The 56,571-nt window shown below is 67.6% G+C and carries 48 protein-coding genes and 2 pseudogenes; 33 read left to right on the forward strand and 17 right to left on the reverse strand.

The annotated features are described in order from the left end of the window. Window positions 1-115: 115 nt before the first annotated feature. Entirely contained in the window at window positions 116-406 is a 291-nt protein-coding gene (gene zapA / locus PSK12I2_RS0108600; RefSeq protein ID WP_027598073.1) for a cell division protein ZapA, read from the reverse strand. After that, the gene (locus PSK12I2_RS0108605; RefSeq protein WP_007161495.1) at window positions 403-678 is read right to left on the reverse strand and encodes a hypothetical protein; all 276 of its coding nucleotides are present in this window, start codon (window positions 676-678) and stop codon (window positions 403-405) included. The genes zapA and PSK12I2_RS0108605 overlap by 4 nt, the downstream gene beginning before the upstream one ends. A 299-nt stretch (window positions 679-977) precedes the next feature. Here PSK12I2_RS0108605 and arnB point away from each other — a divergent pair, with 299 nt between their 5' ends. From arnB to PSK12I2_RS0108650, 9 genes are read left to right on the forward strand one after another with little or no spacing between them, the layout of a single operon-like run. Continuing rightward, complete coding sequence (gene arnB / locus PSK12I2_RS0108610) at window positions 978-2,126, forward strand: UDP-4-amino-4-deoxy-L-arabinose aminotransferase (protein WP_027598074.1); 1,149 nt, start codon at window positions 978-980, stop codon at window positions 2,124-2,126. Further along, a complete protein-coding gene (gene arnC, locus PSK12I2_RS0108615; protein ID WP_027598075.1) occupies window positions 2,123-3,112 on the forward strand; it encodes an undecaprenyl-phosphate 4-deoxy-4-formamido-L-arabinose transferase in 990 nt (329 codons plus the stop codon). Before arnB ends, arnC begins: the two co-directional genes overlap by 4 nt. Before the next feature lie 14 nt (window positions 3,113-3,126). Next, window positions 3,127-5,106 (forward strand): bifunctional UDP-4-amino-4-deoxy-L-arabinose formyltransferase/UDP-glucuronic acid oxidase ArnA, encoded by a 1,980-nt coding sequence (arnA, locus tag PSK12I2_RS0108620; RefSeq protein WP_027598076.1) that lies wholly within the window; start codon window positions 3,127-3,129, stop codon window positions 5,104-5,106. 11 nt (window positions 5,107-5,117) lie between these two features. Further along, window positions 5,118-5,999, forward strand: coding sequence for a 4-deoxy-4-formamido-L-arabinose-phosphoundecaprenol deformylase (arnD, locus tag PSK12I2_RS0108625; protein WP_027598077.1), 882 nt, complete (start codon window positions 5,118-5,120; stop codon window positions 5,997-5,999). After that, entirely contained in the window at window positions 5,996-7,639 is a 1,644-nt protein-coding gene (arnT, locus tag PSK12I2_RS0108630) for a lipid IV(A) 4-amino-4-deoxy-L-arabinosyltransferase (protein ID WP_027598078.1), read from the forward strand. The genes arnD and arnT overlap by 4 nt, the downstream gene beginning before the upstream one ends. After that, window positions 7,636-7,977: an EamA family transporter gene (locus tag PSK12I2_RS0108635; RefSeq protein WP_007161489.1), complete on the forward strand. Its 342-nt coding sequence runs from the start codon at window positions 7,636-7,638 to the stop codon at window positions 7,975-7,977. Before arnT ends, PSK12I2_RS0108635 begins: the two co-directional genes overlap by 4 nt. Then, the gene (arnF, locus tag PSK12I2_RS0108640; RefSeq protein ID WP_027598080.1) at window positions 7,974-8,375 is read left to right on the forward strand and encodes a 4-amino-4-deoxy-L-arabinose-phosphoundecaprenol flippase subunit ArnF; all 402 of its coding nucleotides are present in this window, start codon (window positions 7,974-7,976) and stop codon (window positions 8,373-8,375) included. Before PSK12I2_RS0108635 ends, arnF begins: the two co-directional genes overlap by 4 nt. Beyond that, window positions 8,372-9,769 carry a UDP-glucose/GDP-mannose dehydrogenase family protein gene (locus PSK12I2_RS0108645; RefSeq protein ID WP_027598081.1) on the forward strand — a complete coding sequence of 466 codons (1,398 nt, stop codon included), beginning with the start codon at window positions 8,372-8,374 and terminating at the stop codon, window positions 9,767-9,769. Before arnF ends, PSK12I2_RS0108645 begins: the two co-directional genes overlap by 4 nt. Next, the gene (locus tag PSK12I2_RS0108650) at window positions 9,769-11,451 is read left to right on the forward strand and encodes a glycosyltransferase family 39 protein (protein ID WP_037007618.1); all 1,683 of its coding nucleotides are present in this window, start codon (window positions 9,769-9,771) and stop codon (window positions 11,449-11,451) included. Before PSK12I2_RS0108645 ends, PSK12I2_RS0108650 begins: the two co-directional genes overlap by 1 nt. A 21-nt stretch (window positions 11,452-11,472) precedes the next feature. Here the strand turns inward: PSK12I2_RS0108650 and PSK12I2_RS0108655 are convergent, their stop codons facing one another. From PSK12I2_RS0108655 to PSK12I2_RS0108665, 3 genes are all read right to left on the reverse strand, one after another. Next, a complete protein-coding gene (locus PSK12I2_RS0108655) occupies window positions 11,473-12,339 on the reverse strand; it encodes a hypothetical protein (protein WP_044341165.1) in 867 nt (288 codons plus the stop codon). 102 nt (window positions 12,340-12,441) lie between these two features. Next, window positions 12,442-13,623 carry a M20 aminoacylase family protein gene (locus tag PSK12I2_RS0108660; RefSeq protein WP_074583461.1) on the reverse strand — a complete coding sequence of 394 codons (1,182 nt, stop codon included), beginning with the start codon at window positions 13,621-13,623 and terminating at the stop codon, window positions 12,442-12,444. 11 nt (window positions 13,624-13,634) lie between these two features. Next, a complete protein-coding gene (locus PSK12I2_RS0108665; RefSeq protein ID WP_027598085.1) occupies window positions 13,635-14,942 on the reverse strand; it encodes an MFS transporter in 1,308 nt (435 codons plus the stop codon). Between the two features lie 266 nt (window positions 14,943-15,208). Here PSK12I2_RS0108665 and PSK12I2_RS0108670 point away from each other — a divergent pair, with 266 nt between their 5' ends. The 7 genes from PSK12I2_RS0108670 (at window position 15,209) to PSK12I2_RS0108700 (ending at window position 23,863) form a co-directional block, all read left to right on the forward strand. Next, window positions 15,209-16,180, forward strand: a complete 972-nt coding sequence (locus PSK12I2_RS0108670) for a PstS family phosphate ABC transporter substrate-binding protein (RefSeq protein WP_027598086.1) — start codon at window positions 15,209-15,211, stop codon at window positions 16,178-16,180. 94 nt (window positions 16,181-16,274) lie between these two features. Continuing rightward, window positions 16,275-18,560, forward strand: a complete 2,286-nt coding sequence (locus PSK12I2_RS0108675) for an ABC transporter permease subunit (RefSeq protein WP_051398711.1) — start codon at window positions 16,275-16,277, stop codon at window positions 18,558-18,560. Continuing rightward, entirely contained in the window at window positions 18,547-20,259 is a 1,713-nt protein-coding gene (gene pstA, locus PSK12I2_RS0108680) for a phosphate ABC transporter permease PstA (RefSeq protein WP_037006556.1), read from the forward strand. The genes PSK12I2_RS0108675 and pstA overlap by 14 nt, the downstream gene beginning before the upstream one ends. A gap of 22 nt (window positions 20,260-20,281) precedes the next feature. Next, complete coding sequence (gene pstB / locus PSK12I2_RS0108685) at window positions 20,282-21,109, forward strand: phosphate ABC transporter ATP-binding protein PstB (RefSeq protein WP_027598089.1); 828 nt, start codon at window positions 20,282-20,284, stop codon at window positions 21,107-21,109. A 58-nt stretch (window positions 21,110-21,167) separates the two neighbouring features. Further along, window positions 21,168-21,893 (forward strand): phosphate signaling complex protein PhoU, encoded by a 726-nt coding sequence (phoU, locus tag PSK12I2_RS0108690; RefSeq protein WP_007161478.1) that lies wholly within the window; start codon window positions 21,168-21,170, stop codon window positions 21,891-21,893. A gap of 72 nt (window positions 21,894-21,965) precedes the next feature. Then, complete coding sequence (locus PSK12I2_RS0108695; RefSeq protein WP_007161477.1) at window positions 21,966-22,886, forward strand: response regulator; 921 nt, start codon at window positions 21,966-21,968, stop codon at window positions 22,884-22,886. Window positions 22,887-22,963: 77 nt separating this feature from the next. Beyond that, window positions 22,964-23,863: a M23 family metallopeptidase gene (locus tag PSK12I2_RS0108700; protein ID WP_027598090.1), complete on the forward strand. Its 900-nt coding sequence runs from the start codon at window positions 22,964-22,966 to the stop codon at window positions 23,861-23,863. 217 nt (window positions 23,864-24,080) lie between these two features. Here the strand turns inward: PSK12I2_RS0108700 and PSK12I2_RS0108705 are convergent, their stop codons facing one another. Further along, on the reverse strand, window positions 24,081-24,881 hold the full coding sequence (locus PSK12I2_RS0108705; RefSeq protein ID WP_027598091.1) for an AraC family transcriptional regulator: 801 nt from the start codon (window positions 24,879-24,881) through the stop codon (window positions 24,081-24,083). A gap of 348 nt (window positions 24,882-25,229) precedes the next feature. Between PSK12I2_RS0108705 and PSK12I2_RS0108710 the strand changes: the two genes are divergently transcribed. Both PSK12I2_RS0108710 and PSK12I2_RS0108715 read left to right on the forward strand, forming a co-directional pair. Further along, on the forward strand, window positions 25,230-26,117 hold the full coding sequence (locus PSK12I2_RS0108710; protein WP_037007620.1) for a M23 family metallopeptidase: 888 nt from the start codon (window positions 25,230-25,232) through the stop codon (window positions 26,115-26,117). A gap of 187 nt (window positions 26,118-26,304) precedes the next feature. Then, window positions 26,305-28,206 carry a diguanylate cyclase gene (locus PSK12I2_RS0108715; RefSeq protein ID WP_027598093.1) on the forward strand — a complete coding sequence of 634 codons (1,902 nt, stop codon included), beginning with the start codon at window positions 26,305-26,307 and terminating at the stop codon, window positions 28,204-28,206. A gap of 12 nt (window positions 28,207-28,218) precedes the next feature. Here the strand turns inward: PSK12I2_RS0108715 and PSK12I2_RS23870 are convergent, their stop codons facing one another. Next, window positions 28,219-29,583, reverse strand: a complete 1,365-nt coding sequence (locus PSK12I2_RS23870) for a hemolysin family protein (RefSeq protein ID WP_051398712.1) — start codon at window positions 29,581-29,583, stop codon at window positions 28,219-28,221. A 146-nt stretch (window positions 29,584-29,729) separates the two neighbouring features. Next, a complete protein-coding gene (gene glcC, locus PSK12I2_RS0108725; RefSeq protein WP_007161471.1) occupies window positions 29,730-30,497 on the reverse strand; it encodes a transcriptional regulator GlcC in 768 nt (255 codons plus the stop codon). A 208-nt stretch (window positions 30,498-30,705) separates the two neighbouring features. Here glcC and glcD point away from each other — a divergent pair, with 208 nt between their 5' ends. The 5 genes from glcD to PSK12I2_RS0108750 are packed head-to-tail and all read left to right on the forward strand — an operon-like array spanning window position 30,706 to window position 37,120. Continuing rightward, the gene (gene glcD / locus PSK12I2_RS0108730) at window positions 30,706-32,205 is read left to right on the forward strand and encodes a glycolate oxidase subunit GlcD (protein WP_027598094.1); all 1,500 of its coding nucleotides are present in this window, start codon (window positions 30,706-30,708) and stop codon (window positions 32,203-32,205) included. Then, entirely contained in the window at window positions 32,205-33,251 is a 1,047-nt protein-coding gene (gene glcE / locus PSK12I2_RS0108735; protein ID WP_027598095.1) for a glycolate oxidase subunit GlcE, read from the forward strand. The genes glcD and glcE overlap by 1 nt, the downstream gene beginning before the upstream one ends. Before the next feature lie 12 nt (window positions 33,252-33,263). Beyond that, entirely contained in the window at window positions 33,264-34,496 is a 1,233-nt protein-coding gene (glcF, locus tag PSK12I2_RS0108740) for a glycolate oxidase subunit GlcF (protein WP_027598096.1), read from the forward strand. A 14-nt stretch (window positions 34,497-34,510) separates the two neighbouring features. After that, a complete protein-coding gene (locus PSK12I2_RS0108745; protein WP_027598097.1) occupies window positions 34,511-34,915 on the forward strand; it encodes a heme-binding protein in 405 nt (134 codons plus the stop codon). Between the two features lie 30 nt (window positions 34,916-34,945). After that, on the forward strand, window positions 34,946-37,120 hold the full coding sequence (locus PSK12I2_RS0108750) for a malate synthase G (RefSeq protein WP_027598098.1): 2,175 nt from the start codon (window positions 34,946-34,948) through the stop codon (window positions 37,118-37,120). 193 nt (window positions 37,121-37,313) lie between these two features. Here the strand turns inward: PSK12I2_RS0108750 and PSK12I2_RS0108755 are convergent, their stop codons facing one another. Next, entirely contained in the window at window positions 37,314-38,306 is a 993-nt protein-coding gene (locus PSK12I2_RS0108755) for an Abi family protein (RefSeq protein WP_027598099.1), read from the reverse strand. 304 nt (window positions 38,307-38,610) lie between these two features. Between PSK12I2_RS0108755 and rpoZ the strand changes: the two genes are divergently transcribed. The 3 genes from rpoZ to PSK12I2_RS0108770 are packed head-to-tail and all read left to right on the forward strand — an operon-like array spanning window position 38,611 to window position 41,486. After that, entirely contained in the window at window positions 38,611-38,883 is a 273-nt protein-coding gene (rpoZ, locus tag PSK12I2_RS0108760) for a DNA-directed RNA polymerase subunit omega (protein WP_007161465.1), read from the forward strand. Between the two features lie 3 nt (window positions 38,884-38,886). Beyond that, complete coding sequence (spoT, locus tag PSK12I2_RS0108765) at window positions 38,887-41,046, forward strand: bifunctional GTP diphosphokinase/guanosine-3',5'-bis pyrophosphate 3'-pyrophosphohydrolase (protein WP_042135202.1); 2,160 nt, start codon at window positions 38,887-38,889, stop codon at window positions 41,044-41,046. 59 nt (window positions 41,047-41,105) lie between these two features. Beyond that, window positions 41,106-41,486 carry a RidA family protein gene (locus PSK12I2_RS0108770; RefSeq protein ID WP_027598100.1) on the forward strand — a complete coding sequence of 127 codons (381 nt, stop codon included), beginning with the start codon at window positions 41,106-41,108 and terminating at the stop codon, window positions 41,484-41,486. A gap of 129 nt (window positions 41,487-41,615) precedes the next feature. Here the strand turns inward: PSK12I2_RS0108770 and katE are convergent, their stop codons facing one another. Beyond that, window positions 41,616-43,745 carry a catalase HPII gene (katE, locus tag PSK12I2_RS0108775; protein WP_027598101.1) on the reverse strand — a complete coding sequence of 710 codons (2,130 nt, stop codon included), beginning with the start codon at window positions 43,743-43,745 and terminating at the stop codon, window positions 41,616-41,618. Between the two features lie 286 nt (window positions 43,746-44,031). On the opposite strand from katE, the gene PSK12I2_RS0108780 reads away from it, so the two are divergent. The 4 genes from PSK12I2_RS0108780 to PSK12I2_RS0108795 all read left to right on the forward strand — a co-directional run bounded on the left by PSK12I2_RS0108780 (window position 44,032) and on the right by PSK12I2_RS0108795 (window position 47,525). Then, complete coding sequence (locus tag PSK12I2_RS0108780; RefSeq protein WP_027598102.1) at window positions 44,032-45,039, forward strand: methionine ABC transporter ATP-binding protein; 1,008 nt, start codon at window positions 44,032-44,034, stop codon at window positions 45,037-45,039. Next, window positions 45,039-45,704, forward strand: a complete 666-nt coding sequence (locus tag PSK12I2_RS0108785; RefSeq protein WP_007161460.1) for a methionine ABC transporter permease — start codon at window positions 45,039-45,041, stop codon at window positions 45,702-45,704. Before PSK12I2_RS0108780 ends, PSK12I2_RS0108785 begins: the two co-directional genes overlap by 1 nt. Window positions 45,705-45,754: 50 nt before the next feature. Next, window positions 45,755-46,537, forward strand: coding sequence for a MetQ/NlpA family ABC transporter substrate-binding protein (locus PSK12I2_RS0108790; protein WP_027598103.1), 783 nt, complete (start codon window positions 45,755-45,757; stop codon window positions 46,535-46,537). Between the two features lie 211 nt (window positions 46,538-46,748). Next, the gene (locus PSK12I2_RS0108795) at window positions 46,749-47,525 is read left to right on the forward strand and encodes a MetQ/NlpA family ABC transporter substrate-binding protein (protein ID WP_027598104.1); all 777 of its coding nucleotides are present in this window, start codon (window positions 46,749-46,751) and stop codon (window positions 47,523-47,525) included. A 52-nt stretch (window positions 47,526-47,577) separates the two neighbouring features. Here the strand turns inward: PSK12I2_RS0108795 and PSK12I2_RS0108800 are convergent, their stop codons facing one another. From PSK12I2_RS0108800 to PSK12I2_RS0108810, 3 genes are all read right to left on the reverse strand, one after another. Beyond that, complete coding sequence (locus tag PSK12I2_RS0108800) at window positions 47,578-47,853, reverse strand: helix-turn-helix domain-containing protein (protein WP_042135209.1); 276 nt, start codon at window positions 47,851-47,853, stop codon at window positions 47,578-47,580. Then, window positions 47,850-49,175: a type II toxin-antitoxin system HipA family toxin gene (locus tag PSK12I2_RS0108805; protein ID WP_027598106.1), complete on the reverse strand. Its 1,326-nt coding sequence runs from the start codon at window positions 49,173-49,175 to the stop codon at window positions 47,850-47,852. The genes PSK12I2_RS0108800 and PSK12I2_RS0108805 overlap by 4 nt, the downstream gene beginning before the upstream one ends. Before the next feature lie 99 nt (window positions 49,176-49,274). Then, window positions 49,275-50,420 (reverse strand): MFS transporter, encoded by a 1,146-nt coding sequence (locus PSK12I2_RS0108810; protein ID WP_027598107.1) that lies wholly within the window; start codon window positions 50,418-50,420, stop codon window positions 49,275-49,277. Window positions 50,421-50,595: 175 nt separating this feature from the next. Between PSK12I2_RS0108810 and PSK12I2_RS0108815 the strand changes: the two genes are divergently transcribed. Then, window positions 50,596-50,763 carry a rubredoxin gene (locus PSK12I2_RS0108815; protein WP_007161456.1) on the forward strand — a complete coding sequence of 56 codons (168 nt, stop codon included), beginning with the start codon at window positions 50,596-50,598 and terminating at the stop codon, window positions 50,761-50,763. Between the two features lie 92 nt (window positions 50,764-50,855). Here PSK12I2_RS0108815 and PSK12I2_RS0108820 read toward each other — a convergent pair whose 3' ends face one another. The 3 genes from PSK12I2_RS0108820 to PSK12I2_RS0108830 all read right to left on the reverse strand — a co-directional run bounded on the left by PSK12I2_RS0108820 (window position 50,856) and on the right by PSK12I2_RS0108830 (window position 54,018). Further along, window positions 50,856-51,131 (reverse strand): HU family DNA-binding protein, encoded by a 276-nt coding sequence (locus tag PSK12I2_RS0108820; protein ID WP_017639309.1) that lies wholly within the window; start codon window positions 51,129-51,131, stop codon window positions 50,856-50,858. Between the two features lie 408 nt (window positions 51,132-51,539). After that, on the reverse strand, window positions 51,540-53,099 hold the full coding sequence (locus PSK12I2_RS0108825) for a SulP family inorganic anion transporter (protein WP_027598108.1): 1,560 nt from the start codon (window positions 53,097-53,099) through the stop codon (window positions 51,540-51,542). A 211-nt stretch (window positions 53,100-53,310) separates the two neighbouring features. After that, window positions 53,311-54,018 carry a carbonic anhydrase gene (locus PSK12I2_RS0108830; RefSeq protein WP_007161453.1) on the reverse strand — a complete coding sequence of 236 codons (708 nt, stop codon included), beginning with the start codon at window positions 54,016-54,018 and terminating at the stop codon, window positions 53,311-53,313. Window positions 54,019-54,678: 660 nt separating this feature from the next. On the opposite strand from PSK12I2_RS0108830, the pseudogene PSK12I2_RS25470 reads away from it, so the two are divergent. Continuing rightward, window positions 54,679-55,398, forward strand: a pseudogene (locus PSK12I2_RS25470) (MCP four helix bundle domain-containing protein); the annotation flags it as partial. Window positions 55,399-55,707: 309 nt separating this feature from the next. Further along, window positions 55,708-56,304 (forward strand): annotated as a pseudogene (locus PSK12I2_RS25475) (methyl-accepting chemotaxis protein); the annotation flags it as partial. Window positions 56,305-56,346: 42 nt separating this feature from the next. Here PSK12I2_RS25475 and PSK12I2_RS25220 read toward each other — a convergent pair. Continuing rightward, window positions 56,347-56,469, reverse strand: coding sequence for a hypothetical protein (locus PSK12I2_RS25220; RefSeq protein ID WP_255211814.1), 123 nt, complete (start codon window positions 56,467-56,469; stop codon window positions 56,347-56,349). Window positions 56,470-56,571 lie beyond the last annotated feature (102 nt).

Raw genomic sequence — 56,571 nt, forward strand, 5'->3', positions numbered from 1 at the left:
GGGGGGGGGGGGGCTGGCGTAGGGTGGAAAACCGCAAAGCGTTTTCCACGCGGGTATCGTGACTCCGCATGCCGGTAGCTTCGCGCGGCGCGGCTCCCTTATTCCAACCCGCTTCCTACGCCTCCTGCGCCGCCCGGACCTCGGCGGTCAGGGCCTGGAGGCGGGTGTCGAGGGCATTGAGGGCGCCGGCGTCGGCGGCGGTGTCCAGGCTCAGGCGCAGGGCGGCCAGCACCAGCAGCTCGGTGGCGTCACCGCGGCGGCGGTCGCCCTGGATGGCGACCAGTTCGTCGCGCAGGCGGGCGGCGGCCTGTTGCAGGGCCGCGCGGTCGCCTTCGGCCACCTTGAAGCGGTAGCGGCGACCGAGCACCTCCACCTCGTCGTCGGCGCCCGTCTTGGCGGTCTTCACTCGACGCTGGCCGCGTGGCGCTGCTCGGCGTCGGCGGCCACGGCCTGCTCGACGGACTGCGCGGAGAGCAGGGCCAGCAGGCCTTCCACGCGCTGACGGGTGCTGGCGCCGTGTTCTTCCTGCTCCAGCAGACTCAGTTGCAGGGTGTCGTTTTCCTCGCGCGCGGCCAGCAGGGCCTGCTCCAGTTCCTGGGTGCGGGCGGTCAGACGCTGGTTGCGCTGCAGCAGGTCGCGGATGGCGGTTTCCAGTTCGCTCAGGGTGTTGTCCAGCATGGGCGCGGTCGTCTCTCGTGTCAGGTTCGGGGCTGCCAAGGCGGCAGGGGTCAGCATTCTAGGCCTCTCACCGACCACCGGCACCCCATTCGTCGTGGGCTAAGCCCTTGTTTGCCAAGAGGTTCACGGGGGTGACCGGCGAGCTGACCGGCTGTCAGGCAGTTGTCAGGTTGCGCTAAGGGGGCCGTAAGGCAAGACGCCTTAGCCTGGGCTCATCGCGTCGGCTGTCCTGTTCCGGCGCCCCTCGCTTCGGATGAGCCGCCATGACCGATCTGTCCCAGAGCACCGCCCCGCGCCAGCTGGACGAGCCCTTCCTGCCGTTCTCCCGGCCCAGCATCGGCGCCGAGGAAGTGGCCGCGGTGAGCCAGGTGCTGACCTCGGGCTGGATCACCACCGGGCCCCAGGCCAACCTGCTGGAAGAGCGCTTCGCCGATTCGGTGGGCGCCGCCCATGCCGTGGCCCTGTGCTCGGCCACCGCCGCCATGCACGTGACCCTGCTGGCGCTGGACATCGGCCCGGGCGACGAGGTGATCACCCCCTCGCTGACCTGGGTCTCCACCGCCAACATGATCACCCTGATCGGCGCCACCCCGGTGTTCGTCGACGTCGACCGCGACACCCTGATGGTCTCCGCCGAGCAGGTGGCCGCCGCCATCACCCCGCGCACCAAGGCCATCGTGCCGGTGCATTACGCCGGCGCCAGCTGCGACCTGGCCCCGCTGCGCGCCCTGGCCCGCGAGCATGGCGTGGCGCTGATCGAAGACGCCGCCCACGCCGCCGGCACCCGCTACCAGGGCGAGCCCATCGGCCAGCGCGGCACCGCCATCTTCAGCTTTCACGCCATCAAGAACCTGACCTGCGCCGAAGGCGGCATGCTGGTGACCGACGACGCCACCCTGGCCGAGCGGGTACGCCGACTGAAATTCCACGGCCTGGCGGTGGATGCCTTCGACCGCCAGACCCTGGGCCGCAAGCCCCAGGCCCAGGTGCAGGAGCCCGGCTTCAAGTACAACCTCTCGGACATCCACGCGGCCCTGGCGCTGGTGCAGCTGGATCGCCTGGGCGACATCAACAGCCGCCGCCGCCTGCTGGCCCAGGCCTACACCCAGCGCCTGGCCCAGCTGCCGGTCGCGCCCCTGGCGCTGCCCGACTACGCCCAGACCCACGCCTGGCACCTCTACATCCTGCGCATCTGCCCCGAGCGGTGCGGGATGGAGCGCGAAGCCTTCATGGCCGGCCTCAAGGCGCGCGGCATCGGCACCGGCATCCATTTCACCGCCACCCACCTGCATCCCTGGTACCGCGAGCGCTGGCCCGAGCTGGCGCTGCCCAACAGCGAATGGAATTCGGCACGGCTGTGCTCCATCCCGCTGTTTCCCGACATGACCCTCGCCGACGTCGACCGCGTGGTCGGCGCCATCGAAGACCTGCTGGAGAAAGGCGCATGAAGCCCTATGCCATCGACCGGGTATCCGTGGTGATCCCCGTCTACAACGAAGAAGCCAGCCTGCCGGAACTCCTGCGCCGCACCCGCGCCGCCTGCCGCCTGCTGGATTGCCAGGTGGAGATCATCCTGGTCGACGACGGCAGTCGCGACCGCAGCGCCGAGATCCTGCAGCGGGCTGCCAGCGAGCCGGACAGCCCGGTCGTGGCGGTGCTGCTCAATCGCAACTACGGCCAGCACTCGGCGATCCTCGCCGGCTTCGAGCAGGCCCGGGGCGATCTGATCATCACCCTGGACGCCGACCTGCAGAATCCGCCGGAAGAGATCCCGCGCCTGGTGCACACCGCCGCCCAGGGCTACGACGTGGTCGGCACCGTGCGCCAGCAGCGCCAGGATTCCTACCTGCGCACCCTGCCGTCGCGGCTGATCAACCGCGCCGTGCAGCGCTCCACCGGCGTCGCCATGCGCGACTACGGCTGCATGCTGCGCGCCTATCGCCGCCAGGTGGTGCAGTCGATGCTGGCCTGCCACGAGCGCAGCACCTTCATCCCGATCCTGGCCAACAGCTTCGCCCGCCACACCACCGAGATCGAGGTGGCCCACGCCGAGCGCGAACACGGGGATTCCAAGTACGGCTTCCTCAAGCTGATCAACCTGATGTTCGACCTGCTGACCTGCATGACCACCACCCCGCTGCGCATGCTCAGCCTGTTCGGCGGCGGCCTGGCGGTCTTCGGCTTCCTCTTCGCCGCGCTGCTGCTGGTGCTGCGCGTCACCCACGGCGCCGAGTGGGCGGCCGATGGCGTGTTCTCGCTGTTCGCCGTGCTGTTCATCTTTACCGGCGCCCAGTTCGTCGGCCTCGGTCTGCTCGGCGAGTACCTCGGCCGGGTGTACCACGACGTCCGTGCCCGGCCCCGGTTCCACGTGGAACAAGTGATCCGCGCCGCCACCCTTTCTCCTTCGCCGGCGCCGCTGCGCCAGGTCCAGTAACAGGAAAGCCCCTGATGAAAACCGCCATCGTCTTCGCCTACCACGACATCGGCTGCGCAGGCCTCGCCGCGCTGATCCAGGCCGGCTATCCCATCGCCGCCGTCTTCACCCACCCGGATGACCCGAGCGAAAACCGCTTCTTCGGTTCGGTGGCCCAGCTCTGCGCCCGCCACGGCATCCCGGTGCACGCGCCGGAAGACGTCAACCACCCGATCTGGGTCGAGCGCATCCGCGCCCTGGAACCGGATTTCATCTTCTCCTTCTATTACCGCAACCTGCTGTCGGGCGACGTCCTGGCCTGCGCCAAGCGCGGCGCCTACAACCTCCACGGTTCGCTGCTGCCGCGTTATCGCGGTCGCGCCCCGGCCAACTGGGTGCTGGTCAACGGCGAGACCGAGACGGGCGTGACGCTGCACCGCATGGTCCAGCGCGCCGACGCCGGCGCCATCGTCGCCCAGCAACGCGTCGCCATCGCCGCCGACGACACCGCCCTGACCCTGCACGCCAAGCTGCGCGAAGCCAGCCAGACGCTCCTGCGCGACAGCCTGCCGGCCCTGGCCGAAGGCCGGCTGACCGAGCGCGAGCAGGACGAAAGCCAGGCCACCACCTTTGGCCGCCGCAGCGCCGCCGATGGCGAGCTGGAGTGGAGCCGTCCGGCCGTGGAACTGGGCAACCTGGTGCGCGCCGTGACCCAACCCTATCCGGGCGCCTTCGGCTGGATCGGTGACCGCAAGCTGATCGTCTGGAGCGCCCAGGCCCGCCAGGAAAGCCATGGCCAGACCCCCGGCAGCGTGCTGAGCCTGGAGCCCCTGCGCATCGCCTGTGGCGAGGGCGTCCTGGAAATCCAGGCCGGCCAGCTGGGCGACCACGGCCTCTATCTGTCCGGTCCGCAACTGGCCCGCGAAGCCGGCCTGGTGGCCGGTGCCCGCCTGCATCGCCAGGATCGCCGCGCCAAGCGCCGCACCCGGGTGCTGATCCTGGGCGTCAACGGCTTCATCGGCAACCACCTCTCCGAGCGCCTGCTGGCCGACGGCGAGTACGAGGTCTATGGCCTGGACATCGGCTCCGATGCCATCGAGCGGCTCAAGGCCAATCCGAATTTCCATTATGTGGAAGGCGACATCTCCATCCACACCGAGTGGCTGGAATACCACATCAAGAAGTGCGACGTGGTGCTGCCGCTGGTGGCCATCGCCACGCCCATCGAATACACCCGCAATCCCTTGCGCGTGTTCGAACTGGACTTCGAGGAAAACCTCAAGATCGTTCGCCACTGCGTGAAATACGGCAAGCGCGTGATCTTCCCGTCCACCTCCGAGGTGTACGGCATGTGCCAGGACGAGCGCTTCGACGAAGACCGCTCCAACCTGGTGGTCGGCCCGATCAACAAGCAGCGCTGGATCTATTCGGTCTCCAAGCAGCTGCTCGACCGGGTCATCTGGGCCTACGGCGCCAAGGGCCTGAAATTCACCCTATTCCGTCCGTTCAACTGGATGGGCCCGCGTCTGGATCGCCTGGACTCGGCGCGCATCGGCAGCTCCCGCGCCATCACCCAGCTGATCCTCAACCTGGTGGAAGGCACCCCGATCAAGCTGGTCGACGGGGGCGCCCAGAAGCGCTGCTTCACCGACGTCGACGACGGCATCGAGGCGCTGTTCCGCATCATCGAGAACCGGGGCGGTCGCTGCGACGGCCAGATCGTCAACATCGGCAACCCGGACAACGAAGCGAGCATCCGCGAACTGGCCGAAGAGCTGCTGGCCCAGTTCGAGGCCCATCCGCTGCGCCACGAATTCCCGCCCTTCGCCGGCTTCCGCGAGGTGGAGAGCAAGAGCTTCTACGGCGACGGCTACCAGGACGTGGCCCACCGCAAGCCCAGCGTGGAAAACGCCCGCCGCCTGATCGACTGGCAGCCGACCACGGCCATGGCCGCCACCGTCGGCAAGACGCTGGACTTCTTCCTGCGCGAAGCCCTGGCGCAGCGGGAGGCCTGATGAACACCCTGATCCCGGCCAGCCTGCGCATCGACGTGGACACCTATCGCGGCACCCGCGAAGGGGTACCGCGGCTGCTCGACCTGCTGGACGAGGCCGGGGTCAAGGCCACCTTCTTCTTCAGCGTCGGACCGGACAACATGGGGCGCCACCTCTGGCGCCTGGTGAAGCCCACCTTCCTGTGGAAGATGCTGAGGTCCAAGGCCGCCAGCCTCTATGGCTGGGACATCCTGCTGGCCGGCACCGCCTGGCCGGGTCGGCCCATCGGTCGCGACCTCGGTCACCTGATGCGCGAGACCCGCGCCCGCGGCCACGAGGTCGGCTTGCACGCCTGGGATCACCACGCCTGGCAGGCCCATACCGGCAGCTGGAGCCTGGAGCGTCTAGGTCAGGAATTCGGCCGTGGCCTGCAGGCCCTGGAAGACATCCTCGGCGCCAGGGTCGACTGCTCCGCCGCCGCCGGCTGGCGCGCCGATCCGCGCGTGGTGCTGGCCAAGGAGGCCTTCGGCCTCCGCTACAACAGCGATTGCCGCGGCAGTGCGCTGTTTCGTCCGCGGCTGGGCAATGGCAGCCACGGCACCCCCCAGGTGCCGGTGGACATGCCGACCTTCGACGAGGTGGTCGGCCCGGAGCTGGCCGCCGGTGACTGGAACAGCTATCTGCTCAAGCGCTTCCGTCCGGGGGCGCTCAACGTCTACACCCTGCACGCCGAGGTGGAAGGCATTGCCTTCGCCAATGACTTCCGCGCCCTGCTCAAGGCCGCGCGGGAGCAGGGCATCCTGTTCCTGACCCTGGGCGATCGCCTGCCGGCCGATCCGCGCCAGTTGCCCGCGGGCAATCTGGTGCGTGGCAGCCTGGCCGGCCGCCAGGGCTGGCTGGGCGTGCAGGCATGAGTCGGCGTCGCCTGTGGATGCTGCTGCCGCTGGCGCTGCTGGCCTATGCCCTGCCGCTGGCCTGGCGCGGCCTGTGGATTCCGGACGAGTCGCGCTATGCGCAGATCGCCCAGGAACTCTGGCGGCGTGGCGACTGGGTGGTGCCGCACTTCCTCGGCCTGCCCTATTTCGAGAAACCCATCGGCGGCTACTGGACCCAGGCCATCGCCCAGGCCTGGCTCGGTGACTCGCTGTTCAGCGTACGCCTGGTGCCACTGCTGGCCAGCCTGGCCACCGCCGCCCTGGTGGTGCGCCTGACCCGGCTGATCTGGCAGGACCGCCCGCTGGCGCTGCTCGCCGGGGTGGTCTATCTCTCCTGCGTGGCCGTGGCGGGGCTGGCCACCTACGTGACCCTCGACGCCCAGTTCGCCTTCTGGATGGCCCTGGCGCTGCTCGCCCTCTGGCAGGCCCAGGCTGCCGAGACCCGCGGCGCGGCCCTGGTGCAATGGGCGCTGCTGGGGCTGGCCTGTGGCTGCGGCCTGCTGACCAAGGGCTTTCTCGCCCTGGTGCTGCCGGTGCTGGTGGCCGTGCCCTTCTTCCTCCTGCAGCGGCGCCTGGGCGAGTTGCTCTGCCGCGGTCCCCTGGCGGTGCTGGTGGCGATCCTGGTGGTGGCCCCCTGGGCGCTGCTGGTGGCCCGGCGCGATGCGGATTTCTGGAATTTCTTCTTCTGGCACGAGCATATCCAGCGTTTCGCCGGCCAGGATGCCCAGCATGAGCGGCCGTTCTGGTTCTATGGCCCGGTGCTGCTGCTGGCCATCCTGCCCTGGGCCGGCCTGCTGCCGCGTACCCTGGGCCAGCTCTGGCAGGACCGGCGTCACCGCGGCACCGCCTTCCTCGGCATCGCCGTGGTCGGCCAGCTGCTGTTCTTCAGCCTCAGCCGCGGCAAGCTGCCGACCTACCTGCTGCCGACCCTGGCCGCCCTGGTGCCGCTGCTGGCGCGCACCCTGCAGGAGGCGAGCCGGCGCGGCGCCACCGGTGCCCTGCGCCTGAACGGCCTGTGCAATCTGCTGCTGGGCCTGGCCGGCCTTGCCGCCCTGCTGATCTATGGCGGTCGCCTCTATGAGAGCGGCGAAGGCCTGACCCGCGCCCTGGCCCTGCTGGCGCCCCTGGCGCTGCTGCTGGCCGGCCTGGCCGCGCTGGTCTGGCCGCGGCGCACCCTGCTGGCGCCGGCCCTGGCGCTCTGGGTGCTGCTGCCGCTGCTGTCCATCGCCCTGCCCAACGGCCTGGTCGACAACAAGCTGCCGAGCACCTTCATCCAGGCCCAGCTCGGCCACTTCAAGAATGCCGGCCTGCTGGTCAGCAACGATCTCGGCGTGGCCGCCAGCCTGGCCTGGGCCACCCACCGCGATGACGTGGTGCTGGTGGGCGGTCCGGGCGAACTCAAGTACGGCTTCGCCCGCGAGCCGGCCAGCGGCCGGCTGATCGAAGAGCGCGACCTGGCCGCCTGGCTCGCCGCCCATCGCGACCAGGGTCCGGTGGCCATCCTCCTGCGGGTCGACGGCCCCAGCGATCGCCAGCTGCTCGACAGCCTGCCCGAGCCCGGCGAGAGCATCGCTAGCGAGCGCCTGGTGCTGCTGGTCTATCCGAGGCCGACGCCATGACCGCCCTCGACGGCCTGCTGATCGCCGTGGTGATCGGCCTCACCAGCGCCGGCCAACTGGGCCAGAAGCGCGCGGTGGCCGCCGGCAATGCCCTGGCCGCACGCCTGCGCTCGCCCTGGCTGTGGGGCGCCCTGGTCTGCCTGGGCCTGGCCCTGCTGGTCTGGTGCGCGGTGCTGCAGCGGGTGCCGGTGGGCGTCGCCTATCCCCTGCTGTCGCTCAACACCCTGGCGGTGACCCTGCTGGCGCGCCTGGTGTTCGGCGAGGTGGTGGACGCCCGCGCCTGGTGTGGCTGCCTGTGCATCGTCGCCGGCGCCGCATTGCTGGGTGGTCAGCTATGAACGGCCTGCTGCCCCTCGGCCTGAGCATCCTGCTCACCACCCTGGCGCAACTCGCCTTGCGCGCGGCCCTGGTGCGGCTGCCGGCCATGGCCAGCTGGGTCGGCGCGCCCGAGTCGTTGCTGAGTACGGCCGGGCTGCTGCTGGCCCTGGGCATCCTCTGCTACGGCCTGTCGCTGCTGGCCTGGCTGGCCGCCCTGGCACGCCTGCCGCTGGGTCGCGCCTATGCGGCGCTCGGCCTCTCCTACGTCTTCGTCCACCTCGGCGCGGCCTGGCTGCCAGGCGCCGCCGAATCCTTCACCCCCTGGAAAACCCTGGGCGTCGCGCTGGTCGTGGCCGGTGTCGCCCTCGTCGGCGGGCCCCGCGCCAGCGCCGCTCCCACCCTGAGGAATACCCTATGAACATCAGCGTTTTCGGCATCGGCTACGTGGGTCTGGTGCAGGCCGCCGTGCTGGCGGAAGTCGGCCACCAGGTGGTGTGCATGGACATCGACCGCGCCAAGATCGACAAGCTCAAGCGCGGCGAGGTGACCCTCTATGAGCCGGGTCTGGAAGAGCTGGTGCGCAGCAACCTGGCCGCCGGCCGCCTGGTGTTCACCCATGAGGCCGCCGAGGCCGTGGCCCATGGCGCCGTGCAGTTCATCGCCGTGGGCACCCCGCCGGCCGCCGACGGCTCGGCCGATCTGTCCGCCGTCTTCGCCGTGGCCGAGACCATCGCCCGCCTGCGCCGCGAGCCGCTGATCGGCCAGCCGGTCTCCCGCGATCCGCTGCTGGTGGTGAACAAGTCCACCGTGCCGGTGGGCACCGGCGACCGCGTCCGCGCGCTGATCCACGAGGTGCTCGCCGAAGAGGGCCGCACCCTGCACGTGGAGGTGGTCTCCAACCCGGAATTCCTCAAGGAAGGCGCCGCCATCGCCGACTGCAAGAAGCCCGATCGCATCGTGGTGGGCACCGACTCGCCGGTGGCCCGCGACGTGATGCGCGAACTCTATGCACCCTTCAACCGCAACCATGACCGCATCCAGTGCATGGACCTGCGCAGCGCCGAGTTGGCCAAGTACGCCGCCAACAGCCTGCTGGCGGTCAAGATCAGCTTCATCAACCAGATCGCCGAACTGGCCGAGCACGTCGGCGCCGACATCGAGGCGGTGCGCCAGGCCATCGGCGCCGATCCACGCATCGGTCACCACTTCATCTACCCGGGCTGCGGCTACGGCGGCTCCTGCTTCCCCAAGGACCTGCAGGCGCTGATCCGCACCGGCGAGGAAAACGCCGTGGAGCTGGACCTGCTGCGCGCCGTGGAAGCCATCAACGTGCGCCAGAAGACCAAGCTGTTCGAGCGCATCAACACCTACTTCGACGGTGACCTGCGCGGCCGTACCTTCGCCCTCTGGGGCCTGGCCTTCAAACCCAACACCGACGACATGCGCGATGCGCCCAGCCGAGTGCTGATGGAAGCCCTCTGGGCGGCCGGCGCCAAGGTGCGCGCCTTCGACCCGGTGGCCATGGCCGAGGCCCAGCGCCTCTATGGCCACGACGAGCGTCTGGCGCTGATGGGCACCCCCGAGGCCGCCCTGGCCGGCGCCGATGCCCTGGTCATCTGCACCGAGTGGCAGCAGTTCAAGGCGCCGGACTTCGATCTGATCGCCCGCCAGCTCAATCAGCCGCTGATCTTCGACGGGCGCAACCTGTTCGATCCCGAGCGCATGGAGCGTCGCGGTATCGAGTACTTCGCCATCGGCCGTGGCGCCGCCCTGGGCGGTCCCCAGGTCACCCGCCGCGTGGACGCCGCCTGATGGTCTCGCCCATGCCCCTGACCCCACGCAGCGCGCCCCTGGCCGCGCTGCCGGCGGCCAGTCGCCTGCGCCGCGAAAGCCTGCTGCTCGGGGTGATCGCCACCCTGATGTTCACCCTCGGCATCTGGAACCAGGCGCCCCAGGGCTTCGACGGTCGCTGGGCGGTCTTTCTCGGCGAGATGTTTCGCCATGGCCCGTCCTTTTTCGCCACCACCTACGGCCAGCCCTATCCGGACTATCCCGGCACCGCCACCTGGCTGAGCTGGCTGGCCGCGCGGGTGATCGGCGCGCCCAATCACCTGGCCAACGTGCTGCCCACCGCCCTGGCCTCGGCCGCGGTGCTGGCGCTGACCTATCGCCTGCTGGCCGATACCCGCCGCGCCTGGGCGCTGCTCACGGTGCTGCTGGTGGCCCTGACCCCGCAGTGGCTGGAAAAGGCCCGCGCGGTCTGCCTGGATCAGCTGGTCGCCCTGGTGGTGCTGCTCTGCTTCTACCTGCTCTACAGCGCCGACCGTGACGGTCGCCCGCTGCGCCGCCTGCTGGTGCTGCCGCTGTTCGCCCTGGGCTTCGCCATCCGTGGTCCGCTGGGCCTCATCGAGCCCTGCGGCGTGGTCTGCCTCTACTGGCTGGTGGTGGCCTGGGGCGAACCGGCCCGGCGCACCCTCGCCCTGCAACGGCTGTTCGGCTACGGTCTGGCCGGTCTGGCGCTGCTCGCCCTCGGCTGGTGGACGCTGATCCAGCTCGCCCACCACGAGGGTGGGGCGGATTTCGCCGCCGAGGTCTGGCACATGCAGGTCACCGGCCGGCTGGACGAGAGCGGCAAGCCGTTCTGGTTCTATCTGCAGCTGGGGCTCTATCGCTATCTGCCGGTGCTGCCGCTGGCGCTGCTGGTGCTGGCGGCCGAGCGCCGCCGCCTGCTGGCCTGGCCGCACACCGCCCAGCGCCGGCTGCTGCTGGGGCTGGCCGGCAGCGGTCTGCTGATCCTGATCGGGTTGTCCATCCCGCACTTCAAGCGCGCCTACTATGTGGTGCCCATGGTGCCCTTCCTGGCCGCCATCGCCGCCCATGGCCTCCTGCGCGCCGAGGGCTGGTTCCGCCGCATCGCGCCGGTCTACACCGCGCTGGTGCTGGCGCTGCCCGGGCTGGCGCTGGTGGCCATGCTGGTCTGTCGTCACCTCTGGCAGCGCCACGGCTACTGGCCGGATGTCTCCCTGGCGCTGCTGGTGCCGGCCTTCGTCCTGCTGCAGATCGCCGCCCTGGTCAGCTGCCGCCGGCTGGACGGCAGTCGCCGCCTGCTGACGCTGAGCGCCCTGGCGCTGGCCGCCCAGTGGCTGATGCTGGTCACAGTGGTGGAGCCGGCCCAGGACCTGCAGTACGACACCCGCGGCTTCGTCCAGCAGGTGGAAGGTCTGCGCCAGCAGCAGCCGGGTCCCCTGGTGTTCTTCGGCCTCGGCCAGGACAGCTGGGCGATCCGCTACATGATGAACCTGGACCACGACGAGCAGCCGATCTTCATCGCCCGGCCGCAGGTCGCGGACCTGGCGCACCTGCCGTCCGGCGCCTGGATCATCCTCGCCCGCGACGACCGCGAATTGCTGGCGGGCACCCCGCTGGCCGACCTCACCCCGGTGCTGGGACGCCGCCTCAACGGCAATCCCTGCCTGGTGTATCGCCTGCCCTGAAGTCCCCCGGAGCCGCTCGCCCTAGCGAGCGGCTCCGGCGTCTCGCGAGAATTCCAGGATGCGGTTGCGCCCCTGCTCGGCGACCAGGTAATGACCGTCGCCGCGCGGGATCAGGGTCTGCGCCGAGCGCAGGTGCGAGAGCACCGTGACCAGACGGCCATCGGGCTGCACCAGCAGCACCCGGGCGCCGTGGGTGGCGTCTTCGGTGATCCACAGACCGTCGGCCGAACACTGCACGAAGCCCGGCGCGTCGAGACCCGCGGCGACCAGGGTATCGGTCCCTCCCGGCTGCCACTGCTTGACCCAGCCCTTGGCCTTTTCGGTATAGAACAGCCGGCCATCCGGGCAGCGGGCCACCCCTTCGCCTTCTTCCAGGCCGTCGCGCAGCACCGCCAGGCGACGCTGCAGCGGGTCGTAGCTGAGCAGGCGACCGCGCGGCAGGTCCTCGATGGCATAGAGGGTCTGGCCATCGGTGGCGACGCCCTCGACGTCGTTGCCGTCGAACAGGGCCTGGCGCTGGCCGTCGCGCAGGAGAAACACCGGCAGCGGTCCGCCTTCCTGGCTGACCACCAGGCCGCCCTGGAACATCACCAGGCCATCCGGCTTGGACAGCTCGCCCAATACCGGCTGGCGCTCGCCATTGGGCAGCAGCCGCAGCAGGCTGCCGCGGCGACTGGAAAATTCCTGGGTCACGAACAGGCTGCCATCGGCGTCCAGGGCCAGGGCGCTGACCATGGGGATGTCGGCGGCGACTTCCCGGTAGCGCCAGCCCTCGGCCGCACTGACCGGATGGAAATGCCGCCAGGCCGGATAGGCGAAGCCGGCGGCCAGCACGGCGACGCCCAGCGCCAGACCCTGGCGCCAGCCCAGGCGCGGAACACGACGCATGACGATCTCTCTGTGGCAGAACGATGACCGGGCAGTCTAGCGGCCCGCACGTGAAGAATCCGTCGCCGGCACCCTGGGTGAAAGTACCGGCGGGGCGGTGCCTCAGGCGGTGAGGAAGGCCTCGGTCAGCTTGACCCAGTAGCGCGCGCCCACCGGCAGCAGGGCGTCGTTGAAGTCATAGGCCGGGTTGTGCAGGTTGGCGCTGGGGCCGTTGCCGACGAACAGGTAGCAACCGGGCACCTGCTGCAGCATGTAGGCGAAGTCTTCGCTGGCCGGGATGGGCGCGAAGGGGTGCAGGGCCTCGGCGCCAAAGTGCTCGATCGCCACCTGGCGGGCGAAGGCGGTGGGGCCGTCGTGGTTGACCAGCACCGGATAGCCGCGCTGGTAGTCCAGCTCGGCCGTGGCGCCGAAGCTTTCCGCCTGGGCGCGCACCAGGGCGCCGATGCGCTGCTCCAGCAGGTCGCGGGTACTGTCCTGGAAGGCGCGGATGGTCAGCTTCATCTCCACCGCATCGGGAATGACGTTGGAGGCCTCGCCGCCGTGGATGCTGCCCACGGTGATCACCGCCGTATCCAGCGGCGCCACGTTGCGCGAGACCACGGTCTGCAGCGCCATCACCGTGGCCGCGCTGGCGACGATGGGATCGACCGCCTTGTCCGGTACCGCGCCGTGGCCGCCCTGGCCGCGGATGCGCAGGAGGGCGGTGTCGGACGAGGCCATGGCGGCGCCGTCGACGAAGCAGAACTTGCCGGTGGGCACGCCGGGCATGTTGTGCAGACCGAACACCTGGTCGCAGGGAAACAGCTCGAAGAGGCCGTCCTGCATCATCTTCAGGGCGCCGCCCAGGCCTTCCTCGGCCGGCTGGAAGATCAGGTGCAGGGTGCCGTCGAAGGCGCGGGTCTCGGCCAGGCAGCGGGCGGCGGTGAGCAGGGTGGTGGTGTGGCCGTCGTGACCGCAGGCGTGCATGCGGCCCGGGTGCTGGCTGGCGTAATCGAGGCCGGTGGTCTCCAGGATCGGCAGGGCGTCCATGTCGGCGCGGATACCCAGCACCTTGCTGCCGCTGCCGGCGCGCAGGGTACCGACCACCCCGGTGCCGCCCAGGCCGCGATGGACCTCGTAGCCCCAGCCGGCGAGGGCGGCGGCCACCAGGTCGCTGGTGCGCTGTTCCTGGTAACCCAGTTCGGGATGGCGGTGGATGTCGCGGCGCAGGGCGACCATGTCCGGCAGGTAGCCGGCGATATGACGGGCGGTGGCGTCTTGATCCGCAGCGGTGGCAAGGCTCATGGCGATCTCTCTCAATCCAGGTGGCGTTCGGGATAGCTCAGCAGTGCCAGCCATCCTATCAGCAGCATGCCGATCAGGTACCAGGCCGGGGCGAGCGGGCTGCCGGTGGCGCCGATCAGCCAGGTGGCGATGAACTGGGCGGTGCCGCCGAACAGGGTCACCGCCAGGGCGTAGGTCATGGCGAGGCCGGTGGCGCGCACCGGCCGCGGCAGGCCGGCGAGGATCAGCAAGAGCCCGGCGGTCATGTTGACGCTCATGGCGGTGATCACCACGAAGCGGGCGGCAAAGGCCAGGCCCTGGGTGGTGGGATCGTTCAGCCAGACGAAGGCCGGGTAGATGCCCAGCAGGGCCACCGCCAGGCTGACCAGGGCCACCGGCTTGTAGCGACCGAAGCGATCCAGCAGCAGCCCGGCGGCCAGGGCGGCGGCCATCTGCACGGCGCTGGAGGCCACCCCGGCCAGGTAGGCGCTGGTGGCCGGCAGGCCGACGATGCGGGTCATGTAGGTGGGCATGTAGAACTGCATCAGATAGGTCAGCAGGGTCGCCGACATCACGATCAGCAGGCCCAGGCCGAAGCGCCACGGATGCTCGCGCAGAAAGGCGCGCACCGGGCCGCCCTCGACCGTGCCGGCGCCGCTCCAGGTCTCGTCCACCTGGCGGCGGATATAGAGGCCGACCGGGATGATGAGCAAGCCGACCAGGAAGGGGATGCGCCAGCCCCAGGCATGCAGCTCGGCCTCGGACAGGCTGCGGGTGAGCAGGGCGCCCAGACCGGCGCCGAGCAGGGCGCTGCCGCCCTGGCTGATCACCTGCCAGCTGACATGGAAGCCGCGCCGGCCGGGGCTGGCCGATTCCAGTAGCAGGGTGGTGGCGGCGCCGATCTCGCCGCCGGCGGAAAAGCCCTGCAGCAGGCGCCCCAGCAGCAGGATCAGCGGCGCGGCGATGCCGATCTGGGCGTGGGTCGGGGTGAAGGCGATCAGGGCGCTGCCCAGGCCCATCAGCGAAATGGTCAGCAGCATGGCCTGCTTGCGCCCGTGGCGGTCGGCATAGGCACCCAGCACCATGCTGCCCAGGGGGCGCATGACGAAGCCGACGCCAAAGACGCCAACCGCCATCAGCAGGGAGCCGTAGGGCGTATCCGAAGGGAAATACAGCTGGCCGATGATGGCGGCGAAAAAGCTGAAGACGGTGAAGTCGAACATCTCCAGGCCGTTGCCGAGACTGGCCGCGGCGATCAGCTTGGCCCGCGAGGGCGTGGCGACCGTGCTGGCGGGGGCCGCGTCGGCGCGGGAGGAGGACGTCGGAAGAGCCTGGGCCATGGTGCGTTCCTCTGCACTGAGATGAATGCTTAGCTATGCAAATGACGGTCCGGTCCGCGCGGGTCGCGTGCCTGGGCGGTCGTGGCGGGGTGGGAGACCGGGCGTGCGCCAGGGTGGTGCAGCGCAGGCCCTCTTGCAGCCTAGTCGAACCTGCCGCCTCGGCTGGCGCTCGCTCATAAATCCGTCACAATGCGCGCCTAGAGTGCCGGCTTGCGCCTGAGCGTCGCCGGCCCAGGCCCGTCTCCCATCCCCGCGAGGAATCCGGCATGGACATCAAAGGTCCGCTGACCGCTGTGGCGCTCGCCCTGGCGCTCGGTGGCACGACCGCTCGAGCCGAGGGCGTCGACCCGGCCATCCCTGCCTACCAGAAGGTGAGCGGGATCTCCGGCAATCTGTCGAGCGTGGGCTCCGACACCCTGGCCAACCTGATGACCCTCTGGGCCGAGAGCTACAAGCGCGAGTATCCCAACCTCAATATCCAGATCCAGGCGGCCGGCTCGTCCACGGCGCCGCCGGCGCTCACCGAAGGCACCGCCGGCATCGGCCCCATGAGTCGCAAGATGAAGGACGCCGAGCTGCAGGCCTTCGAGCAGCGCTTCGGCTACCCGCCCACCGCGGTGCCGGTGGCCATCGATGCCCTGGCGATCTTCGTCAACAAGGACAATCCGCTGCGCCAGCTGACCCTGGAGCAGGTCGATGCGATCTTTTCCAGCACCCGGCTCTGTGGCGGTCCGCACGAACTCAAGACCTGGGGCGACCTGGGCCTGACCGGCGACTGGGCCAGGCGGCCGATCCAGAGATTCGGCCGCAATTCGGTGTCGGGCACCTACGGCTACTTCAAGGAAGCGGCGCTGTGCCGCGGCGACTTCCGCGCCAACGTCAACGAACAGCCGGGCTCGGCCTCGGTGGTCCAGGCCATCAGTCAGTCCCTGGGGGGCATCGGCTACTCGGGCATCGGCTACCAGACCGCCAGCGTCCACACCCTGGCGCTGGCACGCCAGGGCACCACCGATTTCGTCGAGGACAACCAGGCGAACACCCTGTCCGGGCGCTATCCCCTGGCGCGCTATCTCTACGTCTATGTGAACAAGGCGCCCAATCGTCCGCTCAACCCCCTGGAGGGGGAATTCCTGCGCCTGATCCTCTCGCGCAGCGGCCAGGAAGCCGTGGTCAAGGACGGCTACATTCCCCTGCCTGCGGCGGTGGTGCAGCAGGCCCTGAAGACCCTGGGCTACTGAGCGCCTGGCGCTCTGCGCCCGTCCCGGGCGTAGCGCCTCTGGCCGTCCATTCGCTGTAACCTTTCTGTCACACGACGTGATTAGGCTCTGCGCCATGATATCCCCGGTACCCCCGTCCCCGCCCGATCCTCGCGGCCCCGCTCGGCTGGACTTCAACACGCCTGCACTGCGCCGGCGGCGGCGCTGGCGGGCCCTGCAGGATCGCCTGATACGGGGTGCGGTACTGGCCGGTGGCCTGGCCGTGCTGGCCACCATCACCCTGATCTTCTTCTATCTGGCCTATGTGGTGCTGCCGCTGCTGCGCGGCGCCAGCCTCGAGGCCCAGCCGCTGCCCCAGCCCGACTGGCTGGCGGCCGCCGGGGCACCGTTGCTGCTGGGCATCGACGAGCAGGATCGCCTCGGCCTGCATCTGTCCCGGGCTGGCGAGGCCACCTTCTTCACCCTGGCCGACGGCCAGCCGGTCATGCGCGAGCGCCTGCCGCTGCCGCCCGGCGTCACCATCAGCAGCCAGGCCCAGGACGCCCCGCGCGGGCTGATCGCCCTGGGCCTGTCCGATGGTCGCGTGCTGGTGGCGCACAAGCGCTATGTCTCGCGCTATCCCCAGGGCAACCGGGTCATCACCCCGGAACTGGACTTTCCCTACGGGCGCGAGCCGCTGGACCTGGGCGCCTCCCGTAGCGCCCTGGAACGGGTCGCCATCGCCGGTGACGAGGACCTGCTGGTGCTGGCCGGTGCCCAGGGCAACCGGGTGACCGCGCTACGCCTGACCGGGCTGGCGGCGCCGGTGACCGGTGGCGCGGCCGCTCCCGTGCGTACCTCGATTACCCTCGGACCGCTCAACACCGCGGCCAAGGCGCTCTACCTCGACCCTCGCGGGCACTGGCTCTATGCCCTCAACGGCCGCGCCCAGGCGGATGTCTTCGATCTCCGCGACGGCAGTCTCAACGGCCACTACAAGCTGCTCGACGCGGCCGACGACGAGGTCACCGCCAGCGCCCAGCTGCTGGGCGGCGTGTCCCTGCTGGTGGGTACCGCCAAGGGCGGCATCGGCCAGTGGTTCATGGTCCGCGGCCAGGACGGCGAGCCGGTGCTAAGACATATCCGCAGCTTCCAGCTGGGCACCGCGCCCATCGTCCAGCTGGTGCCGGAGCAGCGCCGCAAGGGCTTCGTGGCGCTGGATGCCACGGGCGAACTGGGGGTCTTCCACAGCACCGCCGGGCGTACCCTGTTGCGCGAGCGGATCGCCCCCGCTGGCGGCGTACTGGCGTTGTCGCCGCGTGCCGATCAGCTGCTGCTGGAGGAAAATGGCCGGCTGCTCGGCTTCCGCCTGGACAATCCGCACCCGGAAGTCTCCTGGTCGGCGCTCTGGGGCAAGGTCTGGTACGAGAATTACGAGGCGCCGGCCCGGGTCTGGCAGTCCAGCGCCGCCACCGCCGACTTCGAACCCAAGCTGAGCCTGGCGCCGCTGACCTTCGGCACCCTCAAGGCGGCCTTCTACGCCATGCTGTTCGCCGCGCCCCTGGCCATCGCCGCGGCGGTCTATACCGCCTACTTCATGGCGCCGCGCATGAGGCGCACGGTCAAGCCGGTCATCGAGCTGATGGAGGCCCTGCCCACGGTGATCCTCGGCTTCTTCGCCGGGCTGTTCCTCGCGCCCTTCGTGGAAAATCACCTGCCGGGGCTGTTCAGCCTGCTGCTGCTCCTGCCGCTGGCCATCCTCGCCGCGGGCTTTGGCTGGTCGCGCCTGCCGCTGACGCTGCGCGAGCGCCTCCCGGAAGGCTGGGAAAGCCTGCTGCTGTTGCCGGTGGTGCTGCTGACCACCGCCCTGGCGCTGTGGCTCAGTCCCTGGCTGGAGGGGCTGCTGTTCGCCGGCGACCTGCGCCTCTGGCTGAGCCAGACCCTGGGCATCGCCTACGACCAGCGCAACGCCCTGATCATCGGCCTGGCCATGGGTTTCGCGGTCATCCCCAACATCTTCTCCATCGCCGAAGACGCCATCTACAGCGTGCCGCGCAGCCTGACCCTGGGCTCCCTGGCGCTGGGCGCCACCCCCTGGCAGACCCTGGTGCGGGTGGTGCTGCTCACCGCCAGCCCGGGCATCTTCTCGGCGCTGATGATCGGCCTGGGCCGCGCCGTCGGCGAGACCATGATCGTGCTCATGGCCACCGGCAACACCCCGATCATGGATGCCAACCTGTTCGAGGGCATGCGCACCCTGGCGGCCAACATCGCCGTGGAGATGCCCGAATCCGAGGTGGGCGGCACCCATTACCGCCTGCTGTTCCTGGCCGCGCTGGTGCTGCTCAGCTTCACCTTCCTGATGAACACCCTGGCCGAACTGATCCGCCAGCGGCTGAGGAAAAAATATGCGGCCCTCTAGCGCTGGCGCGCCGCCGGGGCAGGGCGCCCGGCCGCGGCGCTCCCTGGGCGTCTGGCTGCGCGGCGGCGCGCCCGGGGTCTGGCTCAGCGCCGGCGCCGTGGCCATCGCCGTGCTCATGACCCTGGGGCTGATCGGCATCCTCGCCGTGCGCGGCCTGGCGCACTTCTGGCCGGCCGAGGTGGTGCAGGCGCGCTACACGCCGCCGGGCCTGGAAGCGCGCCTGGTGCTCGGCCAGGTGGTGGACCAGGAGACGATACCGGCCGAGCGGCTGCGCAGCGCCGGAGTGACCCTGCCGGCGGACAGCGGCGAAACCCTGACCCGCGAACTCTTCAAGCTGGGCAATCGCGACCTCTATGGCAGCGACTTCGTCTGGCTGGTCGGCGACTGGCTAAAAGATCGCCAGACCCCGGCCGATGCCCTGGTGCTGGAGCGCCGCGAATGGGGCAACTTCTACGGCTATGCGCTGGAGGTGCGCGAAGCGGGACGCCAAGTGGCTAAGGGCGCCGCGGCCGTGCCCGAGCTGCAGCGCCGCCTGCTGCGCACCCGCGACCTGAGCGACCAGCTGGAGCGCCTGGAAAAGCAGGACATCGGCAGCGTCAACCATGCCCTGGAGCGCCTGCGCCTGGAGGGCCGCGGCCTGGAACTGGACGGTCGTCTCGACGCTACTGCCCAGGCCGATCTCGCCGCCCGCCGCGCCGAGCTCGAAGCCCGTTATGGCGACCTGGAAGACCAGTTGGCCAGCCTGCGCCAGGAGCGCCGCCGCGACAGCGTGGTGCTGCGCGACGTCGAGGGCCGCACCCTGGAACTCAATCTGTCGCGCATCGTGCGCGCCTACCAGCCCAACGCCATGGGCCTGGGCGCCAAGCTCGGCTTCTATGGCAGCAAGCTGTGGGAATTCCTCAGCGCCGATCCGCGCGAGGCCAACACCGAGGGCGGCGTCTTCCCGGCCATCTTCGGCACCGTGATGATGACCCTGCTGATGGCGGTGATCGTCACCCCCTTCGGCGTCATCGCCGCCATCTACCTGCGCGAATACGCCCGCCAGGGGCCGCTGACCCGCACCATCCGCATCGCGGTCAACAACCTCGCCGGGGTGCCGGCCATCGTCTATGGCGTCTTTGGCCTGGGCTTCTTCGTCTATGTGCTGGGGGGCTCCCTGGATCAGCTGTTCTTCCAGGCCAGCCTGCCCACGCCGACCTTTGGCACCCCGGGGCTGCTGTGGGCTTCGCTGACCCTGGCGATCCTCGCCATGCCGGTGGTGATCGTCGCCACCGAAGAGGGCCTGGCGCGCATTCCCCGCAGCATCCGCGAGGGCTCCCTGGCGCTGGGCGCGACCCAGGCTGAGACGCTGTGGAAGGTGGTGCTGCCGCTGGCCAGTCCGGCGATGATGACCGGGCTGATCCTGGCCGTGGCCCGCGCCGCCGGCGAGGTGGCGCCGCTGATGCTGGTGGGGGTGGTCAAGCTGGCGCCCTCGCTGCCGCTGGACGGCAACTACCCCTATCTGCACCTGGATCAGAAGATCATGCACCTGGGCTTCCACATCTATGACGTCGGCTTCCAGAGCCCCAACGTGGAAGCCGCCCGCCCGCTGGTCTATGCCACCGCGCTGCTGCTGGTGCTGGTGATCGCCGGGCTGAACCTGTCCGCCGTGTTCCTGCGCAACCGGCTGCGCGAAAAATACCGGCTGCTGGAAGACTAGCGCCCGCGGCCGAGGAGACCCCATGCCTTCCGATTCCTCCATCTTCAGAACCGCCGCCGCCTACGCGGCCAGCGCCCAGCCTGCGGCGAACGAAGGTGGCGTGGCCCTGTCGGTGCCGCGGCTCAATCTGTTCTACGGCAAGAAGCAGGCCCTGCACGACATCGCCCTGGAGATCCCGCGGCAGCGGGTCACTGCCTTCATCGGCCCCAGCGGCTGTGGCAAGTCGACCCTGCTGCGCTGCTTCAATCGCATGAACGACCTGGTGGAAGATTGCCGCATCGACGGCGAGATCCTGCTCGACGGCCAGAACATCTATGCCCGCGGCACCGAGATCGCCGAGTTGCGGCGGCGCGTGGGCATGGTGTTCCAGAAGCCCAATCCCTTTCCCAAGAGCATCTACGAGAACGTGGTCTACGGCCTGCGCATCCAGGGCATCAAGCAGAAGCGGGTGCTCGACGAGGCGGTGGAATGGGCGCTGCACGGGGCGGCGCTGTGGGACGAGGTCAAGGATCGCCTGCACGAGTCGGCCCTGGGTCTCTCCGGTGGCCAGCAGCAGCGGCTGGTGATCGCCCGCACCATCGCCGTGCAGCCCGACGTGCTCCTGCTCGACGAACCCTGTTCGGCGCTGGACCCCATCTCCACCCTCAAGGTGGAGGAGCTGATCCACGAACTGAAACAGCGCTACACCATCGTCATCGTCACCCACAACATGCAGCAGGCGGCGCGGGTCTCCGACTACACCGCCTTCATGTACATGGGCCAGCTGGTCGAACACGGCGACACCGACACCCTCTTCACCAACCCGGCGAAGCGGCAGACCGAAGACTACATCACCGGCCGCTACGGCTAGTTCCAGGCAGGCCGGTGCCCCACCCGGCGACTCGCTCCTCTCAGGCAGGACTGACAGCATGATCAACAAAGAAGGCCACACGCAGCACATCTCCCAGCAATACAACGTCGAACTGGAAGAGGTCCGCAGCCACCTGCTGGCCATGGGCGGTCTGGTGGAAAAGCAGGTCAGCGACGCCGTGCGCGCGGTGATCGATGCCGATGCCGGGCTGGCGCGCCAGGTGCGCACCATCGACGACCAGATCGACATCATGGAGCGCGGCATCGACGAGGAATGCCTGCGCATCCTCGCTCGCCGTCAGCCCGCGGCCTCCGATCTACGCCTGATCATCAGCATCTCCAAGTCGGTGATCGACCTGGAGCGCATCGGCGACGAGGCTTCCAAGATCGCCCGTCGCGCCATCGAGCTGACCGAGGACGGCGAGGCCCCGCGCGGCTACGTCGAGGTCCGCCACATCGGCGAGCAGGTGCGCAAGATGGTCCACCAGGCGCTGGACGCCTTTGCCCGCTTCGACGCCGAACTGGCCCTCTCGGTGGCCCAGTACGACAAGCTGATCGACCGCGAATACAAGTCCGCCCTGCGCGAACTGGCCACCTACATGATGGAAGACCCGCGCTCCATCTCGCGGGTGCTGAGCATCATCTGGGTGCTGCGCTCCCTGGAGCGGGTCGGCGACCATGCGCGCAACATCGCCGAACTGGTGATCTACCTGGTGCAGGGTACCGACGTACGGCACATGGGCCTCAAGCGCATGGCCGAAGAGGTCAATCGGTCGCGCGAATGATCCGCCCGGTCACTCCCCGGGTGGCGTGCCGAACCCGCCTGCTATGCTGGAAGACTTGGCATGGAGTGACCGATGAGCAAGTTGAACGTACTGGTGGTGGATGACGCGCCCTTCATTCGCGATCTGATCAAGAAGGGCCTGCGCAACCTGTTTCCCGGGCTGACGGTGGACGAGGCGGCCGATGGTCGCCGCGCCCAGACGATGCTCGGCAAGCAGCGCTTCGACCTCATCCTCTGCGACTGGGAAATGCCCGGCATGACCGGTCTGGAACTGCTGAGCTGGTTTCGCGCCCAGCCGGACCACAAGGGCGTGCCCTTCATCATGGTCACCAGCCGCGGCGACAAGGAAAACGTCGTCCAGGCCATCCAGGCCGGCGTGTCCGACTACATGGGCAAGCCGTTCTCCAACGAACAGCTGGCGGCCAAGGTCAAGAAGGCCCTGCAACGCACCGGCAAGCTCGCCGAGTTGCAGGCCGGCGCCCAGCCGCGCCCGGCCACCGGCTTCGCCAATGATTCCCTCGGTGCCCTGACCGCCGGCCGCAGCGACGTGGTCCAGCCCACCGCCGCACCGGTCGCGGCGCCGGCCGCCGCCTCCAGTGCCGCCCTGCTCACCGGCAGCGCGCCGCCGCCACCCGCCCGTGGCAAGCCCGCCGCCAACTTCGGTCAGGGCCAGCTGCGCCTGCCCAACGCCAGCATGGCCTGTCTGATCAAGGCCATCAGCATCAAGGAAGCCCTGCTGGTGGTGCGCCGTGGCGATCCGCTGCCGCAGATCCTGGAAACCGCCGTGCTCGACCTGGAGCAGGGCGAAGACGGCAATGACGTGGCGCGCCTCAATGGCTATCTGCATTCCCTCAGCGCGGTGGAAGCGACGCCGGCCAGCGAGTGGGTGCAGGTCAACTTCCGCTTCATCGACCGGGACCCGGCCAAGCTCGACTACCTGTCGCGACTGATCGCCAAGGGCACCGCCCAGCGGCACTACGTGCCGGGCGCCTAGGGCGGGGCGGCGCGATGAAGGGCCTGGCACGGAGACTGCTTCGCGCTGAGACACCGCGGATTTCTGACGCCCTGCCCATGCCCCTCGCCTGTCGCCTGCTGCTGCTGTCGCTCGCCCTCTCGGGTCCCGCCCTGGCGGCGCCCATCTACAAGTACGTCGATGCCAACGGCGTGGTCACCTACACCGACAAGGCGCAGAAGGGCGCCAAGGTGATGACCTTCAGCGACGATCCCATCGAGCGGCTCGATCAGCGGGTCAAGCTGCAGCCGCGGCACTATGCCGGCGGCACGGTGCTGGAGGTGCGCAACGACAGCTTCCTGCCGGTGACCGTCACCCTGCGCCTCTCGGCGCTGCAGAACGTCAGCGGGGTGGGCGAGGCGCCCATTCGCAAGGTGCTGCCGGCGCGCAGCCTGACCCGCCTGGCGACCCTGATCGCGCCCGATCCGGGCCGTCCGCAGCGCTATACCCCGCAGCTCACCACCCTGATGGGCAGCGCCACCCCGGTCTTCGCCTCCGGTTTCGCCTATCCGCTGCCCTGGCTGGGCGGTCCCTTCAACGTCAGCCAGGGCGCCGGTGGCGGCTTCAGCCACAACACGCCCAAGAGTCGCTATGCGGTGGACATCGCCATGCCCGAGGGCACGCCCATCGTGGTCTCGCGCGCCGGCCAGGTGGTGGAGGTGGAGAACGACCAGGACGGGCGCGGCAACCACCCCTCCGGCAACTTCGTGCGCATCCTCCACGACGACGGCACCATGAGTGTCTACCTGCACCTGCAGCGCGGTTCGATCAAGGTCGCCGAAGGCCAGTGGGTGCGCCCTGGCCAGCCGCTGGCGTCTTCGGGCAACACCGGGCGCAGCACCGGGCCCCACCTGCACTTCGTGGTCCAGCGCAACACCGGCGAGGCGGTCGAATCCATTCCCTTCCGCTTCGCCCAGGCGGTGGACAGCCTGCCCAACTTCGCCGTCGGCGGACCTTGAGAGCCTGTTCAAAGGCTGCTGCGCGTCGGCCAAACGGCGTTGAAGAGCCCCTGGAAGGCCAGCCCTGCCTAGGCGGCCCCGTTGTAATGCTCATTTACCATCTGTAAACCCGAGCGCGGGTCCGATCCGCTTCCTCAGGGCTTTTCGTGGGGCCGCCTAGGCCTTGTTTGGCTCTAGCTCGCGAGCCTTTGAGCAGGCTCTTACCCTTTGTCTAGTTTCAGCCCTGGGCGTCGAGGTACTCGCTCGGCGAGACCCCCAGCACCCGGCGGAACATCCGGGTAAAGGCCGACGGCGAGGCGTAGCCCAGATCCAGGGCCACCCGGGTCACCGGTTCGCCGGCGGCCAGCCGCGGCAGGGCCAGCATCAGCCGGGTGTGCTGGCGCCAGGTGGAAAAGCTGGTGCCAGTCTCCTTGAGAAACAGCCGGGCCAGGCTGCGCGAGCAGAGGTGCAGCTGCTGCGCCCAGGTCGCCAGTGCCGTGTCGTCGGCGGGATCGGCGTGCAGGCTGGTCTGGATGGTCCGCAGCCGCCGGTCGGCCAGCGCCGGCAGGTGCAGCGCGGTCTCTTCGAGAAACACCAGTTCCGCCAGCATCAGCGCCCGGACGTGACTGCCCAGCTCGGCTTCGCCGTAGGCGGCGCCGCCGCGTCTCAGGCTGCGCAGCAATTCGCGCAGCAGCGGCGAGATGAGCACCATGCGGGTGGCTGCCTGGGGGCAGGGCAGGCCGCTCGGCAGGGCGATGATCACCACCTGCAGGGTGGCTTCGCCATTGGCCCGCGCCTGGTGCTCGATGCGCGGCGGGATCCAGATGGCCTGCTTGGGCGGCACGTACCAGACCCCTTCGTGGGTGGTGACCTCCAGCACGCCGTTGACCGTGTACATCAGGTGCGCCTGATCGTGCACGTGCGGCGGCCACACCTGGCCATGGGCGAAGGTGCCGAGCTGGGATACCAGCGGCCCGGCGGGCGGGACGGGGGCATCCGCCACCACGCTCCGCGTCGGGTCGATTGTCTGTTCCTGCATAACAGCTGTCCGTTTCGGTTGGGCCGGCTCCAGGTGCCAGGGCCTAACCTGCAGCACTATGGCCAGAGCATCGGGCGCGCCCGGGGTGATCCCTCTGTACGCCGAAAACCTGCCTCTTGCGGGAGTGTCGCACAGAACACCCGCCGCTTGGCTGACCTGCCTGAACCATCAGGCCTGTATTTGAACTACCGTCCGATCGGTGGCAGCGTGGCACAGGGATTTGAGTGCCACGCTTTTTTATTCGCGACGATGCTTTGCCAGCGGCTTCACAAAGCCGTGGTTTGGCCATCGCCCAGTCTGCACGGCTTTGTTAGGTTCTGTCCTTGCCCATCATGGTGGCCCTATGCCATGGACCGACGCCTGACCGCCCTGATCACCTGCCTGAGCCTCGCCCTGGCCGTGCCCGCCCTCGCGCCGGCCGCCGAAAAGGCGACCCTCACCAAGACCTCTGCCAAGAGTCCGGCCCGCAAGGGGCAGGTCAAGCTCAAGGTGCGCAATGCCAGTGAAGGCCGCATCTTCGAGGTCCGCAACGATTTCGACGTGCCCGTGCGGGTCGAACTGCGCCTGCAGCGCACCGTCAACGTGGCTGGTGCCGAGCGCCCCATCCGCCAGGTCATCGAGCCGCGCTCCACGGTGCAGCTGGCGGTGATCCGCAAGCGGCAGCAGGGCTTTCCCATGCACTTCGACCAGGCCTTCAGCTATAGCCCACAGCTGCCGGTCGGCTCCCTGCCGGCGCTGGCGACCGGTGCGCCGGGCGGGGTTGATAACGGCATCGGCTATGGCTACGCCTGGCCCTGGCGCCAGGGCGTCTACTACGTGACCCAAGGTGCGGGCGGCGATTTCAGCCACAACACGCCCAAGGGGCGCTATGCGGTGGACATCGCCATGCCCGAGGGCACCCCGATCAGCGCCGCCCGTGCCGGCACGGTGATCGACGTGGAAAACGGCCAGTTCGGCCATGGTCCCAATCCCTCCGGCAACTTCGTGCGCATCGCCCACGAGGACGGCAGCCAGAGCGCCTATCTGCACCTGCGCCGCGGGTCGGTCAAGGTGCGACCTGGCGAGCGGGTGGAGGTCGGCACGCCCCTCGCGGAGTCGGGCAATACCGGGCGCAGCACCGGCCCCCACCTGCACTTCGTGGTCCAGGCCCACGAAGGTGGTGAAATGGTCTCCATTCCCTTCCGCTTCGTGCGGCCGCTGGCAGCCCTGCCCAACATGGCGCTGGGCGACCGCTGAGGCCCTGCGCAAGGGCGTTCCAGACAGGCTGACGCCACGGGGTCCATAAGGCGACCAGGCGCCCGGCCGCCCGCAGAAATCCCTTGGCAGGAACCGGGTTGGTGGCGTTATGCTATCACCACGCTATTCCTCCAAGGCGCGGGTTCCACCGCGGCCTTCCCTTCCTTCAGGCTATGGATGCCGCTCCATGAAAGGATTCCTGGCCACCCTGTGCGCCGGTGGGCGCAAGCATGCTCTGTACCTGCTGGCATTGCTGTTGATTGCCCTCGACGGCCAGGCGCAGGTCTTGCGGCTCGAGGATCCGGGGCGCAGCTACGATCCGCGACCGGCGCTGGAGATCCTCAAGGCGCCAGCCAGTCTGACCTTTGCCGAGGCCGCCGCCCGCCCACGCGGGGGCGAGGACGGCTGGCATGCGCCCGATGAACTGGAAATGCTGCTCCATGACGGTCGCCAGGGCCTCTGGCTGCGTTTCGCCATCCAGGGCCGCGACGACCAGGCCTGGTGGCTGATTCCGAGCTGGCCGGTGCTGGATCGCCTGGACCTGCGCACCCGCGATGCCGATGGCCACTGGAGTCCGCTGCAGCAGAGCGGCCTGGCCCTGCCGGCCTCGCAACGGACACTGCCCGGTCGTCAGCTGATGTTCGCCCTGGCGCCGACCGCCGGTGCGGTGGAGGAGGTCTACCTGCGGCTGGATTCGCGAGAGACCTTTGTCCTGCCGCTGCGGCTGGTGACCCCGGCCGCCTATCTGCGCGAGGCGCAGCAGGATGCGTGGCTGATCGGCGGCTTCTTCGGTTGCCTGGTCACCATCCTCTTGCTGACCCTCACCCTGTGGGGCTTTGGCCGCCGCTCGGGCTTTGGCTGGTATGCCCTCTATCTGCTCAGCGTCATCGGCTATCAGGCGGTCACCACCGGCTACGGCGCCTGGCAGCTCTGGCCGGAGAGTCCGGCCTTCGCCCTGCGTGCCCACCTGGTCTTTACCGCCCTGTGCTTTCTGAGTGGCGGGTTGTTCGTGCGCTATCTGCTCAGCCTCTATCACGGCGGCCGCTGGATCGACTTCGGCAATCGCCTGCTGATCGGCTACTGGAACGTGGCGCTGGTCATCACGCTGATCTGGCCGCATCTGCTGAGCTTCCAGGAAATGCTCGGCATGATGGCGCTGAGTTGCCTGGGGCTGCTGGGCACCACCACCTACCTGGCGCTGCGCGGCAGCCGCATGGCGCTGTGGTTCAGCGCCGCCTGGGCCCTGCTGCTGCTGGGCAGCTCGATTCAGCTGCTGGCGATCGCCGGCTGGCTGCCCGCCGACAGTCCGGCCTTCCACGGGCAGATGGCCGGCTTCGCCCTGGGCTTCGTGATGCTGTCGCTGGGGCTCACCGAAGGCCTGAGTCTGCAACGCCGGGCGCGGATCGAGGCGCAGCGGCAGGCGCTGGAAGCCTCCAGCGCCCTGGCCCGGGAGCGCGAAGCCTCCTTTGTCGAACTGGAATTGCGGGTGGCGCTGCGCACCGTGGAGTTGCAGCAGGCCAAGGCCAGCCTCGAACGGCTCAATCGCGAACTGCTGCACCAGAGCCAGACCGACTCCCTGACCGGGCTCGGCAATCGCCGGCATTTCGAACGGGTCTTCCAGCAGGAGATCCGCCGCGCCATCCGCGCCGAACGGCCGCTGGCGGTGCTCTTGGTGGACATCGATCATTTCAAGGCGGTCAACGACACCCACGGCCACACCCTGGGCGACGAATGCCTGAGGTGCGTGGCCGAGGTGCTGCGCAGGCACGTCCAGCGGGCGGGGGAGGTGGCGGCGCGCTATGGCGGCGAGGAATTCGTCATCGCCCTGCCCGGGAGCGACCAGCAGGCGGCCCGGACGCTGGCGGAGCGCATCCGCCAGGAGGTGGCAGGGCTGGAGTTGCAGACTGAGCAGGGGCGCCTGCGGCCGTCGATCAGCGTCGGGGTCGCGGTGACCGTGCCGAGCAATCTCGAACACGGCCTGGGGCTTCTGGAAGACGCCGATCGGGCGCTCTATGCGGCCAAGCGCGGCGGGCGCAATCGCGTCTGCCTGAGCGATGGCCTGCCGGAACTGGGCAGCGGACGCGGCTGAGGCCGCGTCGACTCAACGCTCTTCCGGCTGGCGCCGGCGGACGTCCTTGGGATCCAGCTTGATGACCTTGGCCAGGACGATCTTGGGGCCCTTCATCTTCTTGACGATGATGCGCAGGCCCTCGGCTTCCAGCACCGTCTCCTCTTCGGGGACGCGCTTCAGGCTGTCGTAGATCAGGCCGGCCAGGGTCTCGGCCTCGACGTGATCCAGATCGATACCCAGCAGTCGCTCGACCTTGAACAGCGGGGTGTCGCCCCGCACCAGCAGCTTGCCCGGCTGGTAGGCGACCACGCCGCGCTCGGTCTTGCGGTGTTCGTCCTGGATGTCGCCCACCAGCACCTCGAGCACGTCTTCCATGGTCAGGAAGCCGATGACCTTGTGGTCGGCTTCCTCCACCAGCACGAAGTGCGCGCCGCCGCGGCGGAATTGCTCCAGCAGGTCGGACAGCGGCATGTGCTTGGTCACCCGCTCCAGCGGATGCACCAGGTCGTCGAGGTCGAACGAAGCCGCTTCGCTGTCCAGGCCGGCGATGGCCAGCAGCAGGTCCTTGATGTGCAGGACCCCGATAAAGGTCTGGCTGTCTTCGTCGTAGACCGGATAGCGGCTGTACTTGGAGCGGCGGATCTGGGTGAGGATCTCGTCCAGGCTGGCCTTGCTGTCCAGGTAGATGAGGTCTTCGCGGGAATTGGCCCAGTCCACCACCTCCAGCTCGCCCAGCTCCACGGCCGAGGCCAGCACCCGGCTGTCCGGGTCGGTGGCGCGATTGGAGTGCAGGATCAGCTTGAGTTCGTCGCGACTGTAGTGGTGCTCGTGGTGCGCACCCGGCTCGCCCTGGCCGGCGATGCGCAGGATGCCGTTGGCGCTGGCGTTGAGCAGCCAGATGGCCGGGTACATCAGCCAGTAGAAGAGGTACAGCGGCACCGCCGTCCACAGCGACAGCAGGTCGGGCTTGCGGATCGCCCAGGACTTGGGCGCCAGCTCGCCGACCACGATGTGCAGGTAGGAGATGATGAAGAAGGCCGAGAAGAAGGCGATGCCGTGGATCACCTCGGGGCTGCTGACGCCGACGGCGCCGAGCAGGGGTTCGAGCAATTCGGCGAAGGCCGGCTCGCCGACCCAGCCCAGGCCCAGGGAGGCCAGGGTGATGCCGAGCTGGCAGGCGGAGAGGTAGGCGTCGAGCTGGTTGTGCACCTTCTTGAGGATGCGCCCGCGCCAGCCGTGCTTCTTGGCGATGGCCTCCACGCGGGTGGCGCGCAGCTTGACCATGGCGAACTCGGCGGCGACGAAGAAGCCGTTGAGCAGCACGAGGAAGAAGGCGAAGAACACGAGGCCGAGATCGGCGAACAACGTCGAGGCGATACTGGTGGAAGGGTCCATTAGGGCCGAGAGCTGGAAAAAGGTCGGCTAAGCATGGGGGCGGGGCAGGGCAGTTGCAAGATGTTGCGCCTGCCGGAGGGACGGGGCGCACCCCGGGCTGACGGACAGCGGCTCTGGCGCCCACCTTTGCCGGCAGAAGTTTTTCCCTAGGTCCAGCCTTCCAGACGCATGGTGGCCCGCACCAGGCGCTGCTCTTCCTGCTCGATCTCGCGCAGGCTGTCCCTGACGCTGTGGATGTGCTCGCGGGCGGCGGCGTGGGCCTCGTCGGGCAGGCGCTGGCTCACGGCGGCATAGAGGCGGGCATGCTGGGCGTCGATCTCGCGGCGCTGCGGCGGGCGATGGTAGAGATTGGCGATGCAGGCGAACACCGAACCCAGCAAGAGCTCGTTGAGCGATTGCAGGGTGTGCACCAGCACCGGGTTGTGCGAGGCCTCGCTGATCGCCAGGTGGAAGGCATGATCGAGGCGCGCGTGGGTTTCCGCCGGCAGGGTGGCCGGGTCCTGGCAGGCGGCGCAGAGTTCGTCGTAGCGGCGACCGATCAGCACCAGGTCGGCGGTGGTGGCGCGCAGCGCCGCCAGGCGCGCGGCTTCGCCCTCCAGCAGGGCGCGGACCTCCAGCAGGTCGTAGAGGGTGCGCGGCTGGCTGCTGAACAGGTGCAGCAGCGGATTCTCCGCCGCCGGGGCCGCCAGCCGGGCGACGAAGCTGCCCTGGCCGTGGCGGGTCTCGATGATGCCGCGGGCGCGCAGCAGGCCCAGGCCCTCGCGTAGGGCGGTGCGCGAGACACCGAGCTTGTCGCACAGGCGCCGCTCGGACGGCAGCGGCTGACCGACCTTGAGCACCCCATCCACCACCAGGCGTTCGATCTGCTGACTGACGTTCTCGGCGACGGGAAGACGGGCGACGGGCGCGGACATGGCGAGTTCCTGCTGGTATGACCACGGGGTTTTGCGCTAGTGAGCCACTGGTGGAATCTGCCGTCAAGACGGCTGAAAGCGGCTCATCCTTTGGTCGAAGAGGGAGCAAAAACTGGTATGACCAGTGCGCTGGGCCATGGACGCCCCGCTTGCAGTCGGGGTACAACGAAGCCTTTCCAGCCAGAACAACAACAATGGCGGTTACCCGATGAGCCTGGTCTACGACGAACGTCTCGACGGCGCCTTGCCCCGCCCGGACAAGGCGCAACTGCTGCAGCGGTTTCGTGCCGAACTGCCCGAGCACTGCCTGCTGCACGACAGGGAAGACCTCAAACCCTACGAGTGCGATGGTCTCGCGGCCTATCGCACCACGCCGTTGCTGGTGGTGCTGCCGGAAACCGTGGAGCAGGTGCAGGCGACCCTGCGCCTCTGCCATGAACTGCAGGTACCCCTGGTGGCCCGCGGCGCCGGCACCGGCCTGTCCGGCGGCGCGCTGCCGCTGGAGCAGGGCGTGCTGCTGGTGATGGCGCGCTTCAATCGCATCCTCGAGGTGGACCCCGACGGTCGCCGGGCGCGGGTCCAGCCCGGGGTGCGCAACCTGGCCATCTCCCAGGCCGCGGCGCCCCATGACCTCTACTACGCGCCCGATCCCTCCTCGCAGATCGCCTGCTCCATCGGCGGCAACGTGGCCGAGAACGCCGGCGGCGTGCACTGCCTGAAATACGGTCTGACCGTGCACAACGTGCTGGCGGTGGAGATCGTGACCCTGGAAGGCGAGCGCCTGACCCTGGGCGGCGCCGCCCTGGACAGCCCCGGCTTCGACCTGCTGGCGCTGTTCACCGGCTCCGAAGGGTTGCTCGGAGTGGTGGTGGAGGTGACCGTCAAGCTGCTGCCCAAACCGCCCTGCGCCCGGGTGGTCATGGCCAGCTTCGCCGACATCGAGCGCGCCGGGGCGGCGGTGGCCGACATCATCGCCGCCGGCATCATCCCCGGCGGCCTGGAGATGATGGACAACCTGACCCTGACAGCCGCCGAGGACTTCATCCACGCCGGCTACCCGGTGGACGCCGCCGCCATCCTGCTCTGCGAGCTGGACGGGGTGGAAGCCGACGTGGCCGCCGATATCGAGCGGGTCAGCGCCCTGCTGGCCACCGCCGGCGCCACCGAGATCCGCCTGGCCCGCGACGAGGCCGAGCGGCAGAAATTCTGGGCCGGACGCAAGAACGCCTTTCCCGCCGTGGGGCGGCTGTCGCCCGACTACTACTGCATGGACGGCACCATCCCGCGCCGCGCCCTGCCCGAGGTGCTGCGCGGGATCGAGGCGCTGTCGGCGGAATACGGACTGGCGGTGGGCAATGTCTTCCATGCCGGCGACGGCAACCTGCACCCGCTGATCCTCTTCGATGCCAATCGGCCCGGCGAGCTGGAACAGGCCGAGGCCCTGGGCGGCCGCATCCTCGATCTCTGCGTGGCGGTGGGCGGCACCATCACCGGCGAGCACGGCGTCGGTCGCGAAAAGATCAACGCCATGTGCACCCAGTTCCAGTCGGGCGAGCTGACCTTCTTCCATGCGGTAAAGGCCGCCTTCGACGCCCCCGGGCTGCTCAATCCCGGCAAGAACGTGCCGACCCTGCACCGCTGCGCCGAATTCGGCGGCCTGCACGTGCATCGCGGCCAGTTGCCTCACCCCGAACTGGAGCGTTTCTGATGGACAGTCTGAACCTGCTCCTCGACCAGGTCCGCGAGGCCCTGGCCCGTCGCCAGCCGCTGCGCATCCATGGCGGCGACACCAAGGCCCGGCTGGGCCGTGCGGTGGAGGGCGAGCCGCTGGACGTCAGCGGCCATCGCGGTCTGGTGCACTACGATCCCACCGAACTGGTGGCCACGGTGCGTACCGGTACGCCGCTGGCCGAACTCAATGCCGCCCTGGCCGAACAGGGGCAGATGCTGCCCTGCGAACCACCGCAGCTGGGGGAGGGCGCTACCGTCGGCGGCACCCTGGCCTGCGGTCTTTCCGGTCCGCGCCGCCCCTGGGCCGGCAGCCTGAGGGATTTCGTCCTGGGTACCCGGCTGATCACCGGCACCGGCGAACACCTGAGATTCGGCGGCGAGGTGATGAAGAATGTCGCCGGCTATGACGTCTCCCGGCTGTTAGCCGGTAGCCAGGGTTGCCTGGGGGTGATCACCGAGGTGTCCTTCAAGGTGCTGCCCAGGCCGCGCTGCACCCAGAGTCTGAGTCTGGAGCTGGACGCCGAACGCGCCCTGCAACGCCTGGCCGTCTGGGGTCGCGAGGCGCTGCCGATCTCGGCGGCCTGCCATGACGGCCAGCGGCTGCACCTGCGCCTGGAAGGCGGCGAGGGTTCGGTGCGCTCGGCGGCCGATCGCCTGGGCGGTGAAGCCCTGGGCGAAGGCTTCTGGGACGAGCTCAACGAACAGCGGCTGGCCTTCTTCGAAGGGCCCGCGCCCCTGTGGCGGCTGTCGGTGCCGGTCAACACCCCGCTGCTGGACCTGCCCGGCAGCCGCTTATTGGATTGGGGCGGTGCCCAGTACTGGCTCAAAAGCGATGCCCCGGCCACCGTGCTGCGCGAGATCGCTGCGCGCGCTGGCGGCCATGCGCTCTGCTACACGCCGGACGCCGAGCGCGAGGCCCAGCATCCGCTGCCCGCCGCGCTGCTGGACTATCACCGCCGCCTCAAGGCGCGCCTGGACCCCCAGGGGATCTTCAATCCGGGTCGGCTGTACGCCGGGCTGTAGGGGAAAGACGTCATGCAAACCAATCTGAGTCCCGCCGCCCGCGAACTGCCCCGCGCCGCCGATGCCGAGCGGGTGCTGCGCAGCTGCGTGCACTGCGGCTTCTGCAATGCCACCTGCCCGACCTACCAGCTGCTCGGCGACGAGCTGGACGGTCCACGCGGGCGCATTTACCTGATCAAGGGCATGCTCGAAGGCGGCGAGGTCAGCGAGAAGACCCGCGAGCACCTCGACCGCTGCCTGACCTGCCGCAATTGCGAGACCACCTGTCCCTCGGGCGTCTCCTATCACGAATTGCTCGACATCGGCCGCGCCGAGGTGGAACGCCGGGTGCCGCGCCCGCTGGGCCAGCGCCTGCTGCGCGCCGGCCTGCGCCAGGTGCTGCCGCAGCCGCGCCTGTTCGGCGCGCTGCTGAAAAGCGGCCAGGCGCTGAAGCCACTGCTGCCGGCAGGCGTCCAGGCCAAGCTGCCGGCGCGCATTGCCGCTCCGGGCTTGCGACCCGCGCCACGCCATGTCCGGCGCATGCTGATCCTCGAAGGCTGCGTGCAGCCGGGGCTTTCGCCCAACACCAATGCCGCCACCGCGCGGGTGCTGGATCGCCTCGGCATCAGCCTGGAGGCCGCGCCCCGCGCCGGCTGCTGCGGCGCGGTGGACTACCATCTCAACGCCCAGGAGGCCGGACTCGACCGCGCCCGGCGCAATATCGACGCCTGGTGGCCGGCCCTGCACAGCGGCGCCGAAGCCATCATCCAGACCGCCAGCGGCTGCGGCGCCTTCGTCAAGGAATACGCCAGCCTGCTCAAGGACGATCCGGCCTATGCGGCAAAGGCGCGGGAAGTCTCGGCGCGCACCCGCGACCTGGTGGAGGTGCTGCGCGAACTGCCGCTGGAAGAGCTGCGCTTGGCCAACACCCCGCGGCTGGCCTTCCATTGCCCTTGCACCCTGCAGCACGCCCAGCGCCTGGGCGGCGCCGTGGAGGGCGTCCTGCAGCGCCTTGGCTTCCCGCTGGCGCCGGTGCCCGACGGCCACCTCTGCTGTGGCTCGGCCGGCACCTATTCGCTGACCCAGCCGGACTTGTCGCGGCGGCTGCGCGACGCCAAGCTCGACGCCCTGGAGAGCGGTCACCCCGAGGTGATCGCCACTGCCAACATCGGCTGCCAGAGCCATCTCGATGGCGCCGGGCGGACCCCGGTGCGCCACTGGATCGAAATCCTCGACGCGGCCCTGGCCGCTCCGACCCAACCCTGAACCCTGGAGGCTCCATGAAGACCAAAGCCGTGCTCACCCTTGCCGAGATCGACACCCTGCTGGCCGCCGGTCGCGCCGAAGCCGAGCGCCAGGGCTGGGCCGTGTGCATCGCCGTGGCCGATGACGGCGGCCACCCGCTGGCCCTGCTGCGCCTCGATGGCGCCGCGCCCAACAGCGCCTACATCGCCCCGGAAAAGGCGCGCAGCGCCGCCCTGGCGCGCAAGGAGTCCAAGGTGCTGGAAGAGATGATCAACAACGGCCGCACCGCCTTTCTCAGCGCCCCGCTGATGCAGGGCATGCTCGAAGGCGGGGTACCCATCCTGGTGGACGGCCAGGTGGTGGGCGCCGTCGGCGTCTCGGGTGTCAAGGCGCCGGAAGATGCGCAGGTCGCGAAAGCCGCCATCGCGGCTCTCAACTGAATTCACAGCTTCATATCAAGGAAAGCCATCATGACCGACCGTACTACCCTGGGCCGCCTGCAGGTGGCCACCGAGCTGCAGCGCTTCATCGACGAGGAAGTGCTGCCCGGCACCGGACTCGACACCGCCGCCTTCTGGTCGGGCGTGGACCAGCTGGTGCACGAGCTGGCGCCGCGCAATCGCGAACTGCTGGCCGAGCGGGATCGCCTGCAGGTGGAGCTGGACAACTGGCACAGCGCTCATCCCGGTCCGGTCACCGATCTGCCCGCCTACCAGCGCTTTCTGGAAGGCATCGGCTATCTGCAACCGGTCCCCGGCCAGGTGCAGGCCTCGACGTCCGGGGTCGACCGCGAGATCGCCGAACAGGCCGGTCCGCAGCTGGTGGTGCCGGTGCTCAACGCCCGCTACGCCCTGAACGCCGCCAATGCCCGCTGGGGGTCGCTGTACGATGCCCTCTATGGCACCGACGCCCTGCCCGAAACCGATGGCGCCGAGCGCGGCAAGGGCTACAACCCCGCCCGTGGCGCCAAGGTGGTGGCCTTCGCCCGCCAGGTGCTGGATGGCGTGGCCCCCCTGGCCAGCGGCTCGCACCGGGACGCCACCGCCTACCGCATCCAGGATGGCCGCCTGGTGGTGGACCTCAGGAGCGGTACCAGCGAACTGGCCGATCCGGCCGCCTTCGTCGGTTACCAGGGCGATGCCGCGGCACCGTCCGCGGTCCTGCTGCGCCATAACGGCCTGCACCTGGAAATCCAGATCGACCGCGACAGCACCATCGGCAAGACCGACGCCGCTGGGGTCAAGGACCTGCTGATGGAAGCCGCGGTCAGCACCATCATGGACCTGGAAGACTCCATCGCCGCGGTGGACGCCGCCGACAAGGTGCTGGCCTATCGCAACTGGCTGGGCCTGATGAAGGGCGACCTGGCCGAAGAGGTCAGCAAGGGCGGCGAGACCTTCACCCGCCGCCTCAACCCCGATCGCGAGTACCAGGGCGCCGACGGCCAGCCGCTGAGCCTGCACGGGCGCTCGCTACTGTTCATCCGCAACGTTGGTCACCTGATGACCAATCCGGCGGTGCTGCTGGAAGACGGCCGCGAGATCCCCGAGGGCATCCTCGATGCCGTGGTCACCGTGACCATCGCCATGCACGACCTCAAGCGCCAGGGCAATTCCCGCAGCGGCTCGGTGTACATCGTCAAACCCAAGATGCACGGCCCGGCCGAGGTGGCCTTCGCCGTCCAGCTGTTCGACCGTGTCGAGGCCCTGCTGGGGCTGCCGGCCAACACCGTCAAGCTGGGCATCATGGACGAGGAGCGGCGCACCAGCGTCAACCTCAAGGCCTGCATCGCCGCCGCCGCGGCGCGGGTGGCCTTCATCAATACCGGCTTCCTCGACCGCACCGGCGACGAGATGCACACCGCCATGCTGGCCGGCCCCATGCTGCGCAAGGGCGACATGAAGACCTCCAAGTGGATCACCGCCTACGAGCGCAACAACGTGCTGGTCGGCCTGGCCTGCGGCCTGCGCGGCAAGGCGCAGATCGGCAAGGGCATGTGGGCCATGCCCGATCTGATGGCCGCCATGCTGGAGCAGAAGATCGGCCATCCCAAGGCCGGCGCCAACACCGCCTGGGTACCGTCGCCCACCGCCGCCGTGCTGCACGCCCTGCATTACCACCAGGTCAACGTCCAGCAGGTGCAGCAGGAGCTGGAACGCAGCGACGTCGACGCCGCCCGTGGCGAATTGCTCGCCGGGCTGCTCAGCGTGCCGGTGGCCGAGTCGCCGGACTGGTCCGCCGAGGCCATCCAGCAGGAGCTGGACAACAACTGCCAGGGCATCCTCGGCTACGTGGTGCGCTGGGTCGACCAGGGCGTGGGCTGCTCCAAGGTGCCCGACATCCATGACGTCGGCCTGATGGAAGACCGCGCCACCCTGCGCATCTCCAGCCAGCACATCGCCAACTGGCTGCACCACGGCGTGGTCAGCGCCGAACAGGTGGACGAGACGCTGCAGCGCATGGCCAAGGTGGTCGACGGCCAGAACGCCGGCGACGCCCTCTACGAGCCCATGGCCGGTCACTTCGACACGTCCTACGCCTATCGCGCCGCCCGCGACCTCATCTTCAAGGGCCGCGAGCAGCCTAGCGGCTACACCGAGCCGCTGCTGCACGCCTGGCGGTTGAAGAAGAAAGCGGGGGCCTGAGAGGATTGATGCTCAACGCTCGGACGTGTCTTGCGGATCGAGCGTTGAGTGATACTGGCCTTGGTCCAGAGCCTCCGCATGCGCAGGCTTGACGGACTTCAGGTCGTTCCCTAGTATGGATCCCAACACGGCCCCTCTCAGCTGACTCACTTAGGTGATGAAGCTGCTGAGGGGTTTTTTATTGCCTGCGTTTTTACCAGTCGGCTTCCCAGCCAGGCTGGGCGCCCATGCCCGCGATGTTCAGGCCCAGGTGCGATAGCTCAGGGAAGCTCAGTAGATGCGCCTTGATTCGCTGTGACCAGGTTGATCGAGGATTCACGACGTCCAGAAGATGGCGTGTCATGCGCAGCAGTAGATAGCACCGTGCCAGAGCATGGGCGTTGCCTATGAAAGGCTGTACCCAAGGTGCCTCGGCCAGGTAGGGCAGTTTTGGCTGATCGACGATGTTGCGATTCCACAGTCGGCTGTGGTGCGCGCAAACATTGCGCAGATAGTTGAGGCTACGTAACCAGGACGAAAAGACACGACCGTTCGATAGCCCATACTTGGCTGCAATGGCGTCCTGGTCAGTCTCTTGCAGGCCACTGTACAGCGTGGACATCGTGCCGAAATCCCACACTTCCGCCGCTATCCAGATTGGCAAAGGCAGCCCGTACTTATCCTTGCAATGCCGAATGAAGTCTTCCTTGGAGCGGGCGATCAATTTTGCCTGACGTCCCATCCAGTCGTGGTGGCGGCTGAGTCCGGTTCGGGGATCCAGTTTGCTGCTGAAGTCGCCGTGCAATAGTTCGGGGCGCAGGTAGGCAAAGGCATCTCTGGCACCGAGGCAGTAGGCGATGTCGACTCTCAAGCCGACTTCAATGCGCTCCAGGGCGTCCAGCGTCAGCAGTCGTAACTTCTTGTCGAACACATAGAGGTCGACGGCATTCTGAAAGGTGGCACCGACTTTGAATTCGTCCAGTGTCACGGTGGTGACCTTGAGCTTTCGCGGCTTCTTACCTCTATCCAGCAATAACAGGGCACCGCTTCGCTCTCGAAACGCATACCAATAGCCGCTCAGGCGGTAATAGCCGATTCGGCTCAGGTAGTTGAGCGCCAACGTTCTATCAGTGACGGCCAGGCCGCGTCGAGTCAATTGATCCAGCTGATCATCCACGCTCATCCATGGCTTGGCGTATCCCGACATTGATCCATTCCTTTTGATCAGAAAGCTATTCAGCGGCTTGGTTAATAGCCTATCGCCCGGGCCGTACGATCCATCGGGCCTTCTCGAAGGAACTCAAAAAGGCGTTTTCTGTAAATGAAGGAAAAGCGTGTAGTACGTTAGCGATCCAGTAGCTCAGGCAAAAGGCCTTCGGGTGGTGGATCCTCTATTGGAGCACCACCAACGACCGCTGACCCTCCGACCACCGCCCCTTCCCTTGCCACTGGCGAATTTTTATACTATCGGGTCCCCCGTTCCCGGGATCATCATCGCCACGAGGAAGACCATGGCCCGCGTTACTGTCGAAGACTGCCTGGACAACGTAGACAACCGATTCGAGCTGGTCATGCTCGCCACCAAGCGCTCGCGCCAGCTGGCCACCGGCGGCAAGGAGCCCAAGGTACCGTGGGACAACGACAAGCCCACCGTCGTCGCCCTGCGCGAGATCGCCGAAGGTCTGGTCGACGAAGAAGTCATCCGTCTGGACGACATCGTCGAAGAAGAGCCGCTGTTCGCCGCCTTCGAAGTCAACGAAGAAGCGGACGGCGAGGCCCTCTAAGCCATGGCCGCCGAGCCTGCGTATGGTGACGTCCACCCGACCGGCATCGACCTGCTGGCCGAGCGTCTGGCGGACTACCTGACCCCCGACCAGGTCAATCTGGTACGGCGGGCCTACTACTACGCCGAGCAGGCTCACGACGGGCAGCGCCGCCGCAGCGGCGAGCCCTATGTCACCCATCCGCTGGCCGTCGCCAACATCCTCGCCGACATGCACATGGACCATCAGAGCCTGATGGCCGCCATGCTGCACGACGTGATCGAGGACACCGGCATCGCCAAGGAAGCCCTGGCCGGCCAGTTCGGCGAGACGGTGGCGGAGCTGGTAGACGGGGTCAGCAAGCTGACCCAGATGAAGTTCGAGACCAAGGCAGAGGCCCAGGCGGAGAACTTCCAGAAGATGACCATGGCGATGTCCAAGGACATCCGCGTCATCCTCGTCAAGCTGGCCGACCGGCTGCACAACATGCGCACCCTGGACGCCATGCCGCCGGACAAGAGCCGGCGCATCGCCAAGGAAACCCTGGAAATCTACGCGCCCATCGCCAACCGGCTGGGCATGCACGATTTCTACGTGGAATTCGAGGACCTGGGTTTTCGCGCCATGCACCCGATGCGCGCCGAACGCATCCAGCGGGCGGTCAAGACCGCGCGGGGCAATCGCCGCGAGATCCTCGGCAAGATCCAGGAATCCCTGGCCAACTGCCTGGCCCGCGACGGCCTGGACGGCGAGGTGGTCGGCCGCGAAAAGCACCTGCACAGCATCTACCAGAAGATGCGCGGCAAGCGTAAGTCGTTCAACGAGATCATGGACGTCTACGGCTTCCGCATCATCGTCGACAAGGTCGACACCTGCTACCGCGTGCTCGGCGCGGTGCACAATCTCTACAAGCCGTTCCCGGGGCGCTTCAAGGACTACATCGCCATCCCCAAGGCCAACGGCTACCAGTCCCTGCACACCACCCTGTTCGGCATGCACGGGGTGCCCATCGAGATCCAGATCCGCACCCGCGAGATGGAAGAGATGGCCAACAACGGCATCGCCGCCCATGGCCTGTACAAGGCCGGCGGCGACGAACCGCGCGCCAGTCACCTGCGCGCGCGCCAGTGGGTGAAGGGCATCCTCGAGTTGCAGCAGCGCGCGGGCAACTCCCTGGAATTCATCGAGAACGTGAAGATCGACCTCTTTCCCGACGAGGTCTACGTCTTCACCCCCAAGGGCCGCATCATGGAGCTGCCCAAGGGCTCCACGGCCGTGGACTTCGCCTACGCGGTGCACACCGACGTCGGCAACAGCTGCATCGCCTGCCGCATCAACCGCCGCCTGGCGCCGCTGTCGCAGCCGCTGGGCAGCGGCGAGACGGTGGAGATCGTCACCGCCCCCGGCGCCCGGCCCAATCCGGCCTGGCTCAACTTCGTGGTCACCGGCAAGGCGCGCACCAACATCCGCCATGCGCTCAAGCAGCAGCGTCGCTCCGAGTCCATCAGCCTCGGCGAGCGGCTGCTGAACAAGGCGCTGTCCGGCTTCGGCACCCAGCTGTCGAAGATCTCGCCGATGCGCATCCTCTCGGTGCTCGGCGAATACAAGGGCGTGGTGCTGGAAGACCTGCTCGAAGAGATCGGCCTGGGCAACCGCATGGCCTATGTGGTGGCGCGGCGCCTGGTGTCCGGCAGCGAGCAGGAAGAGCCACTGGAACCCCAGGCCAGCACCACGCCCCAGGGCCCGCTGGCGATCCGCGGTACCGAAGGCCTGGTGATCAGCTACGCCAAGTGCTGCACGCCGATTCCGGGCGATCCCATCGTCGGTCACCTGTCGGCCGGCAAGGGCATGGTGATCCACCTGGAAAATTGCCGGAACATCGCCGAATTCCGGCATAACAGCGAAAAGTGCATCGTGCTCAACTGGGCCAAGGACGTCACTGGCGAATTCAGCGTCGAGTTGCGCGTCCAGCTGGAGCACCAGCGCGGCCTGATCGCCATGCTGGCCAACAACGTCACCGCCGCGGACGCCAACGTTGAGAAGATCGGCATGAACGAGCGCGACGGCCGGGTCAGCGTGGTCCAGCTGGTGGTCAGCGTGCGTGATCGCGTGCACCTGGCGCGGGTGATCAAGAAGCTGCGGACGCTCAAGGGCGTGGCCGGTATCACTCGGGTTCGCAGCTGAGGTTGCAGGGTGTCACCACCGGCTTGCAGAATCGGGCCTTTCCCGCACAGGAGCGACCCATGAGCAAGCAAGTGATCCACACCGACAAGGCGCCGGCCGCCATTGGTACCTATTCCCAGGCGATCAAGGTCGGTGACACCGTCTATCTCTCCGGGCAGATCCCGCTCAACCCGACCACCATGGAGCTGGTGGACGGCTTCGAAGCCCAGGTGGTCCAGGTCTTCGAGAACCTCAAGTCCGTCGCCGAAGCCGCCGGTGGTTCGCTGACCGACATCGTCAAGCTGAACATCTTCCTCATCGACCTCGCCCACTTCGCCACCGTCAACGAGATCATGGGGCGCTATTTCCAGCAGCCCTATCCGGCACGCGCCGCCATCGGCGTCGCCGCGCTGCCGAAGGGCTCCCAGGTGGAAATGGATGGGGTCTTGGTACTGAGTTAAAGCCTTTGATCGCGGCCATGGGCCGCTCCTACAGTAGTTGATGCACCTGTAGGAGCGGCCCATGGCCGCGATGACCCCCCAAAAAAAGCCGACCGTCTCGCGACGGTCGGCTTTTTCATGTCTGCCTGGTTAGGCCGGGATGGACTTGATCTTCGGCATCCGCGCCCAGCAACGGTGCTTGGCGATGGCAGCGAAGAAGTCCTGCTGGACCGCCTTGAAATCGCTGCCGGTGAGCAGCGCCTCGTCTGTGTCCAGGTAGACCGCCTTGAGCAACTGCTCGGCTTCGCCGGTGAGGGCGATGGCCTTGAGGTGCTTGTAGGCTTCCAGCAGGTAGTGCTTGATCACGCCGTCGTCGAGCATGGCCTTGACGCTCTCGGCACCGCCCGGCACATAGACCGCGTCCAGCGCCACCGAAGGCATGCCTTCGGCCGAACCGTCCACGGCCACTTCGCTGCCGTCGGCGGCCTTGACCGGGCCGGCGGTGGGGCCGAGCACCTTCACATGAGCACCTTCGGCCTTGAGCGCCTGCTTGATGGCCTCCACTTCGCTGGCGATGACGCCGTCACCCACCAGCACCGCCACCTTGAAGCCCTTGATGTTGCCGGACAGCAGGTTGAGCTGGCTCAGCGCCGGCGACTTGTCGATGGAGACCTTGCGCGGCTGCACGGTGGGGGCGGTGGGCGGGGTCACGCCGACCTTCTTGGCCACCTTCTGCGCCAGCTCCAGATCGATGTTGGCGAGGATCTCGTTGACCTGGCGCTCGCGAATCCACATGCGCTCGACCTTGCCCAGCTCGAAGCTGTAGGCATCGGCGACGTGCGCCTGCTCGGCTTCCGACAGGCTGTTGTAGAACAGCGTGGCCTGGGAGAAGTGGTCGCCGAAGGTCTCGCTGCGCTCACGCACCTTGTGGCCGTCGATGCGCTCGTAGTAGCTCTCGAAGCCGCCGTCCTGGGGCGCCGGCGGGGTTTCCTTGGGCCAGCCGCCGTCGATGGAGTTGGGCTCGTAGGAGGCGCGACCCTTGTCGATGGTCATGCGGTACTTGGCGTCACGCTGGCCGTTGTGATTCGGCACCACTGGGCGGTTGACCGGCAGCTCGTGGAAGTTCGGCCCACCGAGACGGCTGATCTGGGTGTCGGTGTAGGAGAACAGCCGACCCTGCAGCAGGGGATCGTTGCTGAAGTCGATACCGGGCACGACATGGCCGGGGCAGAAGGCCACCTGCTCGGTCTCGGCGAAGTAGTTGTCCGGGTTGCGGTTGAGCACCAGCTTGCCCAGCGGGGTGATGGGCACCAGCTCCTCGGGGATGATCTTGGTGGCGTCGAGGATGTCCCAGTCGAACTTGTGCTCGTCTTCCTCGGGAATGATCTGCACGCCGAATTCCCACTCGGGGTAGTCACCGGCTTCGATGGCTTCCCAGAGGTCGCGACGGTGGGCATCGGTGTCCTTGCCGGCCAGCTTCTGGGCCTCGTCCCACACCAGGGAGCGCACGCCGCCGGCGGGCTTCAGGTGGATCTTGACGAAGACGCCCTTGCCGGCGGTGTTGATCATGCGGAAGGTGTGGATGCCGAAGCCCTGCATGCTGCGCAGGTTCACCGGGATGGCGCGGTCGGTCATGGTCCAGAGCACCATGTGCGCCGACTCGGGCACCAGGGAAACGAAGTCCCAGAAGGTGTCGTGGGCGCTGCCGCCGGTGGGGATCTCGTTGTGCGGCTCGGGCTTCACCGCATGGACGAAGTCGGGGAACTTGATGGCGTCCTGGATGAAGAAGACCGGCATGTTGTTGCCGACCATGTCCCAGTTGCCTTCCTCGGTGTAGAACTTAATGGCGAAGCCACGCACGTCGCGCACGCTGTCGCCGGAGCCGCGCGGGCCCTGCACGGTGGAGAAGCGCACGAACACCGGGGTCTGGTGGTTGGGGTCGCGGAAGAGCGCGGCCTTGGTCAGGTCGGACCAGTCCTGGTAGGGCTGGAAATAGCCATAGGCACCGGTGCCGCGGGCATGGACGATGCGCTCCGGGATGCGCTCGTGGTCGAAGTGGGTGATCTTCTCCCGCATGATGAAGTCTTCGAGCAGGGAAGGCCCGCGGGTGCCGGCGCGCAGCGAATTCTGGTTGTCGGCGATCTTCACGCCATGGTTGGTGCGCAGTGCCTGGCCGGTGGCATCGGAGCGGAATTGCTCCAGTTGCTCGATTTTCTTCGAGGTGTTCTGGCGATCCAGGGTGTCGGTACCGGCGAGTTCACTCTTGGGGGGCGTAGCCATGGAAAGTCCTCATCAGGCGCCTGTCAGGCGCTCTTTGCGTCCCCTACGGAATGTGGGGCGAATTCAGGCAGTCCTGTAGTGACTCATGGGCTGGAGCTGGTGTTCCGCTTGGCTGATGCGAAGCGACGGGCTGTTCCCGCGGGTGAAGTCCCGGCGCACGAACTGGCCATATGCCTTTATTGGCTTAATACCCGACAACAAGTGCTAAGCAGATATAAGCGCGCGCGTTAAACTGCGCGGCTGGATCACCCTCCAGTTGTCTGACGATACCCACAAGGTTTTTCCATTGATCGAATTCCACGCTGTCCACAAGACGTACCGCACGCGCGGTCGCGAGGTCGCGGCGCTCCAGCCGGTCGACCTGAGGATCGAAGCCGGCGAGATCTTCGGCCTGATCGGCCATTCCGGTGCCGGCAAGAGCACCCTGCTGCGCCTGATCAACCGCCTCGAAGCCCCCAGCGGCGGTCGCCTGCTGGTCGACGGCGCCGAGGTCACCACCCTGGGCTCCAGCGAGCTGCGCGATTTCCGCCGCCGCATCGGCATGATCTTCCAGCACTTCAATCTGCTCTCCTCGAAGACCGTGGCGGCCAACGTGGCCCTGCCGCTGGAACTGGCCGGCGGCCGTTCGCGGGCGCAGATCGCCCAGCGCGTCGAGGAACTGCTGGCGCGGGTCGGCCTGTCCGACCAGGCGCGCAAGTACCCGGCGCAGCTCTCCGGCGGCCAGAAGCAGCGCGTCGGCATCGCCCGCGCCCTGGCCACCGAGCCGAAAATTCTGCTCTGCGACGAGGCCACCAGCGCCCTCGATCCCCAGACCACCGCCCAGGTGCTGCAACTGCTCGCCGAACTCAATCGCGAGCTGGGCCTGACCATCGTGCTGATCACCCACGAGATGGACGTGATCCGCCGCGTCTGTGATCGCGTCGCCGTGCTCGATGGCGGCGCCGTGGTGGAGCAGGGCACCGTCGCCGATGTCTTCCTGCACCCGCAGCACCCCACCACCCGCCGCTTCGTGTTCGAGGCCGAGCACCAGGACGAGGCCGAGCTGGCCGACGCCTATGCCCATGTCGAAGGCCGCATCCTGCGCCTGACCTTCCGCGGCGAAGCCACCTATGCACCGCTGCTGGGCCATGTCGCCCGGGAGACCGGTGTCGACTACAGCATTCTCGGCGGTCGCATCGACCGCATCCGGGACGAGCCCTATGGCCAGCTCACCATCGCCTTGGTGGGCGGTGACCTGGACGCCGCCCTGGCTCGCTTCCAGGCCGCCGACGTCACCGTGGAGGTCCTGCGCTGATGGACGAACTCTTCACCAACATCGACTGGGCCGAGATCTGGCAGGCGACCCAGGACACCCTGGCCATGCTTGGCTGGTCCATGCTCTTCACCCTGATCCTCGGCCTGCCGCTGGGCGTGCTGCTGTTTCTCACCAGCCGCCGTCAGCTGCTGGAGCAGCCGCTGGTCTACGGCATCCTCTCCTTCGTGGTCAACGTGCTGCGCTCGGTGCCCTTCATCATCCTTCTGATCCTGATGATCCCCATCACGGTCTGGCTGATCGGCACCTCCCTGGGCGTCGAGGGCGCCATTCCGCCGCTGGTGGTGGGCGCCGCGCCTTTCTTCGCCCGGCTGGTGGAGACCGCCCTGCGCGAGGTCGACCGCGGCATCATCGAGGCGACCCAGGCCATGGGCGCCAGCCTCTGGCAGATCGTCACCCGCACCCTGTTGCCCGAGGCCCTGCCCGGGCTGATCGCGGCCACCACCGTCACCGCCATCGCCCTGGTGTCCTACACCGCCATGGCCGGGGTGATCGGCGGCGGCGGCCTCGGCGATCTGGCCATCCGTTTCGGCTACCAGCGCTTCCAGACCGACGTCATGGTGGTCACGGTGCTCTTGCTGCTGGTGCTGGTCCAGGTACTGCAGATGGTCGGCGATCGCCTCGTCGCCCATTTCAGTCGTCGTTGATCCAGGCTTCATCCACTCGAAGGTTTTGCACAAGGAAAATCCAGATGTCGCTGAAACGTACCCTGCTGTCCCTGGCCTTCGGCCTGGGTGTCGCCACCGCCGCCCAGGCCGCCGAGACCCTGACCGTCGCGGTCAATCCGGTTCCCCACGCGGAGATCCTGGAATTCATCAAGCCGCAGCTGGCCAAGGAAGGCGTGGACCTCAAGATCAAGGTCTTCACCGACTACATCCAGCCTGATCGTCAGACCGATCAGAAGCAGGTGGATGCCAACTACTTCCAGACCAAGCCCTATTACGCCAGCTACAAGAAGAGCAACCCGAGCAGCGACCAGGTGCCGGTGGTGGCGGTGCACGTCGAGCCCTTCGGTGCCTATTCGCAGAAGATCAAGGACATCAAGGAACTCAAGGACGGCGCCACCGTGGCCATCCCCAACGACCCGAGCAACTCCGGTCGCGCGCTGCTGCTGATCGCCAAGCAGGGCCTGATCACCCTCAAGGATCCGAGCAACGTCACCGCCACCCCGCGTGACATCGTCGAGAATCCCAAGCACCTGAAGTTCAAGGAGCTGGAAGCCGCGACCCTGCCGCGCGTGCTGAACCAGGTCGACCTGGCGCTGATCAACGCCAACTACGCCCTGGAAGCCAAGCTGGTGCCGACCAAGGACGCCATCTTCATCGAGAGCGGCGAGTCGCCCTACGCCAACCTGCTCTACACCCGTGCCGACAAGGCCAACGACCCGGCCATCCAGAAGCTGGCCAAGGCCCTGACCACCCCCGAGGTGAAGCAATTCATCGAGAAGAAGTATCAGGGCGCCGTCGTTCCCGCGTTCTAAGAATCTGTTCACGATCTGCTGCGCGTCGATCAAACGGCGTTGAAAATGCCTTCGGAATGCTCATTTACCACTCGTAAACTCCGCTTCCTCAGGCCTTTTCGCCTTGTTTGTCTCTAGCTCGCGAGACCGTGAACAGCTTCTAAGCCTCGGCTCCATCGCCGTCGACGCCCGCAGAGGCGTCGACGGTTCCACCCCGTTCTAGGAAACTGCCATGAAGAAATTGCTCGCCACCGCCGCCCTGCTGGCCGCCAGCCTGGCCGCCCACGCCGCCGAGACCCTCAGCGTCGCCGCCACCCCGGTGCCCCACGCCGAGATCCTCGAATTCGTCAAACCCCAGCTGGCCAAGGAAGGGGTGGACCTGCAGATCAAGGTCTTCACCGACTACGTGCAGCCCAACCTGCAGGTGGCCCAGAAGCGTCTGGACGCCAATTTCTTCCAGCACCAGCCCTACCTGGATGAATTCAACAAGAGCCGCGGTACCGACCTGGTGACCGTCGCCCAGGTGCATGTCGAGCCCTTCGGCATCTACTCGCAAAAGATCAAGAAGCTCGACGAAGTCCGCGAAGGCGCCGTCGTGGCCATCCCCAGCGACGCCACCAATGGCGGCCGTGCCCTGCTGCTGCTGGAAAAGGCCGGGCTGATCAAGCTCAAGGACAGCGCCAACATCCTCGCCACGCCCAAGGACATCGCCGAGAATCCCAAGAAGCTCAAGTTCAAGGAGCTGGAAGCCGCGACCCTGCCACGCGTGCTGAATCAGGTCGACCTGGCGCTGATCAACACCAACTACGCCCTGGAAGCCAAGCTCAACCCGACCCAGGACGCCCTGCTGCTGGAAGGCAAGGAATCGCCCTATGCCAACATCCTGGTCGCCCGTCCGGACAACAAGGACAGCGATGCCGTGCAGAAGCTGGCCAAGGCGCTGAACACCCCGGCGGTGAAGCAATTCATCGAAGAAAAGTACAAGGGCGCCGTGGTGCCGGCGTTCTAAGCGCTGCCCGAGACAAGAGACGCCGGCCCCGTGCCGGCGTTTTTCGTAGGGCTCAATGGCGTTTCAGGGGGACGACGCCCATTCCCAGGCCGAAGGGTCGAAAGACCGCTTGCAGCGTCGCCAGGGTGGGATTGCCTTCATCCTGCTCCAATTGTCGCAAGGTACGCAGCGAGATACGGGCCATGCGTGCGAAGTCAGCCTGGGTCAGGCCGGTGATGTCGCGACGCAGACGCCGGACACCGGTGCCCAGACTCAGGCGCCCGGTCTGTAATCCTTCACGGATATCATCCAGCTTGTGTTGCCGCAGTTCCGGATCATCGAGGTTCATAGCAGCCCTGCCTCGCGCAAATGGCTATCCAGACGCCGTAACGGAATCCGCGGATGTTCCCAGGTGGCCCGGGGCAGCATCGGCTGCAACAGGTCCGGCAGGGCGCGGAGCTGCTCGGCGTTCTGCTTGAGTGCTTCCCACAGCCGTTCGGGATCGTCCCACTCGGCCAGCAGCCGACAGGTCGCGTACCAATCGACAGCGCCCGCCTGCTCGACGGGCGCTGGCCATTTGCTGGTTCGGGTGATGCCCTGCTCATCCATGACCATGGGGGCAAGGTCGTAGAGAGGCGCCAGGCGCACGCGATGCTCATCTCGCAGAATGGCGGTATTGCGGCCGTGGTTGTCACTGTTGCCCAGCAGCTGATTGAGCAGATCACGGCGCAGATAGTCGTCCAGCAGCGCCGGAATCTCGCGGTCCTGACCCGCTGCGCGCCAGACCCTGATCAGGGCGCCGATGGCGTCGAGATGATTCAGATAGCTGCCGGGCACCAGGGTGTGAGTCAGCGAATAGAGGGATTCAACGGCCAGACGCTCTACGTGTTGCGGGCCGGTGCAGCGGTCGAAGCGTGGCAGCCAGAGACTGGGGCGGCGACCTTCTTCCAGGGCGAGTCCGTTTTCAGCGACGGTCTCCAGCCCAAGGGTATTCAAGGCCCGATAGTAGCCGTGCTCGCTACGCAGGATGTCCTGGTCCGTGGCGTTGCCTTTGTTGCGCGGAAACTTCACCAGCCAGTGTCGACAGGCCAGGTCATCGGCTAGGGTGGCATCTGGATGGAGCAAGCCCTGAGCATCTTCGGCCAGCAGTAGCTTGGGTGCATCGCCACCTGCCCCGGTTGCACCGCCGATGGCGGCACCTTGCTCATAGGCATACTCCAGAAAGTCCTGATCGCGAGCGACGACCTGTTCACGGGTAAAGCCCACGGAGGGTGTCTGCGCCAGCCCGTCCAGCGACTCACGAATTCGCAGATGGCCGATGGGCGCTGGCGTGCAGCGGGATAACAACTGAAAGTCGGTCTGCGCCGCTTCCGCTGCGGTCAGCCCGAGGCGAGGCAGCAGAAAGCGGCGAGCGGCGCCGGCCGGGAGAATGTCCTGGAGAAACGCGGGCCAATGGGGCAGGCGCTCGACCTCCCAACTCAAAGGCAGGTTGGCGCTCACGGCTGCAGCCGTCGGCTGGCCGAAATCGTCGAGATGATCGCTCAGGTAGGCGGCCAGATAGCTGAGGGTGCAGGCGCCTTGTTGGGGGCCTTGCCCAGGGTCATCGAAAACCAGACGCAGGGCATCGTGCCAATGCCCGCTCAGATAGGCTTGAACCACAAGCGTACTCATGGCAGACCTCCGGCAATATACTGCCGATATTTATGGGTGCTATACAGGTTATCGGCAATATAGTGCCTGAAATAACCCTGTATAGCGCCACATTAGGTATTAAATTGCCGTTTGCGCGGTTGGCGCGCTGCCCCTACGGCCGACGATCACCAGCAATACCGCGGCGCCGGCCGCCATCAGCAGCGGCAGGGCGTGGCCGGTGAGCCACTGGCTGGCGGCGCCGGTGACCAGCGGGCCGACCAGGCAGCCGACGCCCCAGAGCTGGGCGATGCAGGCGTTGGCGCTGACCAGTTCGGCGTCGCGATAGCGCTCGCCCACCAGGATCAGCGCCAGGGTGAAGAGGCCGCCGGCGGTGGCGCCGAACAGCACCAGCAGTGGCCAGACGCCCGCGGTGTGCAGCAGCAGCGGCAGGGCCAGACTGACCGCCAGCAGCCCCAGGGCGCAGCCAAGGAACAGGCCCTGGCGCGAGAGGCGATCGGCGAGCAGGCCCAGGGGAAGTTGCAGCAGGGCATCGCCCACCACCACGGCGCTGACCATGTACAGCGCCAGTTGCTGGCCGAAGCCCTGGTTGAGCGCATAGACCGGCAGCAGGGTGAGGATCATCGCCTCGAAGCAGGCGAACAGCGCCACCGCCCAGGCGATGGCTGGAGCACCGCGGCAGAAGTCCAGCAGCGCTCGCCAGGCCGCGGTATGGCCGCCGGCGGCCGGCGCGCCCTGGCGGCCGAGCAGCAGGGCAGCGCCGCCGAGCATGAGCAGGGCGCCGAGCCAGAAGCCCTGGTCGCCCTCGGTGCCCAGCACCCCCAGCAGCAGCGGACCGGCCAGCTGGCTCAGGGCGTAGCTGCTGCCATAGAGGGCCACCAGGCGGCCGCGCCAACGATCGGTGATGACCTGGTTCATCCAGCTTTCGCCAAGCACGAAGACCAGGGTGAGGATGGCGCCCAGGGCCAGGCGCAGGAGCAGCCACAAGGGGTAGCTGGGCAGCAGCGAGAGCACGATCAGCGAGGCGGCGCCACTGATCAGGCACAGTCGCATCAGCCGCGGCGTGCCGATGCGCGCGGCCAGGCGTCCGGCCAGACTGGCGCCGGTGAGGATGCCGAGGGCTGGCGAGGCGGCCATGACGCCGATGGCGAAGCTGCCATAGCCCCAGCCTTCCAGGCGCAGCGAGACCAGCGGCATCGACAGGCCGCTGGCCAGGCCCACGCTGATGACACTGCCCAGCACGGCGAAATAGATGGCCCAGGGCATGGGCGATGGCGAGCAATTCATGGACTCAGCCTAGCTGATCGGGGTGGAAGACGGGTAGCTGCCACGCGCAGCCTATGGAGCCCTGGGCGTCCGCCGGGGTTCCGGCACGGTTGGCCTTTACCGGGCTTTCGCGTAGCGTGCGCGCTACCTGAAGCCGGTTGAGAGATAACAGAACATGCGGAAATGGCAATGCATCGTGTGCGGCTATATCTATGACGAAGCCCTGGGCTGGCCGGACGACGGCATCGCGCCGGGAACGCGCTGGGAGGATGTGCCCGAGGATTGGCTGTGCCCGGACTGCGGCGTGGGCAAGGGCGACTTCGAGATGATCGCCATCGGCTGATCACCCCGCTCCGCGTCTTCTGCGCGGACACAAAAAAGGCATCGCACGGGCGATGCCTTTTGGCTGCAGCGGCGATCCGTGCCGCTTCATGCTCAGCCTTCGATGCTGTCCTTCAGCGCCTTGCCCGGCTTGAACGCCACCGTGTTGCTCGCACGAATCTTGACCGGCTCGCCGGTCTGGGGATTCTTCCCCATGCGGGCACCGCGGTGACGCGGCAGGAAGGTACCGAAGCCGACCAGGGTAACGCTGTCCTTGCGGTGCAGCGCATTCGCGATCTCATCCAGCAGCGTGTTGAGCACGACGTTGGCTTGTTCCTTTGGAAGTCCGACTTTTTCAGCGATCACAGTCGCCAATTCAGGCTTGCGCATACCTACCTCTCTTGGAGTCATTTTTAGCCGTGTGGGCGTCGCATGGCTTTCCTGGCAAAGCGATTACCCCCGACATAGAGGGTGGCCCGACACAAAGATCGTTGGTGCGACAAAAGTCGAACCAGATAGCGTTATAAGGCAAAGCCGAGAAGAGCGAAAGTTAATTAGCAGACTATTAGCCGTTGGTAGGATGACTGATGCCGACTTGGACATTTATCGACCAATTTTGGCCATCTATGTGGACATTCTGTCCACTTTATGGCCGGGGAGAAAGGAGGCGGAGCGACGATGAGGGGCTCTGGCAAGCCGGTATCGCGATCAGCGAAGGCGCTGCGGACTTCTGATCCGGCAGCGCCGCTGAGGTGAGGGAAGGGGGTGAAGCGGCCGCTGGCCGCTCCACCCTCCGGATCAGGCCGGTGCCTGGGTCGGCATGACCGGTTGACCCGCCGGTGCCTGGCCTTCCAGGCGGCGCTCCAGGGCCTTGGGCTCGATCACCAGGCGCATGCCATTGCTGGCCTGGGTGCGCCCCCAGTCCTCGAGCAGCTCCATGCAGGCGTGATCGATATAGGAGACGCGCTCCAGGGGCACGTGCAGGGTGGTGCCGGGCTTGACCTGCTCCAGCACCTTGGTCAGCTGGGGCACGCGCAGGAAGGTCGCGGCGCCCACCAGGCGCAGGTCGGCCTGGTCCGGCTGGTCTTCGCGATAGGTCAGGCTGACCTTGAGTTGCGCCGCCTTGACCGCCAGGAAGGCGATGGACAGGCCGAAGCCCACCAGCACCCCGGTCAGCAGATCGGTGGCGACGATCATCAGGGCGGTCAGGGCATAGATGATCATGGGTGTCCGGCCATAGCGCTTGAGCCCGGTCAGCGACTTGGGATCGGCCAGCTTGACGCCGGTGAACACCAGCACGCCGGCCAGGCTCGCCACCGGCACCAGCTTGAGCACGAAGGGCAGGGCGGCGACGAAAGCCAGCAGCCAGAGGCCGTGGAAGATGGTGGAGGCGCGACTGGTGGCGCCGGCCTGGACATTGGCCGAGCTGCGCACGATGACTCCGGTCATGGGCAGGGCGCCAACGGCACCGCAGAGCAGGTTGCCGACACCCTGGGCGCCCAGCTCGCGGTCGAAGTGCGAGCGCGGCCCGGTGTGCATGCGGTCCACCGCGGCGGCCGAGAGCAGGGTCTCGGCGCTGGCGATAAAGGCCAGGGCGAGGGCGGCCACCACCAGTTCGGCATTGGCCAGCATGCCCAGGTCGGCAAAGGTCACCCAGTCGATGGCGTCGGCCAGGTTGTTGGGCACTTCCACGTGGCGGATGTCCAGCGCCAGCCAGAGACTGGCCAGGGTCGCCAGGGTCACGCCGATCAGGGCGCCGGGCAGGAAGCGCAGGGTCTGCGGGCGGAATTTCTCCCACAGCCACATGCTGGCGATGGTCAGCAGACCGATCAGCGCCGCCTGGGCGCCGCTGCCACTGCCGTTCCACTGGCTTGCCGCGGTGAGGGCGGCGCCGGGGAAAGCCAGCAGGTTGGACAGGCCCGAGGCCGCCGGCTTGGCATCCAGCATCACGTGCAGCTGCGAGAGCACGATGAGGATGCCGATGCCGGCGAGCATGCCGTAGACGACGGCGGGCGAGGTGACGCGGAACCAGGCGCCCAGGCGGGTGAAACCGGCGATGAGTTGCAGCAGGCCGGCCAGCAGCAGCACCGGGCCCAGGGCCTCGATGCCGTGGCGGTTGATCAGGTCGAACACCAGCACCACCAGGCCGGCGGCCGGACCGCTGACCTGCAGCGGCGAGCCGGCGAGAAAGCCGACCACCAGGCCACCGATGATGCCGGTGATGATGCCCTTGGCCGGCGGCATGCCGGAGGCGATGGCGATCCCCATGCACAGCGGCAGGGCGACCAGAAACACCACGAGTGAGGCCAGGGCATCGCGCGACAGGCTGCGCCCCGGGGTCTGTTGATTGCCAAGCATGGTCCTGGTCCTCCAGCGACTAGGTAAAGGGGTGCCCGCGCGTCATATCACGTCGTATGACACGGTTCGGGATTCAGGTGGCTAGCGGAAAGGGTGGACGGTCCCGATGGAGCCCCAAGTGGGGATCGCCCGGCGCGGTGCGCTGTTATGGCGACGGATCGGCTGACCCGTCTTGCAATGGCCATCCGGCGAACCGGATGGCCACCGTGGATCAGGCCTGCTGCAGGCGCGGACGCGGGGTGGCGACCGGCATGTTCTCGCCATCCAGCGGCAGGAAGCGCTCCTGCTGGGCGTCGTACGCCTTGATCTCGCTGGTCTCGATGGAATAGACCCAACCATGGATCTGCAGCTGACCGCTGGCCAGGCGCGAGGCCACCGAGGGGTGGGTGCGCAGGTGGACCAGCTGGGCCACCACGTTTTCCTCGGTCAAAAAGCCCAGGGTGCCGCCGTGGCCGCAGTCGCAATGGCCATGGTCCTCGACCACGGTACGGGCGACCTCGGCGTGGCGCAGCCAGACCTTTACCGTCGGCATCTTTTCCAGCGGATCGGGATTGAGCACCGCCTTCATGGCGCCGCAGTCGGAGTGGCCGCAGATGATGATGTGCTTCACGCCGAGGGCCACGACCGCGTATTCGATGGCGGTGGAGACGCCACCGTTCATCTGGCCGTAGGGGGGCACCACGTTGCCGACGTTACGGGTCACGAACAGATCGCCCGGCGAACTCTGGGTGATGAGTTCCGGGACGATGCGCGAGTCGGCGCAGGTGATGAACATGGCTTTGGGCGACTGCGCACTGGCGAGCTTCTTGAACAGCGCTTCCTGTTCGGGAAAGACATCCTGGCGGAAACGCTTGAAACCATCGACCAGTTGCAGGAGGGCCTCGTCGGGTGCGCCGAAGGTATCCGTGTTGTCGCTCATCTGTTTCTGACCTCTTCTCAAGTACGCAATGGCAGCGGCAAGCGCTGGTTAGTGGCTAGACGCCCCCTGGCATCGCCTCGATACGCCCCGACTCTCTCGAGCTCCGGTGGCTTCATTGTCTGGCGGTCCATCGCGTCGTCGGGCAGCGTCCTGGCACCCGGTCACTCAGTCTGGTGACCACAACCTTAATCCACGCTGAAACAATAGCTCGTGACAGACAACGCAGAAGATATTTCAAACTTATACTGAGATCATCCCGCCATTATCGCTGCACGATCAGCGCTTTTAGCCCTTTTATCGGCACGAAGCCGGAATATAGGCGCCGAATCGCGCTTTTCTCCGTGAAGAAAACGTGAATCGCGATAGCCGAAGAGTTTTCCTTGGCGATCAGTGGCTTGCGAGAGATGTGCAAAAATGTGAACGCAATGCCGCTGGCAGACATCGAGCGTCTTTCGCCCACTTTGCGTCCGGCCTGTGATCTGCGGCACAGTGCCGCAGCCTAGAGCTTTCGCCAGGCTTTCAATAGGTCCAATGCCCTATAGGACAAGGGTTTGCTGGCTTTGCTCGATAGCCGCCCAAAAATCCGGTCCGACAACGGACCTCAGGATTTGCAACGCGCGGTCGATAGCGGGGGCTTTCCAGGCTCAACGGAAACTCCCCATGTCCTTTCGCAATCTCTCCATCGCGCGGCGTGCCACGCTCGGCTTCGCCTTTATCGGTCTGCTCCTGCTGCTGCTCGGCGGCACCGCCCTGGTCAAGATGAACGACATCCGCGCCTCGGGCCTGGCCATCGAAGACCGTGCCATGCCGCGGGTGGCCGCGCTCGACGAGCTGACCGCCCTGACCCTGCGTCTGCGGGTGCTCTCCTATCGCCTGCTGCTCAATCGCGAGCCGGAGATCATCGCCAAGACCCAGGCGCTGTTCCAGCAGCGCAACGGCCAGATGCGCGCCGCCCAGCAGCGCTACGAGGCGCTGATCCAGTCCGATGAAGAACGCACCGCCTACAGCCGCTACGGCCAGCTGATCACCCAGTACGACGGTCTGCAGCAGCGCATGCTGGCGTTTTCCGCCGCCGATCAGCTGGAGCCCCTGCGCCGCCTGCTCAACGAAGACCTGCTGGCCAACTCCGATGCGGTCAACGGCGTGCTCAAGCAACTCACCGACCTGGTCGACCAGCAGACCGCTGCGGCCAACGAGCAGTCCGCTGCCGACTACAGCCACGCCATCCAGTGGCTGGTGCTGCTGCTGGCGGCCACCGCGCTGCTGACCGTGGTCTTTGCCTGGCTGCTGATCCGCAGCATCACCCAGCCCATCGCCCGCGCCGTGCAGGCCGCCGAGGTGATCGCCACCGGTGACCTCAGTCAGGAAATCCACAGCGAAGGCCGCGACGAAGCCGCGCGCCTGCTGCAGGCCATGAAGACCATGCAGGGCCAGCTGCGCCATACCCTGCAGGGCATCCTGGGTTCGGCCACCCAGCTCGCCTCGGCGGCGGAAGAACTCAATGCCGTGACCGATGAATCCAGTCGCGGCCTGCAACGCCAGAACGCCGAGATCGAACAGGCCGCCACCGCGGTGAACCAGATGTCGTCGGCCGTGGACGAGGTGGCGCGCAACGCCGTCAACACCTCCCAGGCGTCCCAGGAATCCGCCGGCGTGGCCCGTGATGGCCGCGATCTGGTGCAGGAAACCGTGGGTGCCATCGCCACCATGAGCGAAGACGTCCAGCACGGTGCCACCCTGGTGGGCGATCTGGCGGTCCAGGTCAACGACATCGGCAAGGTGCTGGACGTGATCCGCAGCGTGGCCGAGCAGACCAATCTGCTGGCGCTCAATGCCGCCATCGAGGCGGCGCGCGCCGGTGAGGCCGGTCGCGGCTTCGCCGTGGTGGCCGACGAGGTGCGCGCCCTGGCCCATCGCACCCAGGAATCGACCCGCGAAATCGAGACCTCCATCGGTACCATCCAGCAGGGCACCGATCAGGCGGTGGCGGCCATGCGCAGCAGCACCGAGCGTGCCCAGTCCACCCTGGAGGTGGCCCGCGGCGCCGGTCATGCCCTGGAGCGCATCCATGGCGCCATCGGCGGCATCAACGAGCGCAATCTGGTCATCGCCAGCGCGGCGGAAGAGCAGGCTCAAGTAGCCCGCGAAGTGGATCGCAACCTGGTCAACATCCGCGAGTTGTCGGTCCAGACCGCCGCGGGTGCCGAGCAGTCCAGTGCCGCCAGCGCCGAGCTGTCGCGCCTGGCCGTGGACCTCAATGGCCTGGTAGCGCGCTTCCGCCTGTGATCCTGGCGCGTCCGTCCGCTTTGGCGGTCGGACGCTGCGGCCCTAGCCGGGGCCGAGCAGTTGCAGCACGCCGGTCAGCAGCACCAGCAGGCCCAGGGGCGAGGCGAGAAAGGACAGCAGCAGGCAGCGCAGGCGCGGGCCGCGCGGGGTAGGGCAGGTCGTCATGACGTCAGGCAGCTCCGTAGCGAAAAGCGGCGCCACGCCTGGCGCCCGGAGCCAATTTTCGCCTGTCCCGGCAGCAACGTCATGCCAAGAAAACGTAAAGAT

This window comes from Pseudomonas sp. MOIL14HWK12:I2, assembly GCF_000510745.1.
Taxonomy (GTDB): Bacteria; Pseudomonadota; Gammaproteobacteria; order Pseudomonadales; family Pseudomonadaceae; genus Chryseomonas; species Chryseomonas oryzihabitans.

Coding starts and splice junctions, on each gene's coding strand:
- PSK12I2_RS0108675 (WP_051398711.1), top strand. CDS start 16,275: ATGATATCCCCGGTACCCCCGTCCCCGCCCGATCCTCGCGGCCCCGCT.
- PSK12I2_RS0108670 (WP_027598086.1), top strand. CDS start 15,209: ATGGACATCAAAGGTCCGCTGACCGCTGTGGCGCTCGCCCTGGCGCTC.
- PSK12I2_RS0108800 (WP_042135209.1), bottom strand. CDS start 47,853: ATGAACCTCGATGATCCGGAACTGCGGCAACACAAGCTGGATGATATC.
- glcF (WP_027598096.1), top strand. CDS start 33,264: ATGCAAACCAATCTGAGTCCCGCCGCCCGCGAACTGCCCCGCGCCGCC.
- rpoZ (WP_007161465.1), top strand. CDS start 38,611: ATGGCCCGCGTTACTGTCGAAGACTGCCTGGACAACGTAGACAACCGA.
- PSK12I2_RS0108705 (WP_027598091.1), bottom strand. CDS start 24,881: ATGCAGGAACAGACAATCGACCCGACGCGGAGCGTGGTGGCGGATGCC.
- PSK12I2_RS0108650 (WP_037007618.1), top strand. CDS start 9,769: ATGGTCTCGCCCATGCCCCTGACCCCACGCAGCGCGCCCCTGGCCGCG.
- PSK12I2_RS0108815 (WP_007161456.1), top strand. CDS start 50,596: ATGCGGAAATGGCAATGCATCGTGTGCGGCTATATCTATGACGAAGCC.
- PSK12I2_RS0108745 (WP_027598097.1), top strand. CDS start 34,511: ATGAAGACCAAAGCCGTGCTCACCCTTGCCGAGATCGACACCCTGCTG.
- PSK12I2_RS0108645 (WP_027598081.1), top strand. CDS start 8,372: ATGAACATCAGCGTTTTCGGCATCGGCTACGTGGGTCTGGTGCAGGCC.
- arnT (WP_027598078.1), top strand. CDS start 5,996: ATGAGTCGGCGTCGCCTGTGGATGCTGCTGCCGCTGGCGCTGCTGGCC.
- PSK12I2_RS0108785 (WP_007161460.1), top strand. CDS start 45,039: ATGGACGAACTCTTCACCAACATCGACTGGGCCGAGATCTGGCAGGCG.
- PSK12I2_RS0108750 (WP_027598098.1), top strand. CDS start 34,946: ATGACCGACCGTACTACCCTGGGCCGCCTGCAGGTGGCCACCGAGCTG.
- PSK12I2_RS23870 (WP_051398712.1), bottom strand. CDS start 29,583: ATGGACCCTTCCACCAGTATCGCCTCGACGTTGTTCGCCGATCTCGGC.
- PSK12I2_RS0108830 (WP_007161453.1), bottom strand. CDS start 54,018: ATGAGCGACAACACGGATACCTTCGGCGCACCCGACGAGGCCCTCCTG.
- PSK12I2_RS0108820 (WP_017639309.1), bottom strand. CDS start 51,131: ATGCGCAAGCCTGAATTGGCGACTGTGATCGCTGAAAAAGTCGGACTT.
- PSK12I2_RS0108665 (WP_027598085.1), bottom strand. CDS start 14,942: ATGGCCCAGGCTCTTCCGACGTCCTCCTCCCGCGCCGACGCGGCCCCC.
- PSK12I2_RS0108810 (WP_027598107.1), bottom strand. CDS start 50,420: ATGCCCTGGGCCATCTATTTCGCCGTGCTGGGCAGTGTCATCAGCGTG.
- phoU (WP_007161478.1), top strand. CDS start 21,168: ATGATCAACAAAGAAGGCCACACGCAGCACATCTCCCAGCAATACAAC.
- pstB (WP_027598089.1), top strand. CDS start 20,282: ATGCCTTCCGATTCCTCCATCTTCAGAACCGCCGCCGCCTACGCGGCC.
- PSK12I2_RS0108605 (WP_007161495.1), bottom strand. CDS start 678: ATGCTGGACAACACCCTGAGCGAACTGGAAACCGCCATCCGCGACCTG.
- PSK12I2_RS0108805 (WP_027598106.1), bottom strand. CDS start 49,175: ATGAGTACGCTTGTGGTTCAAGCCTATCTGAGCGGGCATTGGCACGAT.
- katE (WP_027598101.1), bottom strand. CDS start 43,745: ATGGCTACGCCCCCCAAGAGTGAACTCGCCGGTACCGACACCCTGGAT.
- arnF (WP_027598080.1), top strand. CDS start 7,974: ATGAACGGCCTGCTGCCCCTCGGCCTGAGCATCCTGCTCACCACCCTG.
- PSK12I2_RS0108770 (WP_027598100.1), top strand. CDS start 41,106: ATGAGCAAGCAAGTGATCCACACCGACAAGGCGCCGGCCGCCATTGGT.
- PSK12I2_RS0108660 (WP_074583461.1), bottom strand. CDS start 13,623: ATGAGCCTTGCCACCGCTGCGGATCAAGACGCCACCGCCCGTCATATC.
- PSK12I2_RS0108635 (WP_007161489.1), top strand. CDS start 7,636: ATGACCGCCCTCGACGGCCTGCTGATCGCCGTGGTGATCGGCCTCACC.
- glcD (WP_027598094.1), top strand. CDS start 30,706: ATGAGCCTGGTCTACGACGAACGTCTCGACGGCGCCTTGCCCCGCCCG.
- pstA (WP_037006556.1), top strand. CDS start 18,547: ATGCGGCCCTCTAGCGCTGGCGCGCCGCCGGGGCAGGGCGCCCGGCCG.
- PSK12I2_RS0108755 (WP_027598099.1), bottom strand. CDS start 38,306: ATGTCGGGATACGCCAAGCCATGGATGAGCGTGGATGATCAGCTGGAT.
- PSK12I2_RS0108795 (WP_027598104.1), top strand. CDS start 46,749: ATGAAGAAATTGCTCGCCACCGCCGCCCTGCTGGCCGCCAGCCTGGCC.
- PSK12I2_RS0108655 (WP_044341165.1), bottom strand. CDS start 12,339: ATGCGTCGTGTTCCGCGCCTGGGCTGGCGCCAGGGTCTGGCGCTGGGC.
- PSK12I2_RS0108825 (WP_027598108.1), bottom strand. CDS start 53,099: ATGCTTGGCAATCAACAGACCCCGGGGCGCAGCCTGTCGCGCGATGCC.
- PSK12I2_RS0108700 (WP_027598090.1), top strand. CDS start 22,964: ATGCCCCTCGCCTGTCGCCTGCTGCTGCTGTCGCTCGCCCTCTCGGGT.
- arnC (WP_027598075.1), top strand. CDS start 2,123: ATGAAGCCCTATGCCATCGACCGGGTATCCGTGGTGATCCCCGTCTAC.
- PSK12I2_RS0108715 (WP_027598093.1), top strand. CDS start 26,305: ATGAAAGGATTCCTGGCCACCCTGTGCGCCGGTGGGCGCAAGCATGCT.
- PSK12I2_RS25220 (WP_255211814.1), bottom strand. CDS start 56,469: ATGACGACCTGCCCTACCCCGCGCGGCCCGCGCCTGCGCTGCCTGCTG.
- glcE (WP_027598095.1), top strand. CDS start 32,205: ATGGACAGTCTGAACCTGCTCCTCGACCAGGTCCGCGAGGCCCTGGCC.
- spoT (WP_042135202.1), top strand. CDS start 38,887: ATGGCCGCCGAGCCTGCGTATGGTGACGTCCACCCGACCGGCATCGAC.
- PSK12I2_RS0108695 (WP_007161477.1), top strand. CDS start 21,966: ATGAGCAAGTTGAACGTACTGGTGGTGGATGACGCGCCCTTCATTCGC.
- arnA (WP_027598076.1), top strand. CDS start 3,127: ATGAAAACCGCCATCGTCTTCGCCTACCACGACATCGGCTGCGCAGGC.
- PSK12I2_RS0108710 (WP_037007620.1), top strand. CDS start 25,230: ATGGACCGACGCCTGACCGCCCTGATCACCTGCCTGAGCCTCGCCCTG.
- glcC (WP_007161471.1), bottom strand. CDS start 30,497: ATGTCCGCGCCCGTCGCCCGTCTTCCCGTCGCCGAGAACGTCAGTCAG.